This window comes from Streptomyces sp. NPDC048185 (assembly GCF_043202495.1).
GTDB lineage: Bacteria > Actinomycetota > Actinomycetes > Streptomycetales > Streptomycetaceae > Streptomyces.
On the sequence record NZ_JBIDAN010000009.1, the window covers coordinates 1 to 57671 of the forward strand.

46 protein-coding genes and 1 pseudogene (1 of these 47 running past the window's edge) are annotated in these 57671 nt (G+C 71.6%); 22 read left to right on the top strand and 25 right to left on the bottom strand.

Annotation, left to right across the window (positions count from 1 at the left end; genetic code table 11):
• Nucleotides 1-295: 295 nt before the first annotated feature.
• The 3 genes from ACGF3H_RS24880 to thyX all read right to left on the bottom strand — a co-directional run bounded on the left by ACGF3H_RS24880 (nucleotide 296) and on the right by thyX (nucleotide 3994).
• Entirely contained in the window at nucleotides 296-1981 is a 1686-nt protein-coding gene (locus ACGF3H_RS24880) for a ribonuclease J (RefSeq protein ID WP_362500654.1), read from the bottom strand.
• A 162-nt stretch (nucleotides 1982-2143) separates the two neighbouring features.
• The gene (gene dapA / locus ACGF3H_RS24885; protein ID WP_362500656.1) at nucleotides 2144-3043 is read right to left on the bottom strand and encodes a 4-hydroxy-tetrahydrodipicolinate synthase; all 900 of its coding nucleotides are present in this window, start codon (nucleotides 3041-3043) and stop codon (nucleotides 2144-2146) included.
• A gap of 210 nt (nucleotides 3044-3253) precedes the next feature.
• Complete coding sequence (gene thyX / locus ACGF3H_RS24890) at nucleotides 3254-3994, bottom strand: FAD-dependent thymidylate synthase (protein ID WP_362500658.1); 741 nt, start codon at nucleotides 3992-3994, stop codon at nucleotides 3254-3256.
• 174 nt (nucleotides 3995-4168) lie between these two features.
• Between thyX and ACGF3H_RS24895 the strand changes: the two genes are divergently transcribed.
• Together ACGF3H_RS24895 and ACGF3H_RS24900 are read left to right on the top strand one after the other, a co-directional pair.
• Nucleotides 4169-4408 carry a hypothetical protein gene (locus ACGF3H_RS24895; RefSeq protein WP_362500660.1) on the top strand — a complete coding sequence of 80 codons (240 nt, stop codon included), beginning with the start codon at nucleotides 4169-4171 and terminating at the stop codon, nucleotides 4406-4408.
• A 113-nt stretch (nucleotides 4409-4521) separates the two neighbouring features.
• Nucleotides 4522-5076, top strand: a complete 555-nt coding sequence (locus ACGF3H_RS24900; protein WP_362500662.1) for a hypothetical protein — start codon at nucleotides 4522-4524, stop codon at nucleotides 5074-5076.
• A 177-nt stretch (nucleotides 5077-5253) separates the two neighbouring features.
• On the opposite strand, the gene ACGF3H_RS24905 is transcribed toward ACGF3H_RS24900, so the two are convergent.
• The 5 genes from ACGF3H_RS24905 to rpsO all read right to left on the bottom strand — a co-directional run bounded on the left by ACGF3H_RS24905 (nucleotide 5254) and on the right by rpsO (nucleotide 10698).
• Nucleotides 5254-5709, bottom strand: coding sequence for a hypothetical protein (locus ACGF3H_RS24905; RefSeq protein WP_393588694.1), 456 nt, complete (start codon nucleotides 5707-5709; stop codon nucleotides 5254-5256).
• Between the two features lie 3 nt (nucleotides 5710-5712).
• Nucleotides 5713-6465, bottom strand: a complete 753-nt coding sequence (gene dapB / locus ACGF3H_RS24910; protein ID WP_362500106.1) for a 4-hydroxy-tetrahydrodipicolinate reductase — start codon at nucleotides 6463-6465, stop codon at nucleotides 5713-5715.
• 23 nt (nucleotides 6466-6488) lie between these two features.
• Nucleotides 6489-7868, bottom strand: coding sequence for a pitrilysin family protein (locus ACGF3H_RS24915; RefSeq protein ID WP_362500107.1), 1380 nt, complete (start codon nucleotides 7866-7868; stop codon nucleotides 6489-6491).
• Entirely contained in the window at nucleotides 7865-10084 is a 2220-nt protein-coding gene (locus ACGF3H_RS24920; protein WP_362500108.1) for a polyribonucleotide nucleotidyltransferase, read from the bottom strand. The genes ACGF3H_RS24915 and ACGF3H_RS24920 overlap by 4 nt, the downstream gene beginning before the upstream one ends.
• Nucleotides 10085-10410: 326 nt before the next feature.
• Complete coding sequence (rpsO, locus tag ACGF3H_RS24925; RefSeq protein WP_006130415.1) at nucleotides 10411-10698, bottom strand: 30S ribosomal protein S15; 288 nt, start codon at nucleotides 10696-10698, stop codon at nucleotides 10411-10413.
• 302 nt (nucleotides 10699-11000) lie between these two features.
• Here rpsO and ACGF3H_RS24930 point away from each other — a divergent pair, with 302 nt between their 5' ends.
• Complete coding sequence (locus ACGF3H_RS24930) at nucleotides 11001-11297, top strand: DUF397 domain-containing protein (protein WP_362500109.1); 297 nt, start codon at nucleotides 11001-11003, stop codon at nucleotides 11295-11297.
• 123 nt (nucleotides 11298-11420) lie between these two features.
• Here the strand turns inward: ACGF3H_RS24930 and eccD are convergent, their stop codons facing one another.
• The gene (eccD, locus tag ACGF3H_RS24935; protein WP_362500143.1) at nucleotides 11421-12932 is read right to left on the bottom strand and encodes a type VII secretion integral membrane protein EccD; all 1512 of its coding nucleotides are present in this window, start codon (nucleotides 12930-12932) and stop codon (nucleotides 11421-11423) included.
• Nucleotides 12933-13191: 259 nt separating this feature from the next.
• Between eccD and eccCa the strand changes: the two genes are divergently transcribed.
• Genes eccCa through ACGF3H_RS24950 form a run of 3 tightly spaced genes read left to right on the top strand, consistent with a single transcriptional unit; the run spans nucleotide 13192 to nucleotide 18193 of the window.
• Complete coding sequence (eccCa, locus tag ACGF3H_RS24940; RefSeq protein WP_362500110.1) at nucleotides 13192-17166, top strand: type VII secretion protein EccCa; 3975 nt, start codon at nucleotides 13192-13194, stop codon at nucleotides 17164-17166.
• Nucleotides 17163-17486: a hypothetical protein gene (locus ACGF3H_RS24945; protein ID WP_362500111.1), complete on the top strand. Its 324-nt coding sequence runs from the start codon at nucleotides 17163-17165 to the stop codon at nucleotides 17484-17486. Before eccCa ends, ACGF3H_RS24945 begins: the two co-directional genes overlap by 4 nt.
• Nucleotides 17480-18193, top strand: coding sequence for a hypothetical protein (locus tag ACGF3H_RS24950; RefSeq protein ID WP_362500112.1), 714 nt, complete (start codon nucleotides 17480-17482; stop codon nucleotides 18191-18193). The genes ACGF3H_RS24945 and ACGF3H_RS24950 overlap by 7 nt, the downstream gene beginning before the upstream one ends.
• Before the next feature lie 78 nt (nucleotides 18194-18271).
• Here ACGF3H_RS24950 and ACGF3H_RS24955 read toward each other — a convergent pair whose 3' ends face one another.
• The 5 genes from ACGF3H_RS24955 to ACGF3H_RS24975 form a co-directional block, all read right to left on the bottom strand.
• The gene (locus ACGF3H_RS24955) at nucleotides 18272-18571 is read right to left on the bottom strand and encodes a WXG100 family type VII secretion target (protein ID WP_362500113.1); all 300 of its coding nucleotides are present in this window, start codon (nucleotides 18569-18571) and stop codon (nucleotides 18272-18274) included.
• Nucleotides 18572-18634: 63 nt separating this feature from the next.
• Nucleotides 18635-18985, bottom strand: coding sequence for a WXG100 family type VII secretion target (locus tag ACGF3H_RS24960; protein ID WP_189233153.1), 351 nt, complete (start codon nucleotides 18983-18985; stop codon nucleotides 18635-18637).
• 117 nt (nucleotides 18986-19102) lie between these two features.
• Nucleotides 19103-20398, bottom strand: a complete 1296-nt coding sequence (locus ACGF3H_RS24965) for a S8 family serine peptidase (RefSeq protein WP_362500114.1) — start codon at nucleotides 20396-20398, stop codon at nucleotides 19103-19105.
• A gap of 23 nt (nucleotides 20399-20421) precedes the next feature.
• Nucleotides 20422-22182 carry a hypothetical protein gene (locus ACGF3H_RS24970; protein ID WP_362500115.1) on the bottom strand — a complete coding sequence of 587 codons (1761 nt, stop codon included), beginning with the start codon at nucleotides 22180-22182 and terminating at the stop codon, nucleotides 20422-20424.
• Nucleotides 22182-22628 (bottom strand): hypothetical protein, encoded by a 447-nt coding sequence (locus ACGF3H_RS24975; protein ID WP_362500116.1) that lies wholly within the window; start codon nucleotides 22626-22628, stop codon nucleotides 22182-22184. The genes ACGF3H_RS24970 and ACGF3H_RS24975 overlap by 1 nt, the downstream gene beginning before the upstream one ends.
• 571 nt (nucleotides 22629-23199) lie before the next feature.
• Between ACGF3H_RS24975 and ACGF3H_RS24980 the strand changes: the two genes are divergently transcribed.
• The 5 genes and pseudogenes from ACGF3H_RS24980 (at nucleotide 23200) to ACGF3H_RS25000 (ending at nucleotide 27807) form a co-directional block, all read left to right on the top strand.
• Nucleotides 23200-23706: a hypothetical protein gene (locus tag ACGF3H_RS24980; protein WP_362500117.1), complete on the top strand. Its 507-nt coding sequence runs from the start codon at nucleotides 23200-23202 to the stop codon at nucleotides 23704-23706.
• A gap of 58 nt (nucleotides 23707-23764) precedes the next feature.
• Nucleotides 23765-26080 carry a hypothetical protein gene (locus tag ACGF3H_RS24985; RefSeq protein ID WP_362500118.1) on the top strand — a complete coding sequence of 772 codons (2316 nt, stop codon included), beginning with the start codon at nucleotides 23765-23767 and terminating at the stop codon, nucleotides 26078-26080.
• Between the two features lie 3 nt (nucleotides 26081-26083).
• Nucleotides 26084-26707: a hypothetical protein gene (locus tag ACGF3H_RS24990; protein ID WP_362500119.1), complete on the top strand. Its 624-nt coding sequence runs from the start codon at nucleotides 26084-26086 to the stop codon at nucleotides 26705-26707.
• A 137-nt stretch (nucleotides 26708-26844) separates the two neighbouring features.
• Nucleotides 26845-27208, top strand: a pseudogene (locus ACGF3H_RS24995) (hypothetical protein); the annotation flags it as partial.
• Between the two features lie 107 nt (nucleotides 27209-27315).
• On the top strand, nucleotides 27316-27807 hold the full coding sequence (locus ACGF3H_RS25000) for a hypothetical protein (protein WP_362500120.1): 492 nt from the start codon (nucleotides 27316-27318) through the stop codon (nucleotides 27805-27807).
• A gap of 100 nt (nucleotides 27808-27907) precedes the next feature.
• Here the strand turns inward: ACGF3H_RS25000 and mycP are convergent, their stop codons facing one another.
• Nucleotides 27908-29161 (bottom strand): type VII secretion-associated serine protease mycosin, encoded by a 1254-nt coding sequence (gene mycP / locus ACGF3H_RS25005; RefSeq protein ID WP_362500121.1) that lies wholly within the window; start codon nucleotides 29159-29161, stop codon nucleotides 27908-27910.
• Between the two features lie 29 nt (nucleotides 29162-29190).
• Nucleotides 29191-30717, bottom strand: coding sequence for a type VII secretion protein EccB (gene eccB / locus ACGF3H_RS25010; protein ID WP_362500122.1), 1527 nt, complete (start codon nucleotides 30715-30717; stop codon nucleotides 29191-29193).
• Nucleotides 30718-30948: 231 nt separating this feature from the next.
• On the opposite strand from eccB, the gene eccE reads away from it, so the two are divergent.
• From eccE to ACGF3H_RS25050, 8 genes are all read left to right on the top strand, one after another.
• The gene (gene eccE / locus ACGF3H_RS25015; protein WP_362500123.1) at nucleotides 30949-32310 is read left to right on the top strand and encodes a type VII secretion protein EccE; all 1362 of its coding nucleotides are present in this window, start codon (nucleotides 30949-30951) and stop codon (nucleotides 32308-32310) included.
• Nucleotides 32310-33080, top strand: coding sequence for a hypothetical protein (locus ACGF3H_RS25020; RefSeq protein WP_362500124.1), 771 nt, complete (start codon nucleotides 32310-32312; stop codon nucleotides 33078-33080). The genes eccE and ACGF3H_RS25020 overlap by 1 nt, the downstream gene beginning before the upstream one ends.
• Nucleotides 33081-33371: 291 nt before the next feature.
• A complete protein-coding gene (locus ACGF3H_RS25025) occupies nucleotides 33372-36563 on the top strand; it encodes an SCO5717 family growth-regulating ATPase (protein WP_362500125.1) in 3192 nt (1063 codons plus the stop codon).
• A gap of 362 nt (nucleotides 36564-36925) precedes the next feature.
• Complete coding sequence (locus ACGF3H_RS25030) at nucleotides 36926-38809, top strand: ABC transporter substrate-binding protein (RefSeq protein WP_362500126.1); 1884 nt, start codon at nucleotides 36926-36928, stop codon at nucleotides 38807-38809.
• A gap of 6 nt (nucleotides 38810-38815) precedes the next feature.
• The gene (locus tag ACGF3H_RS25035; protein WP_362500127.1) at nucleotides 38816-39895 is read left to right on the top strand and encodes an ABC transporter permease; all 1080 of its coding nucleotides are present in this window, start codon (nucleotides 38816-38818) and stop codon (nucleotides 39893-39895) included.
• The gene (locus ACGF3H_RS25040) at nucleotides 39892-40806 is read left to right on the top strand and encodes an ABC transporter permease (protein WP_362500128.1); all 915 of its coding nucleotides are present in this window, start codon (nucleotides 39892-39894) and stop codon (nucleotides 40804-40806) included. Before ACGF3H_RS25035 ends, ACGF3H_RS25040 begins: the two co-directional genes overlap by 4 nt.
• Nucleotides 40803-41801, top strand: coding sequence for an ABC transporter ATP-binding protein (locus ACGF3H_RS25045; RefSeq protein ID WP_362500129.1), 999 nt, complete (start codon nucleotides 40803-40805; stop codon nucleotides 41799-41801). The genes ACGF3H_RS25040 and ACGF3H_RS25045 overlap by 4 nt, the downstream gene beginning before the upstream one ends.
• Nucleotides 41798-42817 (top strand): ABC transporter ATP-binding protein, encoded by a 1020-nt coding sequence (locus ACGF3H_RS25050; protein ID WP_362500130.1) that lies wholly within the window; start codon nucleotides 41798-41800, stop codon nucleotides 42815-42817. Before ACGF3H_RS25045 ends, ACGF3H_RS25050 begins: the two co-directional genes overlap by 4 nt.
• A gap of 76 nt (nucleotides 42818-42893) precedes the next feature.
• Here the strand turns inward: ACGF3H_RS25050 and ACGF3H_RS25055 are convergent, their stop codons facing one another.
• The 9 genes from ACGF3H_RS25055 to rimP form a co-directional block, all read right to left on the bottom strand.
• Nucleotides 42894-43850 carry a bifunctional riboflavin kinase/FAD synthetase gene (locus ACGF3H_RS25055; RefSeq protein WP_362500131.1) on the bottom strand — a complete coding sequence of 319 codons (957 nt, stop codon included), beginning with the start codon at nucleotides 43848-43850 and terminating at the stop codon, nucleotides 42894-42896.
• Between the two features lie 137 nt (nucleotides 43851-43987).
• Entirely contained in the window at nucleotides 43988-48592 is a 4605-nt protein-coding gene (locus tag ACGF3H_RS25060) for a hypothetical protein (RefSeq protein ID WP_362500132.1), read from the bottom strand.
• Between the two features lie 261 nt (nucleotides 48593-48853).
• Nucleotides 48854-49759: a tRNA pseudouridine(55) synthase TruB gene (gene truB, locus ACGF3H_RS25065; RefSeq protein ID WP_362500133.1), complete on the bottom strand. Its 906-nt coding sequence runs from the start codon at nucleotides 49757-49759 to the stop codon at nucleotides 48854-48856.
• Entirely contained in the window at nucleotides 49756-50211 is a 456-nt protein-coding gene (rbfA, locus tag ACGF3H_RS25070) for a 30S ribosome-binding factor RbfA (RefSeq protein ID WP_362500134.1), read from the bottom strand. The genes truB and rbfA overlap by 4 nt, the downstream gene beginning before the upstream one ends.
• 47 nt (nucleotides 50212-50258) lie before the next feature.
• On the bottom strand, nucleotides 50259-50552 hold the full coding sequence (locus ACGF3H_RS25075) for a DUF503 domain-containing protein (protein ID WP_362500135.1): 294 nt from the start codon (nucleotides 50550-50552) through the stop codon (nucleotides 50259-50261).
• A 203-nt stretch (nucleotides 50553-50755) separates the two neighbouring features.
• Nucleotides 50756-53803, bottom strand: a complete 3048-nt coding sequence (infB, locus tag ACGF3H_RS25080; RefSeq protein WP_362500136.1) for a translation initiation factor IF-2 — start codon at nucleotides 53801-53803, stop codon at nucleotides 50756-50758.
• Nucleotides 53804-53977: 174 nt separating this feature from the next.
• Entirely contained in the window at nucleotides 53978-54259 is a 282-nt protein-coding gene (locus ACGF3H_RS25085) for a YlxR family RNase P modulator (RefSeq protein WP_362500137.1), read from the bottom strand.
• A gap of 137 nt (nucleotides 54260-54396) precedes the next feature.
• A complete protein-coding gene (nusA, locus tag ACGF3H_RS25090; RefSeq protein ID WP_362500138.1) occupies nucleotides 54397-55395 on the bottom strand; it encodes a transcription termination factor NusA in 999 nt (332 codons plus the stop codon).
• Between the two features lie 2 nt (nucleotides 55396-55397).
• Nucleotides 55398-55925 (bottom strand): ribosome maturation factor RimP, encoded by a 528-nt coding sequence (gene rimP / locus ACGF3H_RS25095; RefSeq protein ID WP_362500139.1) that lies wholly within the window; start codon nucleotides 55923-55925, stop codon nucleotides 55398-55400.
• Nucleotides 55926-56161: 236 nt separating this feature from the next.
• Between rimP and ACGF3H_RS25100 the strand changes: the two genes are divergently transcribed.
• The 3 genes in view from ACGF3H_RS25100 to ACGF3H_RS25110 are tightly spaced (at most 41 nt apart) and all read left to right on the top strand, a layout consistent with a single transcriptional unit that may run on beyond the window.
• Nucleotides 56162-56743 carry a hypothetical protein gene (locus ACGF3H_RS25100; RefSeq protein WP_362500140.1) on the top strand — a complete coding sequence of 194 codons (582 nt, stop codon included), beginning with the start codon at nucleotides 56162-56164 and terminating at the stop codon, nucleotides 56741-56743.
• Complete coding sequence (locus ACGF3H_RS25105; protein WP_362500141.1) at nucleotides 56740-57204, top strand: ferritin-like domain-containing protein; 465 nt, start codon at nucleotides 56740-56742, stop codon at nucleotides 57202-57204. Before ACGF3H_RS25100 ends, ACGF3H_RS25105 begins: the two co-directional genes overlap by 4 nt.
• A 41-nt stretch (nucleotides 57205-57245) precedes the next feature.
• On the top strand, nucleotides 57246-57671 hold the beginning of the coding sequence (locus tag ACGF3H_RS25110) for an aminoglycoside phosphotransferase family protein (RefSeq protein WP_362500142.1). The gene runs 474 nt beyond the window's last position; only the first 426 of its 900 coding nucleotides appear in the window; its start codon is at nucleotides 57246-57248; the stop codon falls past the right edge of the window.

Consider the following 57671-nt stretch of genomic DNA (forward strand, 5'->3'; position numbering starts at 1 on the left):
TCTCGGGCTTTCCTCCGGGCGCTTCCCTTCGGTCTTGCGTTTCCGACTCTATCAGATCGTTTTCCGATCCGATTTCCTCGGTGCTTTCCAGGTTCCCGCTTTCGCGTTTCCCTTTCCGGCGGTTCCGACTTTATCAGAGATTCTGAGTCGGATTTCCCGCCCCCGGGGCGGTTCCGAACCACGAAGTGGTCGGGTCCCCGTCCGAGCGGAGATGTAAACGTACTGGAGCGGGGCGCCCCGATGCAAATCGGGGCGCCCCGCTCCTCGTTCACGCGGTCGTGGGTCCGACGGACCGTCAGACCTCCACGACCACCGGGAGGATCATCGGCCGGCGTCGGTACTTGTCCGACACCCACTTGCCGAGTGTCCTGCGGACCAGCTGCTGGAGCTGGTGGGGTTCGACGACCCCGTCCTGCGCCGAGCGCTCCAGGGCCTCCGTGATCCGGGGCAGGACGTCGGCGAAGGCCGAGTCCTCGATACCCGAGCCGCGCGCCTGGACGTGCGGGCCACCGGTGATCTTTCCGGTCGAGGAGTCGATGACGGCGAAGACCGAGATGATGCCCTCGTCGCCGAGGATCTTGCGGTCCTTGAGGGCCGGCTCCCCGACGTCGCCGACGGAGAGGCCGTCGACGTAGACGTACCCCGCCTGGACCTTGCCGGAGATCTTCGCCTTGCCCTCGACGAGGTCGACGACGACTCCGTCCTCGGCGATGACGATGCGGTCGTGCGGGACGCCGGTGAGGGCGCCCAGTTCGGCGTTGGCCCGCAGGTGGCGCCATTCGCCGTGCACCGGCATCAGGTTCTTCGGGCGGCAGATGTTGTAGAAGTACAGGAGCTCGCCGGCGGACGCGTGGCCCGAGACGTGCACCTTGGCGTTGCCCTTGTGGACGACGTTGGCGCCCCAGCGGGTCAGGCCGTTGATCACACGGTAGACCGCGTTCTCGTTGCCCGGGATGAGGGACGACGCCAGGATCACCGTGTCGCCCTCGACGATGCGGATCTGGTGGTCCCGGTTGGCCATGCGGGACAGGGCGGCCATTGGTTCGCCCTGGGAGCCCGTGCAGACCAGGACCACTTCGCTGTCCGGCAGGTCGTCGAGGGTCTTGACGTCCACGACCAGGCCCGGCGGGACCTTCAGGTAGCCGAGGTCACGGGCGATGCCCATGTTGCGGACCATGGAGCGGCCGACGAACGCGACCCTGCGGCCGTACTCGTAAGCGGCGTCCAGGATCTGCTGGATCCGGTGGACGTGGCTGGCGAAGCTCGCCACGATGATGCGCTTGCGGGCGCCGGCGAAGACCTGGCGCAGGACGTTGGAGATGTCCCGCTCGGGCGGGACGAAGCCCGGGACCTCGGCGTTCGTGGAGTCGGCGAGGAGCAGGTCGATGCCCTCCTCGCTCAGGCGCGCGAAGGCGTGCAGGTCCGTGAGGCGGCCGTCCAGCGGGAGCTGGTCCATCTTGAAGTCGCCGGTGTGGACCGCCATGCCCGCGGGGGTGCGGATGGCGACGGCCAGCGCGTCCGGGATCGAGTGGTTCACCGCGACGAACTCGCAGTCGAACGGGCCGATGCGCTCGCGGTGCCCCTCCGCCACCTCCAGGGTGTAGGGGCGGATGCGGTGCTCCTGGAGCTTGGCCTCGATCAGGGCGAGGGTCAGCTTGGAGCCGATCAGCGGGATGTCCGGCTTCTCGCGGAGGAGGAAGGGGACGCCGCCGATGTGGTCCTCGTGGCCGTGGGTGAGGACGATGCCCTCGATGTCGTCGAGGCGGTCCCGGATGGACGTGAAGTCCGGCAGGATCAGATCGATTCCGGGCTGCTCCTCCTCGGGGAAGAGCACTCCGCAGTCGACGATCAGCAGGCGGCCGCCGTACTCGAAGACCGTCATGTTGCGGCCGATCTCGCCGAGGCCTCCCAGCGGGGTGACCCGGAGGCCGCCTGCGGGGAGCGCCGGGGGACGGCCCAGTTCAGGGTGCGGATGACTCAAAAGACTCTCCTCAACCACACGCGCCACGTACCGGTGGGCACGTGGCGCGCGTGACGTTCGTGCAGAAGCAGTTGTCGTGGTGGGGTGCAGGCACCGGTGGCCTGCGTATTCAGTTGTGAAGCCGTTGTGGCACCTGGCGGTGCGGTGGTGCGAAGTCCGTTGTCAGAGCTGTACCCCGCCGGCAGCAAGATCGATCTTGAGCTGTTCCGTTTCCTCTGCGGTGAGCTCGACCATGGGCGCGCGCAGGGGGCCCGCGGGCAGGCCCTGGAGGGTGAGCGCGGCCTTGGTGGTCATGACGCCCTGGGTGCGGAACATGCCGGTGAAGACCGGGAGCAGCTTCTGATGGATCTCCAGTGCCTTCTGCACGTCACCGGCGACGAAGGCGTCCACCATGGCGCGCAGCTCGGGGGTGACGACGTGGCCGACGACCGAGACGAAGCCGACGGCGCCGACGGAGAGCAGCGGGAGGTTCAGCATGTCGTCGCCGGAGTACCAGGCGAGTCCGGAGCGCGCGATGGCCCAGCTCGCGCGGCCGAGGTCGCCCTTGGCGTCCTTGTTGGCGATGATCCGCGGGTGCTGCGCGAGGCGGACGAGCGTCTCCGTGTTGATCGGGACACCGCTGCGGCCGGGGATGTCGTAGAGCATGACGGGCAGCTCGGTGGCATCGGCGATGGCCGTGAAGTGGCGGTACAGGCCCTCCTGCGGGGGCTTGTTGTAGTACGGCGTGACGAGCAGCAGGCCGTGGGCGCCGACGCGCTCGGCGGCGCGGGCCAGCTCGATGCTGTGCTGGGTGTTGTTCGTGCCCACTCCGGCGACGACGTGGGCGCGGTCGCCGACGGCCTCCAGGACGGCTCGTACGAGGTCCGCTTTCTCCGCGTCGCTGGTGGTGGGGGACTCGCCCGTGGTGCCGTTGATGATCAGGCCGTCGTTGCCTGCGTCCACCAGGTGGGCGGCGAGCCGCTGCGCGCCGTCGAGGTCGAGTGCGCCGTCCGCCGCGAAGGGCGTGACCATGGCGGTGAGGACCCGCCCAAAGGGGGTCTGCGGAGTGGAGGTCGGAGCCATGGGTTACACGCTACTCGTTGCTCAGGGCGGGGTCTGCCCTCGGGGGAGGCGGCAGATCGGCACGGAGGTGGAGCCCGGCACTGCCTGCTCGGGGGTTCAAGCAGTGCCGGGTCCCTTTGATCAGGCTAGATGAACTTCTCCAAACGCCGCAATCGGGACACTTCGGGCGGCTGATGCGCACATCTGTGCCTGACGGGCGCCGGCGGCGGGCTACGGCGCCACGCGACCGTTCGCGTTGAAGGCGGCGTAGGTCAGCGGCATGAGCCGCGCCCACTCCTCCTCCATCTTCTCGCCCACCATCTCGATCTCCCGCTGCGGGAAGGACGGCACCTTCGCCAGCTCGTGCTGGGTGCGCAGACCGAGGAAGTGCATCAGCGAGCGCGCGTTGCAGGTGGCGTACATCGACGAGTACAGGCCGACGGGGAGCACCGCGCGGGCCACCTCGCGGGCGATGCCCGCCGCGAGCATCTCCTGATACGTCCGGTAGGCCTCGCGGTAGGAGTCCTCCATGGACCGGCTGACGAGTTCGTGCTGCTCGGCGGTGCCCTCGACGAATACGTACTTGCCCGGGCGGCCCTGCTGGACCAGCTTGCGCTCGGCGCCCGGCACGTAGAAGACCGGCTGGAGCTCCCGGTAGCGGCCGGACTCCTCGTTGTAGGACCAGCCGACGCGGTGCCGCATGAACTCGCGGAAGACGAAGATCGGGGCGCTGATGAAGAAGGTCATCGAGTTGTGCTCGAACGGGCTGCCGTGCCGGTCCCGCATCAGGTAGTTGATCAGGCCCTTCGAGCGCTCCGGGTCCTTCTTCAGCTCGTCCAGGGACTGCTCCCCGACGGTGGAGACGCGGGCGGCGAACAGCACGTCGGAGTCGGTCGCGCTGCTCTTGACCAGCTCGACGGTGATGTCGCCGCGGAGGTCGATCTTGTAGTCGTCGGCGGGGATGTCGGTCACGGGTGGAGGGCCTTCCCATTGTGTCGCTTGGCCAGGCCACTCTACGGCCCGCCGAACGGGGCGATCGGTGCCGTGCGGCGATGAAGTCGGTGAATCCGGGCACCCGCGGGGGCGTTCGTTCGTCTGTATGAGTAACAGCGATTCGCTTGATCCCTGAAGGGAGACGCACCTCCGATGATCCGCCGGCGTGAACCCGTGCCGTTCGCCTTCGTCGCCGAAGCCGACAGGTTCCGCAGCAATGTCACTCCTCCGCCCCGCGAGCGGGCGTCCCTCGGCCAGTTGGCCGGGCGCTGGCTGCTGGGCCTCACCGTGGTCGCCGGGCTCGCGGGATCCCTGCTGATCGGGATGCCCGCGTTGTCGGCCGACCAGCCCTCGTCGCACCAGCAGCAGTCACAGGCGTCCGACGGGCGCTGAGGCGGCATCCGGCCGGTCCTGACTCCATCCGGGGCCCCGAAGGTGGTGACCGGAGACACAGGTCGGTAGCCTCACCGGGCACAGCACATGCCATGGACGAGTGAGGACCAGCCGTGCCCCTGCCCTTCCTGACGGCCGACCGCGCCTTCGACGCGGTCGAGGACGTCGCGCTGCCGTACGACGACCGCGACCAGTGGCGTCGGCCCTACCGGCCGGGGCCGTGGCGGGTGGGGGCGGCGGCGCTGACGCTGCTGCTCGCCTCCTTCGTGCTCTTCGCCGCGGTCATCATCGCGGTGACGGACTCGCCGTCCTCGGCCGGCGTTGTCTTCGCTGTCGCCCTCGTCATGATCGTCTGCGCCCTGCGGCTGCTGCGCATGGGCGTCTGGGTGAGCGCGCGGGGGGTGCGCCAGGTGGGGTTCTTCACGACCCGGACAGTGGCCTGGCAGCAGGTCGCCACCGTACGGACGGTGCAGCAGCCGGTCCGGTGGCTGGGTCTGCCGCGCACGGTGCAGGGGCAGGCGCTGCTCCTCGTCCGGCAGGGCCGGGCCGGAGACGCCTCGCCCGCGTTGATGACCAGCCACAACGCGGACTTCCTCGCCCGGCCGGAGGCCTTCGACCGGGCCGCCGACACCGTGGAGGCGTGGGCCGCGGAGTACCGGCGGGGCTGAGCCGGAGCGTATGGAAACGCCGGTGGCCCGGTCCGCGGACCCGGGGCGGGCCGCCGGGGCCCCGCCCCCGTGGCTGCCGTGCCCCCCGGCGCCCGGCCGGGGGGGCCCGGCCCCCCCCCCCCCCCCCCCCGCCCCGGGGGGGGCGGGGGCCGCGGGCCACCGGCGTTTCCATACGCTTCAGGCGGTCTCGACCCGGGTGTGGTCGTGCAGGGCGATCGCCCGCTGCATCGCCTTGCGGGCGCGCGGGGTGTCCCGGGCGTCCTGATAGGCCACGGCGAGCCGGAACCAGCTGCGCCAGTCGTCCGGTGCCGCCTCCGTCTCGGCCTTGCGGCGGGCGAAGACCTCGTCGGCCGAGTCACGGTCGATGCGGCCGCTGGGCGTGCGCTTCAGCTCGTCGACGGGCAGTCCGCCCTCGGCGTCGAGTTCGGCGGCGAGCTGGTTGGCGCGGCGGACGAACTGGGTGTTCTTCCACAGGAACCACAGGCCGATCACCGGGAGCACCAGCACCGCCAGGCCGAGGGTGACGGTGAGCGGGGTGCCGGCGTCGATGAGCATCACGCCGCGGCTGCCGACCAGGGCGAAGTAGAAGACCAGGACGGCGGCCGTGATGACGTAGGAGATCTTCGCGCGCATGCCTCAGCCCAGGTCCAGGAAGTGTTCCAGGCCGAAGGTGAGGCCCGGAGCGGCCACCACTCGCCGGGCGCCGAGCAGGATGCCCGGCATGAAGCTGCTGTGGTGCAGGGAGTCGTGCCGGACGGTGAGGGTCTCGCCCTCGCCACCGAGCAGGACCTCCTGGTGCGCGAGCAGGCCGCGCAGGCGGACCGCGTGCACCGGGACGCCGTCCACGTCGGCGCCGCGGGCACCGTCCAGGGCGGTGGCAGTGGCGTCGGGCGCCGGAGCGACGCCTGCCTTCTGCCGTGCCTCGGCGATGAGCTGCGCGGTGCGCGTGGCGGTGCCGCTGGGGGCGTCGACCTTGTTCGGGTGGTGCAGCTCGACGACCTCGACGGACTCGAAGTACGGGGCGGCGATCTGCGCGAACCGCATGGTCAGCACGGCCCCGATGGAGAAGTTGGGCGCGATGAGCACGCCCGTCTCCGGGGAGGCGTCGAGCCAGCCCCTGAGCTGCGCGAGGCGCTCGTCGGTCCAGCCCGTGGTGCCGACGACGGCGTGGATGCCGTGCCGTACACAGAACTCGAGGTTGTCCATGACCGACGCCGGGGTGGTCAGCTCGACCGCGACCTGTGCGCCGCTGTCGGTCAGCGCGTCCAGCGAGTCGCCGCGGCCCAGCGCGGCGACCAGTTCCATGTCCTCGGCGGCCTCGACCGCCCGCACCGCCTCGGAGCCGATGCGGCCCTTGGCGCCGAGGACGGCCACGCGCAGCTTGCTCATGTCTGTTGCTTCCTTACCGGGGGTTAGGCGACGGCGTCGTGCAGACGGGACGCCTGCTTGTCCTTCAGCGGGCCGATGACCGACAGCGAGGGCCGCCGGCCCAGGACGTCGCGGGCGACGGCACGGACGTCGTCCGGCGTGACCGAGGCTATCCGGGTCAGCATGTCGTCGACGGACATCTGCTCGCCCCAGCACAGCTCGCTCTTGCCGATGCGGTTCATCAGCGCGCCCGTGTCCTCCAGGCCGAGGACGGTGGAGCCCTGGAGCTGGCCGACGGCGCGGCCGATCTCGTCGTCGGACAGCCCGTTCGCGGCGACGTGGTCGAGTTCGTCGCGGCAGATCTTCAGCACGTCGTGGACCTGGGAGGGCCGACAGCCCGCGTACACGCCGAAGAGGCCGCAGTCGGCGAAGCCCGAGGTGTACGAGTACACGCTGTAGGCCAGGCCGCGCTTCTCACGGACCTCCTGGAACAGGCGCGAGGACATGCCGCCGCCGAGGGCGGTGTTCAGGACGCCCAGCGCCCAGCGGCGCTCGTCGGTGCGGGCCAGGCCCGGCATCCCGAGGATGACGTGCGCCTGCTCGGTCTTGCGGCCGATCAGCTCGACGCGGCCCGCGGTGCGCAGGGCGCGCCGGCCTTCGCGCGGGGCGATGGGCGCGGCCACCGGGTCCCTGAAGGCGCCGGCCTTCTCGAACGCCGCACGGACCTGGCGTACGACCTTGGCGTGGTCGACGTTGCCTGCGGCGGCGACGACCAGGTGGGTCGGGTCGTAGTGCTTCCGGTAGAAGCGGCGGATGCGGTCGGCGGTGAGGGCGTTGACCGTGTCGACCGTGCCGAGGACGGGCCGGCCGAGGGCGTTGTCGCCGAACATGGTGTGCGCGAACAGGTCGTGCACGCAGTCGCCCGGGTCGTCCTCGGTCATGGCGATCTCTTCGAGGATGGCGCCGCGCTCGACGTCGACGTCCTCCTCGCGGATCAGGGAGCCGGTCAGCATGTCGCAGACGACGTCGATGGCCAGCGGCAGGTCGGTGTCGAGCACGCGCGCGTAGTAGCACGTGTACTCCTTGGCCGTGAACGCGTTCATCTCGCCGCCGACCGCGTCGACGGCGGCGGAGATGTCCAGGGCGGACCTGCGGGACGTGCCCTTGAAGAGCAGGTGCTCCAGGTAGTGGGTGGCGCCGTTCAGCGCGGGGGTCTCGTCGCGGGAGCCGACGTGCGCCCAGATGCCGAAGGTCGCGGAGCGGACCGAGGGCAGGGTCTCGGTGACGATGCGCAGGCCGCCGGGGAGGGTGGTCTTGCGGACCGTGCCGATGCCGTTCTCGCCCTTGATCAGGGTTTGGGTACGGGCGACGGCCCGCGCCTCGGAGGAGGTGCGGGCCGTCGCCTGGGAGCTGCTCGACGTCACTTGTCGGTGTCGTCCTTCTGCTCGTCAGAGCCTTCCTCGCCCTCGATCACGGGGATCAGGGAGAGCTTGCCGCGGGAGTCGATCTCGGCGATCTCGACCTGGACCTTCTGGCCCACGCCGAGGACGTCCTCGACGTTCTCCACGCGCTTGCCGCCGGCGAGCTTGCGGATCTGCGAGATGTGCAGCAGACCGTCCTTGCCGGGCAGCAGGGAGACGAACGCGCCGAAGGTCGTCGTCTTCACGACGGTGCCCAGGTAGCGCTCGCCGACCTCGGGCATCGTCGGGTTGGCGATGCCGTTGATCGTGGTGCGGGCGGCCTCGGCGGCCGGACCGTCGGCGGCACCGATGTAGATCGTGCCGTCGTCCTCGATCGTGATCTCGGCGCCCGTGTCCTCCTGGATCTGGTTGATCATCTTGCCCTTGGGGCCGATGACCTCACCGATCTTGTCGACGGGGATCTTCACGGTGATGATCCGCGGCGCGTTCGGGGACATCTCGTCCGGCGTGTCGATCGCTTCCATCATCACGTCGAGGATGTGGAGGCGGGCGTCACGGGCCTGCTTGAGGGCGGCGGCCAGGACGGAGGCGGGGATGCCGTCCAGCTTGGTGTCGAGCTGGAGGGCGGTCACGAACTCCTTGGTGCCGGCCACCTTGAAGTCCATGTCGCCGAAGGCGTCCTCCGCACCGAGGATGTCGGTGAGGGCGACGTAGTGCGTCTCGCCGTTGATCTCCTGGGAGATCAGGCCCATGGCGATACCGGCGACGGGGGCCTTCAGGGGCACACCGGCGTTCAGCAGCGACATGGTGGAGGCGCAGACCGAGCCCATGGACGTCGAGCCGTTGGAGCCGAGGGCCTCGGACACCTGGCGGATCGCGTACGGGAACTCCTCGCGCGTCGGCAGCACCGGCACGATCGCGCGCTCGGCGAGGGCGCCGTGGCCGATCTCGCGGCGCTTCGGGGAGCCGACGCGGCCGGTCTCGCCGACGGAGTACGGCGGGAAGTTGTAGTTGTGCATGTAGCGCTTGCGGGTCACCGGGGAGAGGGTGTCCAGCTGCTGCTCCATGCGGAGCATGTTGAGGGTGGTGACGCCCAGGATCTGGGTCTCGCCACGCTCGAACAGGGCGGAGCCGTGGACCCGCGGGATGGCCTCGACCTCGGCGGCCAGGGTGCGGATGTCGGTGACACCGCGGCCGTCGATGCGGGTCTTCTCCTTGATGACGCGCTCGCGGACCAGGGACTTGGTCAGCGCGCGGTACGCGGCGGAGATCTCCTTCTCGCGGCCCTCGAACTCCGGCAGGAGCTTCTCGGCGGCGAGCGCCTTGACGCGGTCCAGCTCGGCCTCGCGCTCCTGCTTGCCGGCGATGGTGAGCGCCTGGGCGAGCTCGGGGCGGACGGCGCCGGTCAGCGCCTCCAGGACGTCGTCCTGGTAGTCCAGGAAGATCGGGAACTCGCCGGTCGGCTTGGCGGCCTTCGCGGCGAGGTCGGACTGGGCGCGGCACAGCACCTTGATGAAGGGCTTCGCGGCCTCGAGACCGGCGGCGACGACCTCCTCGGTGGGCGCCTCGGCGCCGCCCTCGACCAGCTTGATGGTCTTCTCGGTGGCCTCGGCCTCGACCATCATGATCGCGACGTCGCCGTCCTCCAGGGCGCGGCCCGCGACGACCATGTCGAAGACGGCGTCCTCGAGCTCGGTGTGCGTCGGGAAGGCCACCCACTGGCCGCGGATCAGCGCGACGCGGACGCCGCCGATCGGGCCGGAGAAGGGCAGACCGGCCAGCTGCGTCGACGCGGAGGCGGCGTTGATCGCCACGACGTCGTACAGGTGGTCGGGGTTGAGCGCCATGACCGTGGCGACGACCTGGATCTCGTTGCGCAGGCCCTTCTTGAAGGACGGGCGCAGCGGGCGGTCGATGAGGCGGCAGGTGAGGACGGCGTCCTCGGACGGCCGGCCCTCACGGCGGAAGAAGCTGCCGGGGATCTTGCCGGCGGCGTACATCCGCTCCTCGACGTCCACCGTGAGGGGGAAGAAGTCGAGCTGGTCCTTGGGGTTCTTGGAGGCGCTGGTGGCCGACAGCACCATGGTGTCGTCGTCCAGGTACGCCACGGCGGAGCCGGCGGCCTGCTTGGCCAGGCGGCCCGTCTCGAAGCGGATGGTGCGGGTGCCGAACGCGCCGTTGTCGATCACGGCTTCGGCGTAGTGGGTCTCGTTCTCCACTAGTGTTTTCTCCTCGTCTTCGTCCCTCCTCGCCCGTGTGGCGGGGGGACGGTGGCGGAGAAGCGCCCCGTCCTGTGCGGGCCGGTCTTCGATCGAAGCACCCGGGTCTCTTTCCCCGGGGGCCACTACCGAGGACCGGCGGCGGCGAGGTGCGCTCCTCCTCGTTTCGTTCGGTGCGCGTGGTGTGCTCCGCCTGTGCGGGTGCCCACCATGCTGTGTCGTACGTCCTGCGTTGTGCTACCACACTACAAAGCGGCGGTGACACCTCGCACGTACAGCAAAGGGAGCGGCCCCCGAACGATGGGAACCGCTCCCTCCACGGCGTCTTACTTGGCGCCCGCCGCACCGCGGCGGATGCCGAGGCGCTCGACCAGCGCACGGAAGCGCTGGATGTCCTTCTTGGCGAGGTACTGCAGCAGCCGGCGGCGCTGACCGACCAGGATCAGCAGGCCACGGCGGGAGTGGTGGTCGTGCTTGTGGGTCTTGAGGTGCTCGGTCAGGTCGGAGATCCGACGGGACAGCAGAGCGACCTGGACCTCGGGGGAGCCGGTGTCGCCCTCCTTGGTACCGAACTCGGAGATGATCTGCTTCTTGACGGCGGCGTCGAGCGACACGCGTACTCCTCTTTTGTCTTTGGCTGGCCTTCGAGTGCCCCCGGTCTGCTTCTCGGGGGATCTTCCGTGACTCGGAAGGCGGGGATCCGCTGGGCGCGGCCTTCAGGGCACTGGGCTCCGGAGGCGCGTACACAAACGGCCGTCACACAGCGTACCAGCCGGGGCGGACGCCGTTGTCCGTGGCTCGGCGGCCACGTCGTCACCCCTGCCGGTACGGACATCGGCAAACCGCTGAGCTGGGAGAACCCCGCGAAGTAGGGTGACGCGCATCCCGTTGGCACCGCAGGAAGGACCGAGCCCCGATGGCCGACGCCGAGAACACCGAGAGCGCCGAACTGAAGGCGCGCAAGGAGCGGGAGAGGGACGAGCTGTACTCCCTCGACATCTCCGGAGTCGAATGGCACAGCGCGCCCGGCACTGAGGAGCACGAGGAGCGGGTCGAGATCGCCTACCTGCCCGCCGGCGCCGTGGCCATGCGGTCGTCGCTCGACCCGGAGACCGTGCTGCGGTACACGGAGGCGGAGTGGCGGGCGTTCGTCCTCGGCGCACGGGACGGGGAATTCGACCTGGAGCCGGCGCCGGGGAACGGCGCCGGCTGAGGCGGGCGGGCGGCACCGTGCGCGCCGCCCCTCGGACCGGGGCGGCACGGTGTGCGCCGCCCCTCGGACCAGGTGGCAGGCGCACGTACCGCCTCCTGCGGTCACCCGCCGGGGAACGGGCGGTCAGTCGCTCGTCATCGACCGCGCCGAGGCGTACACGTCGAACACCGCCAGCGCGAGGGGGATCAGGGTCAGCAGGACGAAGGCCTCCGCGATCTCCGTGAAGCGGCCCCAGAAGGGCGTGACACCGCGCCGGGGCGTGATCAGGCCGATGGCCGTGACCAGGACGACAGCCGCGGCCACGGCCGCCGCGAGCCAGACGCTGCGGATGTCGAGGGCGGCGGTGTCGCCCTGGAGCGCGTCACGCCAGTACTCCGCGGGCGGGTTCATCGCGAGTCCCAGCCCGAGGAAGACGAGCGAGCCGAGCCCGGCGGCGAGCGTGGCGGCGACCTGCGCGGTGTAGCGGAACAGGTGGGCGCGCATCAGCATCGCGATCCCGGTGGCGAGGGCGAGGAGCTGGGCCCACACGTCGCCGGAGAAGCTGAGGACGATCGCCGCGCCGACCGCGAGGAGCGCGCAGCCGCCGACGAGCCCCGCGAGGAGCTCGTGACCGCGGCGGGCCTGCGCCGCGACGCGTTCGGCGTCGACGGGCTCCGGGGAGACCGTCTCGTCCGTCGTGTAGGAACCGCGCGAGCCGTTGGGCAGCTCGAAGCCGATGGGCAGCCGGGCGAAGCGCATGGACAGACCCGGCAGGAAGGCCAGGGCGCACACCGACAGGGGGGCGCAGATCGCGGCCGTCTCCATGGGCTTGAGCTGCGTCAGCATCGCGATGAAGGTGGTGAGCAGACCGATCGTGGCGCAGAAGACGAACGCCACGAAGGGGCTGTCGCCGCCCGGGGACACGAGCGTGAGCACGACGGAGGCGATCAGGACCGCCGCGCAGGCCAGCAGGAACTGGAGCCGTCCGATGCCCTGGCCGTCGGCGAGCGGCAGCAGTCCCGAGCCCGCCACCGCGATGTTCGGAAGCGCGCCCAGGCCCAGGGCGACCGCGGAGCCGCGGTCGTCGTACACACGGGCGCGGACGCACGCGAACGTGGTCAGCAGGACACCGGTGACCGCGGCGATGATGCCCTGGAGGCTGTGCATGTCGTGGCGGACCTGGGAACTCCACGCCACGAAGGCGAGCAGCACCGGGAGGACGCCCGCGCCGATCAGACCGGCGGTGCGCGTGAGCTCGCCGTCCCAGAGGGCGCGGTCGCGGGTGACGGCCGAGGCGACCGCTTCCGAGACGTCGTCGATGACGGCGGGCGGCAGCGATGCGGCGAAGGGCCGCAGCGTGAGCAGTTCCCCGTCCAGGATGCGCTGGGCCGCGAAGGACCGGGCGCTGTCGAGGACGGTGCCGTCACGGCGGACGAGGTGATAGCCGACCGGCGCGCCCTCGGCGGGGCTCTGCCGGGAGAACCTGAGGATCTCCGGGTAGAGGTCGGCGACCGGTACGTCGTCGGGCAGGGCCACGTCGATGCGGCTGTCGGGAGCCACGATGGTGACCCGGCAGAAGCCGAGTCCCGTGCCTGACCCCGCTGGGACTGTGCTGCCCGGTCCGCCGGCCGCGCCGGCCGGCGCGGAGGCCGTCATGCTCACCTGCTGTTCCCCCTCGTCGGTAATACGGGCTGCGCGCGGTAGCGTTGCGCCTCGCCCACCGGTGGCCATCATGTCCGGCCGTTCCACGCCGCCCGCGATCCCGGGCCGATTCGCAACTGTTCACACGTCTCACGGGCACCCTATCGTCCGCCGTCGTCAGCGGGAGTCAGTAGGATCGCCCTTCGCGATCGACGTGCGCCGGACACGGGGCGGCGGGCGGAACGGATCGGCCGGGCAAGGGAATTGGTGCGAAGTGAGCCACATCGTCGTCAAGCGCCCACCACGGGCACTGCCGAAGGACGTGCCCACGCAGGAAGTCGTGCTGCAGCCACCGCCCGAACTCCCGCGGGGGCAGCAGGAAGGCGCCCTGATGCAACTCCTGCCCATGCTCGGCATGGGCGGGTCCGTGGTCTTCTTCTTCAACCCGCAGGCCCAGCCGTTCATGAAGATCATGGGCATGGTGATGGTGGCCTCGACGATCGCCATGGGCATCGCGATGCTGGTCCGCTACCGCCGGGGCAGCCAGGGGCAGATGGCCGACATGCGCCGGGACTACCTCCGCTATCTGTCCCAGGCCCGGCAGTCCGCCCAGACGACCGCGCGGGTCCAGCGCGACGCCCAGTACTACCTGCATCCTTCACCGGAGCAACTGTGGGCGCTGGTCGCCGAGGGCAGCCGGGTGTGGGAGCGGCGCGCCGGTGACGAGGACTTCGGTCAGGTGCGGGTGGGCCTCGGCCCGCAGGCCCTGGCCACCCCCCTGATCCCCCCGGAGACGGCCCCGGTCGACCAGTTGGAGCCGCTGACCACGGGCGCCATGCAGCGCTTCCTCGCCACCCACAGCACCCTCGACGACCTGCCGATGGCGATCTCGCTGCGCGCCTTCTACCACGTGACGGTCAGCGGTGAACCGGGCACGGTCCGCGCCACCGCCCGCGCCGTCGCCGCTTCGCTCGCCTCGCTGCACTCCCCCGACGACCTGGTCGTCGCCGTCGCCACCGGCCGGGAGACCACCGCGGAGTGGGAGTGGGCCAAGTGGCTGCCGCACGTGCAGTCCCGGGGCGCCGCGGACGGCGCGGGCAGCACCCGTCTGATCACGACCGACCCGATGGAGCTGGAGGACCTGCTCGGCGACCGGCTCCAGGGCCGCCCCCGCTTCCACCCGGACGGCCAGCCGGTACCCGACCAGCCGCATCTGGTCGTCGTGCTCGACGGAGTCTCGCTGCCGCCCACGTCGCTGCTGGCGAGCCCGGAAGGCATCCAGGGCGTCACGGTGCTGGAGGTCACGCCCGGAAACCTCACCAGCGGGCGCGGCGACCTCTCGATCGTCGTCCACCCCGAGGAGCTGCGTCTGGAGTCGGCTCACGGCATGGTCTACGAGGGCACGCCCGACGGCCTGTCGTACGAGGCCGCCGAGGCGCTGGCACGGCAGCTCGCGCCGCTGCGCATGGCGTCGGGCGGGGACGACGACGAACCGCTGCTCGCCAACCTGGAGTTCACCGACCTGCTCAACCTCGGTGACGCGGCCTCCGTCGACACCCGGCGCACCTGGCGTCCCCGCTCGCAGTCGGAGCGGCTGCGGGTGCCGATCGGCGTCGGCGAGGACGGCCGGCCCGTGATGCTCGACCTGAAGGAGGCGGCGCAGGAGGGCATGGGCCCGCACGGTCTGTGCGTCGGCGCGACCGGTTCCGGAAAGTCCGAGCTGCTGCGCACGCTGGTCCTGGGCCTCGCCGTCACGCACTCCTCCGAGACCCTCAACTTCGTGCTGGCGGACTTCAAGGGCGGTGCCACCTTCGCGGGCATGGCGCAGATGCCGCACGTGGCGGCCGTCATCACCAACCTCGCGGACGACCTGACACTCGTCGACCGGATGGGCGACTCGATCCGCGGTGAGCTCAACCGCCGTCAGGAGATGCTCCGCGACGCGGGCAACTACGCCAACATCCACGCGTACGAGAAGGCCCGCGCCGCCGGTGCCGCGCTGCAGCCCATCCCGTCCCTCGTCCTGGTGATCGACGAGTTCAGCGAACTCCTCACGGCCAAGCCGGACTTCATCGAGATGTTCGTGCAGATCGGCCGCATCGGCCGGTCGCTGGGCGTGCACCTGCTGCTCGCCTCGCAGCGACTGGAGGAAGGCCGCCTGCGCGGACTGGAGACCTACCTGTCGTACCGGATCGGTCTGCGCACGTTCTCGGCGGCCGAGTCGCGGGCCGCGCTCGGCGTCCCCGACGCCTACGAACTGCCGAACGTGCCCGGCTCCGGCTTCCTGAAGTTCGGCACGGACGAGATGGTCCGCTTCAAGGCCGCGTACGTCTCGGGCGTGTACCGCACGAGCGCACAGCAGACGGCGTCCTACGGGGGCCCGCTCCCGGTCGACCGCCGGCCCGTGCTGTTCACCGCCGCCCAGGTCCCGGTGCAGTACCTGGCGGTGCCCGCGCAGCGCGAGGAGACACGGGACGAGACGGACGACGCGCTCGCCGACACCGTGCTCGACGTCATCGTGCGGCGCCTGGAGGCGCAGGGACCGGCCGCGCACCAGGTGTGGCTGCCGCCGCTGGACAGCCCGCCGTCGCTCGACACGCTGCTGCCGGGTCTCGCGGAGGTGCCGGGCCGTGGCCTGACCCAGCCCGGTTACGAGGGTGCGGGCCGGCTGGTGGTGCCCGTCGGTCTCGTCGACAAGCCCTACGAGCAGCGCCGTGACCCGCTGTGGGTGGACTTCGGCGGCGCCGCCGGCCACATGCAGATCCTCGGCGGACCGCAGTCCGGCAAGTCGACGCTGCTCCGCTCGGTCATCGCCTCCTTCGGCCTCACCCACACCCCGCACGAAGTGCAGTTCTACGGCCTGGACTTCGGTGGCGGCGGTCTGTCGGCCGTGGCCGGCCTGCCGCACGTGGGCGGGGTGGCCTCGCGTCTCGACCCCGAGCAGGTACGGCGCACGACGGCCGAGGTGTACGGCGTGATGACGCGCCGCGAGGAGTACTTCCGCACGGCCGGCATCTCCTCGATCGCGGAGTTCCGCAGCCGCCGCGCGCGGGGCGACATCTCCGTGACCGACCAGCCCTGGGGCGACGTCTTCCTGGTCATCGACGGCTGGGGGAACTTCCGCACGGACTACGACGCCCTGGAGCCGTACGTCCTGGACATCGCGGCGCGTGGTCTCGGCTACGGCATCCACCTGATCCTCACGGCGTCCCGGTCCATGGAGGTCCGCAGCAACCTCAAGGACCAGCTGATGAACCGCCTCGAACTGCGGCTCGGCGACCCCATGGACTCCGAGTTCGACCGCAAGGTCGCGGCCAACGTGCCGACGGGGGTTCCCGGCCGGGGCCAGACGCCGCAGAAGCAGCACTTCATGGCGGCGGTGCCGCGCATCGACGGCCTGTCCTCCGACACGGACCTGGCGGAGGCGACGCAGGCCCTCGGCACCGAGGTCTCCCGGCACTGGCAGCAGCCCGGTGCCCCCGCGGTGCGGCTGCTGCCGAGGGAGTTCCCGGCGCACCAGCTTCCGCCCGGCGACCGGTTCCCCCGGCGCGGTGTCTCCTTCGCGCTCGACGAGGAGAACCTGGAGCCGGTGTTCGTGGACTTCGAGCAGGACCCGTTCTTCCTGGTGTTCGGCGAGAGCGAGTCCGGCAAGTCGAACCTGCTGAAGCTGCTCATCCAGCGCATCACCGAGCGCTACGACGGGAACAGCTGCAAGCTGTTCGTCGTCGACAACCGGCGCTCCCTGCTGGGCGTGACGCCGTCCTCGCACCTGGCCGAGTACGTGCCGATGTCGAACCAGATGCAGCACCACATGGACGCGCTCGCCGAGCTGATGCAGCGCCGCACCCCGACCGCGGACGTCACACCGGAGCAGTTGCGTGACCGCAGCTGGTGGAACGGGCCGACGATCTACGTCATCGTCGACGACTACGACCTGGTGGCCACGTCGAGCGGCAACCCGCTGGCGGGCCTGACCGAGATGCTGCCCTTCGCCCGGGACGTCGGCGTGCGCTTCATCATCGCCCGCTCCACCGCGGGCGCGGGCCGGTCCGGTTACGAGGCCTTCATGCAGCGCATCAAGGAACTGGGCGCCCAGGGCGTCATCCTCAGCGGCGACCCGACCGAGGGCGACCTGCTCGGCGGGGTGCGCCCGCGCCAGATGCCGCCGGGCCGGGGCGTGTTCGTGTCACGGCGCCGGGGGAAGCCGCTGGTGCAAGTGGGGCTGGTGGACGACGGAACGGGGCGGTGAAGGTCGTTCGCAGGATCGGGTACTTCGGCGTACTCCCCCTGGTACTCGCGCTCGCCGCCGCCTGGACCTGGTACCGGGTGAGCGACACGCGCCGGGGATGGCGCTACGAGGACAAGCTCGCGACGTACTGCGGCGGCCTGATCCCGTACGACGAGTCAGCGGTCTTCACCGGCCTCGACACCGAGGCCGGCCTGTCCCGGGACGGGGAGTACGGATATGGCGAGGACCGCTTCCGCTCGTGCCGGGTGGCGGACCTGACCGTGTCCGTCGGGCTGATCCCTGCTGACGCGTCTCCCTCGGCACGCGTGACGACATGCTGAGCGTGCTGGGCGGCGGCTCTCCGGACCACCTGCCCGTGGCGCTGGGCGGTGGCTGGCGCGGATACACGGATCTGCGGAACACGGGCGTCGTGCTGCCGTGCGCCGGCAAGGACGCGTCCCTGGTGGTGAGCGTCGCCGGGGACACGTCGCACGAAAACGCCGAGGAGAGCCGGGCGGTGGGACGGCTCGCCACCGCTGTCGCCCGCGAGGCGGCCGGCCGGGAGTCGTGCGAGGCGACGTTCGGCGGCGCCGTACCGGAACTCTCACTCTCGAAGGGGAAGACCGCCCTGCTGAGCGCGTCGGGCACCTGCGCCGGCATCCGGATACCGGATTCCGCGCCGGACGACTGGGTCGACTGGATCGAGGAGACCGAAGCGTCGGACACCGCCCCGCTGGAGCGGTGCCTCTTGGGCGAGACGGGGGAACGTGACGAGGTCGTCTACTCCCTGAACGCGTCGTTCGGTCCGTACGCCCAACGGCTGCGGCCGGAGGCCGGCGACGACGAGGACTGGCCGCAGCCGGGCATGACACGCGACAGCGCGGTGGCGACGGCGACCTGCCCGGGCAGCTCCGTGCCGGCCGTCTTCAGCATCGACGCGACGGTCTACGCCGCTCCGACACGGGAGTTCCTCGCGTCGGCCCTGGGTGCCTTCGCGGAGCGGTCGGCGGAGCGGCACGGGTGCACGGGGCTGCGGCTGCCGGGCTGATCCGGGAACGCCGTGAGGGTGGGCGTCTCCCGCGCACGCCCACCCTCACTCCTGCCGCGGCCTCGGGGCCGCCAGTGACTACTGCAGGTACCTGGCCGCCGCCTGGTCACCCTCCATGTACGTACCACCCGACTGACCCACGACGTGACCGATGCCCGTCAGGGCCTGGTGGATGTCGCTGGCTTCCTTGTCCCAGCGGCGCAGCTTCTCGTCGAAGGTGTCCTGGGCCTTACCCGCCCAGTACTGCTTGCTGTTCATCACCATCGTCCGAAGCTGCTGGATGTCCTCGTCCAGCGACCGCGCCTCATTGGCGATGTTCGTCGCCGCGATGTCGAGCCCGTCGTACGTTACCTGCAGACCGTCCGCGTTACGGCTCATCTCTGCCTACCTCGTCTCTCGTGCCTGTGGTTGATGTCCGCGAGTGCCGATGCCCGTGAGGGCTCAGGTCATCGAGCTGAACGGCGACGACTGGACCGTGGGGGCACCGTCGTTGATGTTGATCTTGTTCACGGCCGCGCGGACTTCGTCTTCCTTGCTGTCCTTGATGTTGCGCGTCGCGGTCATCGCCTCGATGACGTCACCGAGGATGCGGCCCATGTTCTGCAGCGAGGTGTTGATCTCGTACTGCTTCGTGTCGAAGGCAGCACGGCCGATGCCCTGCCACTGGCCCTCGAGGCTGTCGATGACACCCTGCAGGCTGTGCACCCGCTTGCGGATGTTCTCGAACTTCTCGTACATGTCCTTCTGCAGCTTGATTACTGCTGCATCTTCGAGCTTCTGGTCGACGGCCATGTCCGCCTGCCCTCCCTTTTTTCGTTTTCGGGGTCCAACTGTGCGGCTCACCGCCCGGCAGCGGTGAGCACGTTCTCCATGCCCTGGCCCAGCGGCGCAGGGCTCGGGCGGCCGGCGTCAGGCGGCGCGACGCGAGCGCATGACGACGAAGGCTCCGCCTCCGACCACAACGACGGCCGCGGCAGCGCCGAGCGCGATCCACAGGGTGCTGTTGCCGTCGCTCGAGGACTCGGCCGCCGCGTTCTCCGTCTTCTCGCTGCCCTCCGCCTTCGATCCTGCTGCGGCCTTGCCGGCGCCAGAAGAGCTTCCCGGGGCTTGTGACGAGCCTGTTGCGGACGGGGACGCGGCAGAGGCGGGCGGAATCTCGGTCACCAGCTTCTTGCCCTTCTCCTGGTTCCACTTGGCGAGGGGGTCGGAGTAGGCGGGGCCGGCGTCGTAGTTGGGGTTCTCGAGTACCACGCGGGGTCGGACGGTGCCATAACCGGCGTACTGGGTCGGCTCGTTCTTCGGCCACTTGCGGCTCGCAGTGTCGATGAGCGCCCGGGTGACCTGGTTCGCGGTCCAGTCGGGGTGGGCGGACCAGATGAGGGCGGCGGAGGCCGAGGCGATGGCGGTGGACGCGCTGGTGCCCTCCAGACCATGGCAGTACGACTCGAAGCTGGGGCGGCAGTAGCCCGGCATGTCTTCACCCGGCGCTACTAGGTCGACGTAGTTCCCGTGCGAAGAGAATTTCGAGATGTTGGCGTCCTTGTCCATCGACGAAACACCCAACACGTACGGAGCCGCGGCTGGGTACCCAACATCCTCCCCGCCACTGTCGCCGTCGTTCCCTACGCCCGCGATGAGCAACTTGCCCTTCGACGCAGCGTAGGTCACCGCTTCCTCGATGGCCGGGTCATAGTACGGACCACCGAAAGACATGTTGATGATCTGCACATCGGTATCAGCCGCAGCTTTGATCGCCTCAGCGGGCTCTGCCGTCTTCTTCTTTTCCGCCTCTGGCACGCCTGTCAGCACAATGCGGTACGGAACGATCTTCGCCCCCGGCGCAAGACCCCGGAGACCGCCATCGGCTCCTGTACCCGCGATCAGTTCGGCCATGGAGGTTCCATGGCCCTGATAGTCCTTCGTGGCACCGTAGGCAACTTGCCTGGGCACTTCACCAGCGAGCACCTGCCCCTTGAGGGCGGGCGTGCTGGGATTCACGCCCGTGTCGATGACAGCGACCTTGATGCCCTTCCCGGTGCTGACTTTCCACATCGTCTCGGCCTGCATCGGCTCCAGGTACCACTGCTCCGACTGTGCGTCGGCGGCAGCCGCTCCTGGAGCGACACCCACGCCGACGGCGACCAGGGCGCTCGCAATGACACTCCCCGCGCGTACCGGTAGTCCGCGACGTGTTGCTGACTTCATGATGAGGTGGGTCCTCGCTCGGCTTAGTTGACGACTGGCGGCACGTCGCGCCGCGGATTCTGGGGCAGGTGCGTCTCTTCGTCTTCGACCAGGTAATCAGGCCGCTGTGCTTCTTCCTCTCGGCGCTCGTCTCGACGGTTGCCTTGCTTCCCGGGTTCACGCACGAGGCCGGCACCGCCCCGGGTCATACCGTTCCGCTCGGCACGGGCAACGGAACTGCGCCCGGCGGGAGTACCTGTGACAGGGGACTTGGCGGAGGCGTCCACGGAGCCGTTCGCGCCACCGCGCAGCCCAGGGCGCCCCTTCACGGAACCGAATGTTCCCTCGCCCCCCACTACTGTTCCGCGTGGGATTCGGGCGCCGCCGCGGCCCGCGCCTCCGGGAACAGATCCGGGTCGACCGCCTACCACACCATTGCCTCGGCCTGCTCCGGTGACCGGGCCACCTCCTGCCCTCGGCTGGGTCGGCGAGGTGGCCCGGGGAGTACCTCCACTGACCCCGCGGCTCGTCGAGATCGGCTTCGCCCCAGAGGTCGTGCCTTTGGCAGCGGACTGACCAGCCGGAGTAGTTCGACCCATCTGGTTCAGGGGGCCCTGACCGACCTGCCGACCAGGCCCTGTAACCCCCTTCGCCACAGGCCCTGCAGGGGCTGCAGGCGTCGTTCGTCCCTGAGCGGTCAGCGGCGGCCGGAAGCCATTCGTTCGCCCATTTGACGGGCCGACCGGCCGGGCCGGGGAGAATGGTGCCGTCTGGCCAGTCGAGAAGGGGCCGGTCGGGCCACTGCCCTCGTTCGGCGGCAAGGAAGTCGGCAGAAGCTGGCCGTGAGAGGGAGCTGTGGGAACGGTCGGGGCAATGGCATTGTCGATGGTCGTCCCTACCGACACGGTGGGATCGAGGACTTCCCTCGGGCCCCCGTCCGGGACGACGACTGTGCCGCTCGCACCTTGCGGCTGGGCAGGGTGGCCGACGTCCGTGGCCGAGTGACGGCTGATGGTGGTGCCCGCCGTTACGCCTTGCCCTGCGACAGAGTCCGCACCTTCGGGCTGGCGGTACCGAGAATCCTGCTCCGGCTGCGGAACGCCCACGTCCGGCATGGTCTTGAACTCGGGTTGCGGCAGCTCGCTGAGTTGCACGCTGGCCACCGCGTAGTAGGACGACAACCGGTTCATCTGGTTGATCGCCTCCTGACGGTCCTTTTCCACCCGGACCGCTTCGGCGTACTCGGCGTTGCCCTCGACCTGCTTGGGCGCCGGAAGCTTGTCCGGCTTCACACCCTCCTGCCCTGGCGGCCGGGTGTCGCGGGGCGGCATGGCCTTGCGTACGGCCGCCAGGCCCACGGCCGCCGCGGTGATCTGGTCACCCGCTCCGCCGGCGAAGTCGCTCAGCCCATACGTGCTCGTGACGAGCGAGCGACCCCACTTGCGGAACGCCTCACCCGACTCACCGACCCAGTGGACGTTCTCGATGTGGCCGTCCAGCTCCTTGGCGGCCTCCGTGATGGCGTCCCGTGCGTCCCACAGAGCCTTCCCTGAGGACTCCAAGTCCTCCGGGTTGGTCTGCTCGACCAGGTCGATCATTTGGTTCAGGCCGTGATTGTCGAAGTTCGTGCGCCCGTGCACACCGCGTTCGTACGCCGTGTCCTTGGCCGCCGCACGGACCATGTCGTCGATGGCCCCGAAGAGGAAGCCGCTGCTCGGGTTCTGCTCGGCGTGCCGCGTGAGATCGGTGAACGTGTTCTGCCCGGAGACCCGCTCCAGATCCTGCTCGTGCTGCTTGTCGGTCATCACAGGTCCCCGGTGGTGTCGTCGCCCTTGGCGCGCTGCCTGCCGCCTGCTGCGTCCTGCAGACCCTTGATCTGCGACTGGATCGCATAGAAGCGGCGACGCTGCTCTTCTTCGAGGTTGTCGAAGCCCACGTGTGCACCCCGGACGGCGATGCCGATCGCCTCGATCTGGAGGTGCAGGGTCTTGGAGAGAGAGGTGAGCTTCTCGTGCACCTGGTTGTACTGCAGGTACAGGGAATGCGCCTCAGGGAAAGCGGACGGGTTGCCCGCCAGTGATCCCGGCTTGATCGTCTGGGCGCCCACTCGTGTCGGGTTGCCGGGTGACCCCTCAAGGGTGGTCAGGACTCCGTCCACCCGCTTCACGAACGTGCTCAGTGCCTCGCCGGTGACCTCCAGGTTCGCCGCCCTGGCTGCCGACACGCCCCCCACCATGTCCGCTGGAAGCACGCCGCTCCCTCCCCGTTCCCCGTAGCTTCATCACTGTGGCCGGTCGGCCACTCGCCCCCGCGATTGCAAAGCGGGTCGCGCGCGTTCTGCGATCACCACTGTAGTCAACGGGTACGACAGGGCCAACCGTGATGTGTGCTAGTCCAGTTACAAAGACGCTCCGGACATGACACGTCGGAGCGAGCACAGGTGATCGCCGGCAGTTGAGCACAGCGCCGCAGCACCCATGTGGTTAAAAAGCGAACGATGCGTCATCGGGCCGGGCGCCGACAGGCCGCGCGGAGAGCGGCGCATCACTCGAAGTAGTGCACCCGCGCGGAGATACCCGCCGTCCTCCTCGTACGCACCGCGCGTACAGACGGCCGATGTGTCGGCCATCGCCCCTCTGCTGCATCCTCCACCGGCCCCACAGACCTCCCCAAAAACTTCACCTACGCAATTACCCCACGTCGGACGCACCCGCTCGGCCCGACTGCCCCAGTTGCTAACTTGTGGCGAGTCCGAACACCGCAGGACGTCCACCGGCCGGCACAGGCGACGGGCAGTCCTGCACACGGGGAGGTTGCCGTCCATGGCATGGGACGAGTGGGAACAGCTCAAGGCCGACGCGCTGCAGCGCCAGCAGGGGTCTGCGCACATGCAGTTGAACCAGGTGGACGGCGGCGCGCCTTCCAAGCCGGGTTCGTACGGTGATCTCAAGGTCGCGAACGACAGTCTCACCAAGATCGGCACGACCGCCCACGAGCTCTATGACCAGCTGTGGCGCAAGGCCCGTGTCGCCCTTCCCACCAGTGAGTCCGCGGCCACGGACCTGTCGAAGCAGGGGTTCGCGCTCGGGGCGGGGGTCCAGCACGTGGCCACCCGCTGGGACGAGCAGTTGAAGTCCCTGATGGACGCGTGTGCGCACATCTCGAATCACATGCGGGTCACCAAGAAGCTGCACGACGGGGACGAGGGCTACATCCAGCGGCAGATGAGCAGCATCGCCATGCTGGACGCCGGGTTCGACGAGCGCGTCGGGGCGCCGGGCGAGAAGAACAAGATCTACGGAGAGCCGAGCAAGAAGAAGGACGACTGAGCGGCGCTTCGCACCGTTCGAACCCGCTCACCGCTCGCTCACCCGAAGGACGACACACATGGAACTCGACACCCTCCGCGACGCCGACTTCAAGCTGCTCGACGACGCCGTCACGGACTGGGGCACCCTCGTCAAGAACCTCGAAACGCTGAAGAAGGACGCCGAGGACAACCTGCACAAGGGCGCCAACAAGGCCGACTGGGCCGGCGTGAACGCCAAGGTGTCGAAGGAGTTCATCGGTAAGACCGCCGGTGAGTTCGCTGATGCCCACACCCAGGCCGACACCATCCACAAGATCCTGAGCGACACCGTGGGTGAGTTGAAGGGCTACCACAAGCAACTGGTCGAAGCCATCGACGGCGGCCGGAAGAAGGGCCTGAAGGTCATCGGGTACGAGGGGGGCTTCACCGTCACCACGGATGCTCCCCCGGAAGCGCGCGGCAAGATGGACCAGGATAATCAGTCGGACATCACCGCGCTGCGGGACGAACTCCAGGGAATCCTCAGCAAGGCCAGTGAGAGCGACAACTCCGCCAAAACCGTCTTGATGGCCATCGCCGACCAGAGCAAGATGGGGTTCTCCGACGCCGGCTACAAGGACCGGGACACCGCGGCCAACGCCATCAAGAAGGCCGACGAGCTGGCCGCCCTCGCGAAGAAGGACCCGGACGACCTGAGCGTCGCGGACTTCGACAAGCTCAACGAGGGGCTGAAGAAGTACGGCAACGACGATCTGTTCGCCGAGCGGTTCGCGACGGCGCTCGGGCCGCAGAAGACGCTGGAGTTCTGGGCCGGGGTGAGTGACCCGCAGCGCGGGAACTGGGAACTGGGCCATGAGCGCCTGGACAAGTTCGACGACCTGCAGCGCAGTCTGGGCATGACACTCGCCAACGCCACGCAAAGCGACTCCGCGGCGATGGCCGACTGGAAGCGCACGATGATCGACATCGGCGACAAACCGCTCTACGGCGAACACCGCGGCGGGCCGATGGGCTTCCAGGTCATGAGCAACCTCATGCGGACCGGTGACTACGACGACCGGTTCCTCACGGACTACGGCACGAAACTCATGGCCACCGAGCGCAAGCTCACCGGCAACGGAGAGCACCCCAATCTCGCGTGGCAGCGCATGGGGATGGACCCGGTGTTGAACCGGATCGGCGACGACAGCGGCACGGACCCCATGACGGGCTACCTGAAGGGCCTGTCCAACAGCCCGGACGCCGCCACCGACTTCCTCAACCAGCAGTTCATCTCGAAGGACGACCCGGACAACCCGTTCGAGCGCGACACCGACGACAACGGCAAGAAGGGCAAGGTCTCGCTGTCCAACTTCCAGTACCTGTTCGAGGAGCGGGACTGGCCGCAGGAGTCGAACCTCAAGGGGGACGACCTGCACACCGGGCAGAACAACCTGGCGCTGGCCCTCGAGGCCGCCACCACCGGCCACCCGGCGGGTGAGATGCCGACGGTGGACACTCCCGCGCACAACGCCGGCCAGGCGAAGCTCGTGGAGGATCTGGTCGCCTCCGTCGGGGACGACCCGGGCCGCCTGACGAAGAACAGCTACATGTCCGACAGCATGGGGCAGATAGCCGCCGAGTACATGCCGGACATCCACCGTGGTCTGCACCCCGGCACGGAGGGCGAGGACAAGCTCTTCCCCGTCGCAGGTTCGGCGGCCAAGCTCGGCGAGACCGACATCACCCGCTTCCTGTACACGGTGGGCCGGAACCCGGAGGGATACACGGCGGTCAACCTGGGTCAGCACAGCTACACGACGAGCCTGATGCAGTACCACTTCCAACACCCGGACGCGTACCTGAACGATCCGAACTTCTCCCAGGACGAAAACCTGAAGAAGACCATCGAGGACGTCGCCCGGGTGGCCGGCGAGGTGGAGGGCACCATCGGGGCGGGCCGGGCCTACGAGGGCGAGATCGAAGGCGGAAAGAAGGACGCGGACTACAACTCCGTCATCGAGAAGGTCGGAACCTGGGGAGGAACCGCGGTCGGTATCGGTGTCGGGCTCGGCACCGCCCCGTTCACGGGCCCGGGTGGTGTCGTCGCCGGTGGTGTGGCGGGCACGGCCGCGGACGAGATCATCGGTGCGATCACCGACGGTGCGATGAAGGACAGCTCCGGCGAGGTCATCTACCGCAACGGACAGGACCTGGACGGCACCAAGGACTCGACGTACACCCTTGTCGAGAGCGCGGCGAAGAAGGCCGGGGAGAACGCCGGCAACCCCTCCCCCGCGATCGTCTCGGCCGCCGCGACGGCGGCGGAGCAGGGCTTCAACAACGCGGGGAAGAACGTCCACGACGCACTCGACGGCGAGGGCGTGCCCCGGCAGCTGGAAAAGGAAGACTGAACCGTGAATACCAGACGGAGCGGATACGCGCTCGCTGTCGTCGCCGTCGTCGTCGTGGGCGTGTTCGGTGCCTTGTACTTCTTCAAGGCACCGCCGTTCGGTGAGGACGCGGGGAACATCGAGGCCAGCGCCGTGTGCGACTCGCTGGGCTCGGGTTCCCGGGCCGCCGGTGCGCTCAGGACCGTGCTCCCGGAGGAGTCGTCGTACGCGTTCGACGACGACGTGAACCTTCGCGCGGACGAGCGGGACAGCGGCTACGGCTCGGACTGCTTCGTCTCGGGGGGCGGTGACCAGCTCCTGCGTGCCCGGACGCAGATGATCCGCGACGAGCCGTTCGAGAGCTGGGCCGACGGCGAGGTCGCGCAGTACGCGGACGGGAAGGGCCGTCTCACGCCCTTCACCACGGGCCTCATGGGCGCGGCCTCGCCCTCTGTGGCCGCCGTCCTCGTGCCCTGCACCTCGGCCGGGAAGATCCCCGGTGGCCAGTACGACCTCAGCGTCGTCGTCCATCTCGAGAAGGCGGGCAAGGCGAACGATGCCGACACGCGGGCGGGCCTGATCGACCTGGCGAAGAACGCCGCGACGTACGCACACGCCAAGGCAAAGTGCGACATCGCCCTGCCGTGACCGGCTGACGGCACCCTTGGCGTCTGCTGTCGATCTCCCGGTTCCGTGGAGACCTTCCTCCGCAGCCAGCTCCTTGGTGAGGCGGGTGTCCAGTAGTCCTGGTCGTAGTCGATCGGGCTCTTCCGACCCCCCATGGACTGGGGACGTCCAGCTTCCGACAGGCCAGGGGAACTTCCGCGGCGATGGCCGACTGGAAGCGCACGATGATCGACATCGGCGACAAGCCGCTGTACGGCGAGCACCGCGGCGGGCCGATGGGCTTCCAGGTCATGAGCAACCTCATGCGGACCGGTGACTACGACGACCGGTTCCTCAACAGCTACGGCACCAAGCTCATGGCCACCGAGCGCAAGCTGACCGGCAATGGAGAGCACCCGAACATGGCGTGGCGCCAGGGGCCGGGAAATCCCGGACGACAAAAACACCTACAAGGGCAAGGTGTCGCTCTCCCACTTCCAGTACCTCGTCGAGGAACGGGACTGGCCCGAGGAGTCGAATGTGCACCTGAACTCGTGATCGACATCTGATGGTTGGTCCCTCATCCCTCACGACTCGGACAACGCCAGGAGTTCGTTCACGTGCACACTCGACATTTCACGCAGGCATGCATGACGCTCGTGGTCCTGGGCTGCCTCGCCGCTTGCAGTGAGGCTGGTCAGAAACAGGAGTACAGCGTTCCCACGTCACTCTGCGGCGTGCCGGTCGATCAGGCCGCGCTTTCTCATCTGCTTCCGCCGGGCAAAAGGGTCGCCTCCCAGGAGAAGACTCCGGTACCCAGCCGGCATCGATGCCAGGTGAACGTCGACCAGAAGGCGGCACTGATGGCTAGCCAGGAGTGGTGGGAAGAAGGTGCGGGTGTCGTCGATGTGGCCCGGGGCATCCCGCAGCTGAAGTCGGCGAAGCTGACGGGGGACGGCAAGTCCCTGATCACGGCCACAGGTGCGGTGAAGTCTGCGCGTTGCTCCGGCACTCAACACCCCGGGCACAGCCTTTTCGTCACTGTTCAGGTGTACGCGGACGACGTGGACGATGCTACGGCGATGGAAAAGTTCGTCACCGCGTACACACGGTCGGTAGAGAAGTCGGCAGCATGCCGGTGAAGGGACAGGCGGCTCGTCGGCTCGCAGCGTGACGTCCCAGGACACGCTGCTGACCGGCGTGACCTCACGGTGCGGAGCCGGACGCCCGCCTGGCCCGGCCTCACCGCCCCCCGCGCCGTCGCCGGGCGTCGCGGACTGCCACTGCCGTGCCCGTCAGGCCCGCTGCCAGGACCAGGCCGCCCACGACCACGTACGTGCCCATGCGGGTGTTGCGTTCCTGGGCCGTTTCGCCGAAGTGGACCGGTGGGACCGAGGGGGCCTCGGCCGGGAGTACGCCCTTGTCGGGGGCCGGGGACTCCACGGGGTGGGCCGGGTCGACGTCCGTGAGGGCCTTGAGGGGGTCGACGACGCCCCAGCCGACGAGGCGGTCGTGGCCGGGGATGGAACGTTCGGCCGTCTGCTCGATCTGGGCGACGATCTGGGCTGCCGTCCACTTGGGGTACTTGGCCTTCAGGAGGGCGGCCACGCCGGCCACGTACGGGGCGGAGAAGCTCGTGCCGTTGTCCGCGCAGTGGCCGCCGCCGGGGACCGTGGAGATCATGTCGACGCCGGGGGCCGCCACGCCGATGAACTCGTTCGACTGGGAGAAGGCCGCGCGTTCGTTGTTGCGGTCCGAGGACGCCACCGCCAGGACACCCTCGTAGGAGGCCGGGTAGGTGACCTTGATGTTGCCGCCGAGGCCGTCGTTGCCGGCCGAGGCGACCACCACGACCTGCTTGGCCAGGGCGTAGTCCACCGCCGACTCCAGGGTCTCGCCGGGCGAGACGGCGTTGGCGGTGTCCTGGGAGATGTTGATGACGTCGGCGCCCGCGTCGACGGCGTACCGGATCGACTGGGCGAGGGTCTTCGCGGTGCCGTTGCCCTCGGCGTCGTTCTGCTTGACGGGGATGATCGTGGCCTCGGGGGCGAGGCCGACGAAGCCGGTGCCCTTGGCGGGGCGGGCCGCGATGATGCCGGCCACCCGGGTGCCGTGGCCGACGGTGTCCGTGGTGCCCTGGGCGTTGCCCCGGTCGATCTCCTCGCCCTTGGAGTTCTTGGCGGGCAGGTAGTTCTTGCCCCTGGACGCGTCGACGGCGGCGGTGAGCTGCGGGTTCTTGACGTCGACGCCCGTGTCGATGACCGCGACCCGTACGCCGGCGCCCTTCGACTGCTCCCACAGTTCGTCGAGGTTGACGCGTTGCAGCGACCAGGGCCGGCCCTCGTACTTCTTCGACGGGAACGTGCACTGTCCGCCGTCGTCGGCCCTCGCCTCGGGCGCCGGGAGGGCGCACACCGCCGTCCCGGCGAGGAGCGTCGCCGCGAGGAGGGTCGTAGCGGTGCGGGGGATGCCGGTGAAGCGGCTTGTCTGCGGCATGTCTTCGTCGTTCTCCCGGGTCGCCACCGTCACGAGCCCTGCGGCTGCCGGGCCGCCGCTTCCGAGAGGCGGGGGCCGGTGGGCAGGAACGTCGACCAGTTCGCCGGGACGGGAGACGGTTCCACCTTCTCGTAGCCGAGGCGGGTCTGGGCGATCCGGGCCTCGTTGAGCTGCTGCTCGCGCTGCTCGGCGGAGGTTCCGATTCCCTTGTCGTCCGTGGCGCTGTCGTTGTTGGACTGCAGGGCGTAACGCAGCCCCGTGTCGGTGACCAGGAAGACGCCGCCCGCGCCGGTCTCGGTGCCCTGGAACTGCCGGTAGAGCTGGCCCGAGCCGGGGGTGACGTAGGCGCTGGAGGAACCGGTGGGCAGCTGGGCGGGGAAGTCCTTGCCCGCCCAGGTGGACAGGGTCGTCGTGCCGTTCTTGCCGTCCACCGAGCGCAGCACGTTGCAGACGGTGTTGCGGCCGGCGGTGGCGGAGGAGCCGTCGTTGACCGTCTGGGGCCGGTACGACGGCCAGTTGCGCTGTCCGTCGAAGTCGGTGCTGTCGACGACCGCGCCGGGGCTGACCTGCTGCGCCTCACCGGCCTGTCCGACGCCGACGAGGTCGCCGCTGTTGAGCAGCAGGGTGGCGGTGAACTCCGAGATGCGTGCCACGGCGCCCTGCAGGACCACGTAGTACTGCATGCGCCGGCCGTCGTAGGCCTTGATGACCATGCCGACCTTGTCGTACTCGCGGAGCATGTCGGAGGCTCCCGCGTCCGCGCCCGGGGTGCCCTTGATGTCGGGGACGGCGATCGGGTCGCCCTTGTGCAGGGTGTCGAGCCAGTCCTGGGAGACGCGTTGCGGGGCGCGGCCCTGGGTGTCGAGGGCCTTGAGGACCTCCTTGTCGGCCGGGTCCGCCAGCGGGTAGGCGTATCCGCGCGAGTCGACCACGTACTGCTTCTGGCCGTCGGGGCCGACGACGTACATCAGCTCTCCCCCGGTGAGCTTGTCCGCGCCCTCGGTCCTGGACCACTCCTTCCGGGCGAGGACGAACGCCGCCTTCTGGATGGCGCGGCCGCCCGGCCCGGGACGCTCGCAGACCGCCCACCGCATGGCCTTCTCGGCCTCTTCGGGCGACGGGAGGCGGTCGGGGGCGTAGGGGATGCCGATGGTGGCGCCGTGCGGGGGCTTGCCGCTGTCGAGCACGTCCTCGGCGACGGTGATGACGCTGTCCTTGTCGGGGTCCAGGAGGAGCTTGGCGGACGCCATGTTGAGCACCGGGTGCAGCTGCGTCTCCCCGCCGGTCTTCAGCACGACGTACCGGGTCGTGGACTTGCTGGCCACGATCACGTGCGCGCCCGGCTCGTCCCACCCCTTCGGGGCCGTCGGGCTGAACATGCCGATCGCGCCGAACACGGCGAGGACGACCACCCCGACGACGAGGCTCGGCACGACCGCTCTGAGCGGCTTGGGGGCGCCCTCCTCCGAACCTGTCGGAGAGGGTTGCAGGAAGGACGCGAGAGTGCGGCGCTTCGCGAAGGTGTAGGCGTTCAGTTCATCGCGCCGTGATGCCATCTGTGTTCGTTCTCTCCCCGTACGAAGCCATGGAGACCGGCGGAGCGGCGGTGCGGACCTCGTGTGTCCGCCGGCGTCCGCCTCTTCCCGGTCGCCTCTGGAACCTCGGCTGTCAGACCCGGCACCTACTATGCCTGTTGCACAGTGGTGCGCGTGGCACGGGTAGGGTGCTGAAGCCTCGCCGCCTGCTGAGTGCGGTGTTTTCTGGGATAGTTCGGGGGTTTTGCAGTGATGGCTTCCGCACCGCGAACCCGGTCGCGATCGCAATCCGCGGCGCGGCGGGCCGCCGCGGCGCCGACCACCGGTGGTGGCGCGACGTCCGGCGGTGGAGCGACCGCCCGTGGTTCCTCCACCGCTCGTGGATCCGTCACGCCGCATCTGCAGGCCCGATCGGGACGCGGTGGTTCTTTCGCGCTGCAACGGCTGGTGCTGCTGGAGCTGGCGGCCGCTCTGGTGGTGTGCGGCTGGCTCGTGGGCCCCGCCGCCCTGGTACCGGCGGGCGTGGTCGCCGGAATCCTGGTGCTGCTCGCGGTCGTACGCCGGCGGGGGCGCTCCCTGCCGGAGTGGCTGGGCAGTCAGCTGGCGCTGCGGGCCAGGCTGCGCAAGGCCCCGGGCACGCCGCTGCCGTCCGGGGTGGACGCCAGCCTCGTTCCCGCCGTGGAGTGCGAGCCGAACCTGCGGACGTACCAGTACAGACACCGTGACGAGCACGACCGGCGCCCGGTGGGCATGGTGGGCGACGGGGGCTTCCTCACCGCCGTCCTCCAGGTGGAGGCCGAGGCGGGTGCCCTGCGCGCCGAACGCGGGCGCACACCGCTGCCCCTCGCCCTGCTGCGGGACGTGCTCGACGTGGACGGCATCCGTCTGGAGTCGGCGCAGGTCGTGGTGCACACGCAGCCCGCGCCCGCGCCCCATCTGCCGCAGCAGTCGGTGGTCGTGACGAACTACGCGCAGCTCCAGGCGGAGACGGTCTCCCCCGCGGTCCGCATCATGTGGATTGCGCTGAAGCTCGACCCCGAGCTGTGCCCGGAGGCCGTGGCCGCGCGCGGCGGCGGGCTCCTCGGCGCGCAGAAGTGCCTGGTGCGCTCGGCGGAGCACCTGTCCAGCCGGCTGACCGGCGCCGGGTTCCGGGCGAACGTGCTGACGGAGGAGGAGCTGTCCGCCGCGATCGCCACCTCGGCATGCGCCAACCCGATGGTGACCTCCCAGCCCGGCCAGGGCGACGCGCCCCGGCGCCGGACCGAGGAGTCCAGCCGCAGCTGGCGCTGCGACAACCGGAGGCACACCACCTACTGGGTACGGCGCTGGCCGCAGCTCGGCGGCTCCGGTGTCTCGCTGCCGCAGCTGGTGGCCCGGTTGACGGCGGTTCCCGCGCTGGCCACGACGTTCAGTCTGACGCTGGCGCGCAGCGGGCAGCAGGACGTCGCCGTCACCGGGCACGTGCGGGTCACCGGCCGCAGCAGCACCGAACTGTCGGACGCGCGCCGGGCCCTGGAGCGTGCCGCGCGCCAGGCGCGGACCGGGATCGTCCGCCTCGACCGCGAGCAACTGCCCGGTGTGCTCGCCACGCTGCCGCTCGGAGGGGCCCGCTGATGGCCACGACCACGTCGACGACGCCCGCCGCACCCGCCGGCGGCCGGACGGACAGCGGCCTGCGGGAGCGGCTGCGCACCGGCTTCGGACTGTTGGGGCCGCGGCATCCGCGGCACACCCTGTCCCTCTCCCAGATCGACACGCTCGCCCTGCCCGTCGGGGACGACGGCGTCGTCGTGGGCGTGGACGCCGAGGGGCAGCCCGCCGTTCTCGGGGTGAACCGCCCGACGCCGTTCGACATCCTGTTCATCGGCGGTCTGTGGACGGCACAGGTACTGGCGCTGCGTGCGGCGGCGACGGGTGCGCGGGTCACGGTGGAGACCGGCAGACCGGGGCACTGGGCGCAGGTCGTCCAGGCGGTCGGCGGTGGCCAGTCGGGGATGACGGTGCACGACGTGGGCCGGGTGCCCCCGCAGGGAGCCTCGGCGATGGGACCGGTCCTGGTGATCCGGGACTGCGGCATGCGGCCTCCGCGCGGGCGGGTGACGTCGGCGCCCTGGCAGTCGGTGCTCACGCTGCTGCCGTACCTGAGCCCGGTGGCACCGCGGTTGATGCGTCAGGCGCGTCTGGTGGGTGTCCAGCGGGTCTCGCCGGACGAGGCGGTGGAGATCGGCCGTGCGGCGCGGCTGCCCCGAGCCGAGTACGAGGCCCTGCCCACGCTCGCCGACGGCGTCACCCTGTGGTGTACGGAACGGGACCGGCAGTACGTGATGACGCAGCCGACGGACGCCGAGGTCGGTCTGCTGGGTACCCCTCGCCGCATGGACTGACCGACCGCCTTTCGACCGTTTTGGTGTGTCACGTCGCCTGTGCCTGCCCGTACTCGCCGCGGGGGATGCCGAGATCGGCGGGCATCGGGGGGCGGGCGGGGCTGCCGGGGTGGTGCCCGGGGTGATTAGGCTGGGTCCCGGCGCGACGCCAGAACCCGTGGACGGGGCGTCGGCGTCCCAGGGGGAGAGCCGGTGGATCGGACGACCTCGAACGGCCTCGGACAACTGCGAATGACAAGCAAGGGTCGCCCCAGCACGGCGTGAGGGTGCTCGACCACACCAGGAGGAACTGTGAGCAGCGATCGGGACGGGATCCGCGGGGGCTGGGCGACACCCGGCGATGACCAACCCGACGCGGAGTCCGCAATCGAGACGACGGGCGAGTTCACCATCGACTACGCACCGCCCGCCTGGTACACGCAGAACGCGTCCGGCGATTCCGGACAGGGGCAGGAGGCCGGTGCGCCCGGCGGCGCCGCGTCCGCGCCCGCTTCTCCCGCTCCCGAGCCCCCGTCCCAGCCGGCCGGGCCCTTCACGCCGCCGCCTCCGCCGGTGACGAGTACGCCCTACGCACCGCCCGCACCGCCCGCGCCCCCGGCCACCGGATCGGCCGGGGTGCCCGGTCTTCCCGTGGGGAGCGGCTTCGAGCCCCATCAGCCGCCGGCCCAGGCTGCGGCCCACGCCGAGCCGGAGCGGGAAGCGGAGGTTGCGCAGCCGTCGGTGCCGGAGCCGCGGGTCGAGCCCGAGCCCGGCAACGGCGATCTCGAGAGCGGTGCCACCATGCGCTTCTCGGCCGCCGCCCTGAAGCGTGAGTTCGCGCAGCTCGCGGCCGCGGACGAGGCACGGCAGGAGGAAGCGCGGCAGGACGTGGAGCGGGAGAGCGCCGCCGACGAGGCGGTGAGCGCGACCGGGGAAACCGACGGTGAGCCGGTCGCTTCCGACGCGTCCGTCCCCGACGAGGCCGACGACGATGCCGGTGCGGGTGACGCGACGTCGGAGTCCGCCGCGGTGGCCGACGACGCCGTGGAGCCCGAGCGCACCGACGGCGCCGACGACGATGTGGCCGAAGGGGACGGCGCGGTCGGTGACGACGGTCTCTCCGCCGGTGCCTCCGACGCTGCGGGGGCCGGCGGTGACGACGACCCGGCCGCGGAGCCCGAGCCGGACCAGCCCGCCGAACCCGACCCGGCGGCTCCGGCCGTGCCGGCCTCGCAGGACAGCGCGCCGCCCGACACCGCGCCGCAGGACACCACCGCACCGCAGGACACGGCACCGCAGGACACCGCGCCGCAGGGTCCCGCTCCTGTCGCCGCGCCGCCCGCACCCCCCGCCGCGCCGGACGGCGTGCCGCCGTTGCCCCCGTCGTACCCGCCGGCCGCACCAGCTCCGGCACATCAGTGGCCCGCGCAGCCGCAGCCGCAGCCGGCGCCCGCCGCCCCGGGGCAGCCGGACGTGCCGGCCCAGCAGCCCTCCTTCCAGCCCCAGGCCCCGCAGCCGGCACCGGCCGCGTGGCCCGCGCAGCCCGGTGCACCGATGCCTCCCGGCCAGGCACCGGGGCAGCCCCCGGCCCCGGCGGGTTACGGCTTCCCGCCGCAGGGTGCCGCTCCCCCGGCGGCCACTCAGCCCCAGGCTCCTCAGCCGGGTGGTCCGGGCGCCATGCCCGCCGCCGCCGGGTACGGCTTCCCGCAGCCGGGGGGCCAGGCACCGCAGCCCCAGCCCGGCGGGTACGGCTTCCCGCAGCCCGGCGCCCCGGGTGCCACGCCCCCCGCCGGGTACGGCTTCCCGCAGCCGTCCGCGCCGCAGGGACAGCAGCCGCAGGGACAGCAGCCGCAGGGACAGCAGCCGCAGCACGGACAGCCGCAGCAGCCCGGCGTGCCGCACCAGGCGCAGCAGGCGCACCAGGTGCCGCCGCAGGCGCAGCCCGGGCAGGGCCCGCAGCCACAGCCGGCGCAGCACGACCCGCAGCAGCCACAGCCGCCGCACCAGGCCGCGCCCCAGCCCCACGTCCAGCAGCCGCACGCCCAGCAGCCGGCCGATCCCCGGCTCGGTACCGCCTGGCCGCAGCCCATCCAGCACGACCAGCGGCAGCCCACCAACCCGGGTGCGGCACCGCTCGGTTACACGGCGGCCGTCGAGCTGTCGTCGGACCGGCTGCTCAACAACAAGCGGCAGAAGGCGAAGAGCAGCCGCCCGGCGGCCGGCGGTTCGCGCTTCAAGCTGGGCGGCAAGAAGGAGGAGGCCGAGCGGCAGCGGAAGCTCGAGCTGATCCGCACGCCGGTGCTGTCCTGCTACCGCATCGCCGTCATCAGCCTCAAGGGCGGCGTCGGCAAGACGACCACGACCACCGCGCTGGGTTCCACGCTCGCCACCGAGCGGCAGGACAAGATCCTCGCGATCGACGCGAACCCGGACGCCGGTACGCTCGGCCGCCGCGTGCGCCGCGAGACCGGGGCCACCATCCGTGACCTCGTCCAGGCGATCCCGTACCTCAACTCGTACATGGACATCCGGCGGTTCACGTCCCAGGCACCGTCCGGGCTCGAGATCATCGCCAACGACGTCGACCCGGCCGTGTCCACGACCTTCAACGACGAGGACTACCGGCGCGCGATCGACGTCCTGGGCCGGCAGTACCCGGTCATCCTGACCGACTCGGGCACCGGTCTGCTGTACAGCGCGATGCGCGGGGTGCTCGACCTCGCCGACCAGTTGATCATCATCTCGACGCCGTCCGTGGACGGTGCGAGCAGCGCCAGTACGACGCTGGACTGGCTGTCCGCGCACGGGTACGCCGACCTGGTGTCCCGGTCCATCACCGTCATCTCCGGGGTCCGCGAGACCGGCAAGATGATCAAGGTGGAGGACATCGTCGGCCACTTCCAGACGCGCTGCCGGGGCGTCGTGGTGGTGCCCTTCGACGAGCACCTGGCGGCCGGTGCCGAGGTGGACCTCGACATGATGCGGCCGAAGGTGCGGGAGGCGTACTTCAACCTCGCGGCGATGGTCGCCGAGGACTTCGTCCGCCACCAGCAGTCCCACGGCCTGTGGACGTCCGACGGCAACCCGCCGCCGGTCGCCGCGCCGCCCATGCCGGGCCACGAATTCCCCGGCCAGGCGATGCCGGGTCAGGAGATGCCCGGCCAGTCCGTACCGGGCCAGGGTGCACCGGGGCAGCCGCCCTATCCGGGACAGCCCTACCCGGGACAGCCCTACCCGGCCCAGCCCCACCCGGGACAGCCTTACCCTGGGCAGCCCTACGGCGGGCAGCCGGGCGCGGGACAGTACGCACCCCAGCCGTCCCAGCAGCCCCAGGCCGGGCAGCCGCATCCGGGCGGGCCCCAGCCGTACGCGCAGCCCACCCAGCAGCCGGGGCAGCCATACCCCCAGCAGCCCGGGCAGCCGTTCCCGCAGCAGCCCGGTCATCCCCAGCAGCCGCAGCCCCCGCAGGACGGGACCGCGCCCCCGCCGCCACCGCAGCACTGAGTCCGCGAACGCGCGAAGGCCCGTGTCGTCACCCGACGGCGCGGGCCTTCGCGCGTTCGCGGTCAGAACCGCCGGGTTCGCGCCGCCACACTCTCACCTGCAAGGCGTCAGTGGTCTCCACCAATGTGGGGGAGGCTGCGCTGAACTCGCCGTTTGCGCAGGCCACATGGGGTTTGACACACCGTTGACGCGCGCAGACTGCCGCTGATAGACACACCTTTCATTCCGTCGGCGCCAATCGATCAAGCTTCACGCAACGCTGCTCACAACCCGTTCAAGTCTGTTCGCACCTGTTCAAGCCCGCCCCGTGCGGAACGCCGGGCGAGCGTCCCGCGCGAGTGATGACGCGAGGTCTCCGAACCATGAACACACAAGATCAGCACGGCAGAGGACGTACCGGCCCCCGCCTGAAGAGGACGCGGCTGCTGGCCGCCGCGGGCGCCGCCGCCCTCGTCCTCGCGTCCGGTATCGCCGCCCCGTCGGCCTCGGCCGGACCGCGCAGCGGCCCGGTACAGGCCGGGGAGGGCGAGCAGGGCGACAAGGTCCTCACCGTCGCGGTCGCGCAGAGCGTCGACTCGCTCAGTCCGTTCCTCGCCGTACGGCTGGTCAGCACGAGCATCCTCCGGCTGACCTACGAGTACCTGACCGCCTACGACCCCAAGGACAACCACGTCGTACCGGGTCTGGCCACCGAGTGGAAGTCCTCCCCCGACAAGCTGACCTGGACGTACACGATCCGCTCCGACTCCACGTGGTCGGACGGCCGGCAGGTCACCGCCGAGGACGCTGCGTGGACGTTCAACAAGATGATGACCGACGACGGCGCCGCCACCGCCAACGGCAGCTTCGTCACCAACTTCGAGAAGGTCACCGCGCCCAGCCCCACCCAGCTGGTGATCAGGCTGAAGACACCGCAGGCCACCATGACCGCGCTCGACGTGCCGATCGTGCCCAAGCACGTGTGGGAGAAGGTCGACGACTTCTCCGAGTTCAACAACGACAAGAGCTTCCCCCTCGTCGGCGACGGGCCGTTCGTCCTCACCGACTACAAGCCGGACAGCTACGTGCGGCTGAAGGCCAACAAGGACTACTGGCGGGGCGCGCCGAAGTTCGACGAGCTGGTCTTCCGGTACTACAAGGACCAGGACGCCGCCGTGGCCGCCCTGCGCAAGGGCGAGGTGTCCTTCGTCGCCGGGTCCCCGTCGCTGACCCCCGCCCAGGCGGCCTCGCTCAAGGGCGACAAGAACATCCACGTCAACGACGCGCCCGGCCGCCGCTTCTACGCCCTCGCCACCAACCCCGGCGCGCAGTCCAAGGACGGCACCAAGTTCGGTGACGGCGACCCGTCCCTGCTCGACCAGCGGGTGCGCAACGCGCTGTTCATGGCGGTCGACCGCAAGACGATCGTCGACAAGGTCTTCCAGGGCCACGCGGTCCAGGGCGAGGGCTACATACCGCCGCGCTTCTCCTCGTACTTCTGGAAGCCGTCGGCGGACCAGGAGCTCGCCTACGACCCGGCCGCGGCGGGCAGGCTGCTCGACGAGGCGGGCTACAAAAAGAACGCCGACGGCAAGCGCGTCGGCAAGGACGGCAAGCCGCTGAACTACCGCGTCCTGTGCCACGCCACCGACCCCAACGACAAGGCGGTCGGCAAGTACCTCCAGGAGTGGTGGGGCGAGCTCGGCATCGGGACCACCCTCAACTGCCTGGACAACGTGACCGACCCGTGGCTCGCGGGCACCTACGACCTGGCCTTCGACGGCTGGTCCGTCAACCCGGACCCCGACTTCGTGCTCTCCATCCACACCTGTGCCGCCCGCCCGCAGACGCCCAAGGACACCGGCGCCACGGACAACTTCATCTGCGACAAGACGTACGACGACCTCTACGCCCGGCAGCTCGCCGAGTACGACCCGGCCAAGCGGGCGGACATCGTCCGGCAGATGCAGTCGCGGCTGTACGACCTGGGCTACATGAACGTCATGGCCTACCCCAACGCCGTCGAGGCCTACCGCACCGACCAGATCGAGTCGATCACCACGATGCCGTCCGATGCGGGCAACATCTGGGGCCAGGACGGCTACTGGAGCTGGTGGTCCGCCGCACCCGCCGACTCCGGCGACTCCTCGGACGGTTCCTCCTCCACCGGCGTGGTGATCGGCATCGTCGCGGGTGTCGTCGTCCTCGTCGGCCTCGGGGCGCTGGTCGCGGTGCGCCGCCGGTCCACGGCGGAAGAGCGTGAGTAGGCGCTCATGACCGCGGAAGCGACATCCTCCTCCCTCGGGGAAGCGGCCGCGGCCGGTCCGGTGAAGACCGGGCCGGCCGGGGCGGGGCGCGCGTCACGGACCGGGGCCGGCACCGCGTACCTGCGGTACGTGGCCGGCCGGCTGGCCGGTGCGGTCGTCTCGCTGTTCGCCGTGCTCGTGACCAGCTTCTTCCTCTTCCGGCTGATCCCGGGCGACCCCGTGAAGTTCATGACCGGCGGCCGCCCGGTGTCCGCGGAGCAGATCGCCTCCTACCGGCGGGAGTTCGGGCTGGACCTGCCGGTGTGGCAGCAGTTCACGCAGTACTGCGGCAAGGCGCTGACGGGAGACCTGGGCACCTCCTACCAGTTCCACGGCCCCGTCGTCGACAAGATCACCGAGGCGCTGCCGAACACGCTGCTGCTCACCGGCACGGCCTTCGTGCTCTACACGGCCCTCGGCATCTTCCTCGGCACTCGCTCCGCGTGGCGGCACGGCCGGCTCGGCGACCGGCTCAACACCGGGCTGGCGCTGACGCTCTACTCCATCCCCTCCTTCTGGCTGGGGCTGCTGCTCATCATCGTGCTGTCGGTCGGCGTGGGCCCGATCCCGGGGATGTTCCCGACCGGGGGCATGGAGTCCGGCGGCGAGCAGGGCTTCGCGTACGTCGTCGACGTCGCCCACCACCTCGTCCTGCCGGTGGTGACGCTGGTCGCCGTGGAGTACGGGCAGACGCTGTTGGTCACCCGGTCGGCGCTGCTCGACGAGATGGGCGGCGACTATCTGACCACGGCCCGCGCCAAGGGCCTCCGGGACGATCTCGTACGGCGCCGGCACGCCGTGCCGAACGCGCTGCTGCCGACCGTGACCCTGATCTTCGTCAATCTCGGCCGGACCGTCGCCGGTGTCATCCTCGTCGAGACGGTCTTCTCCTGGCCGGGGCTCGGCGGGCTGTTCTACCAGGCGCTGAGCGTGCCCGATCTGCCGCTGGTGCAGGGGCTGTTCTTCGTCTTCGCCTCGGCGGTGATCCTGATGAACACCCTGGCCGACCTCCTGTATCCGCTGCTCGACCCGAGGGTGGGCCGATGACCACCGAGACCGCTCCGCCGCTCGGCCCGCGCACGCTCGCGTGGCAGCGCCGCCGGGCCTCCGCCGCACGCTTCTGGAAGGAGTACCGGCGGCACCGCGCTGGCCTGTTCGGGCTCGCCGCTCTGGTGCTGTTCGGGCTGCTCGCACTGACCGCGCCGCTGACCGTCGGGTCGGACGTGCAGAGCGTGACCGACGCCCCCGGTCAGCCGCTGGAGGGCCCCAGCGGCCGGTTCCCGCTGGGCACCGACCAGTTCGGGCGCAGTCTGCTGGGACTGCTGATCTGGGGGTCGCGCGTCTCGCTGCTGGTCGGGCTGCTCGCGGCCGTGCTGTCGGTGGCCATCGGGGCGCTGATCGGCATCACCGCGGGGCACTTCCGCGGCTGGTACGCCACGGTGGCCATGCGCGTCACGGACTGGTTCCTGGTGATGCCGACCCTGGTCCTCGCCATCGTGCTGGCGACCGTCATGTCCCGCTCGCTGGGCACGATCGTCCTGGCCATCGGCGTCACCACCTGGCCGACGACCGCGCGGTTGGTGCGGGCCCAGACGCTGGCCGTGGAGTCACGGCCCTACATCGAACGCGCCAAGGCGCTCGGCGGCGGGCACGGGCACATCATGTCCCGGCACGTCCTGCCGAACGTGATGCCGCTGATCCTCGCCCAGACCACCCTCATCATCTCCTCCGCCATCCTCGCCGAGGCCACCCTCGCGTTCCTGGGGCTCGGCGACCCCTCGGTCGTGTCGTGGGGCGGGCTGCTGCAGGACGCGCGGGAGGCGGGGGCGGTCAGCTCCGGCGACTGGTGGTACCTGGTGCCGCCGGGCATCGCGATCGCGGTCGTCGCGCTGGCGTTCACCCTGTGCGGGCGTGCGGTCGAGTCCGTTCTCAACCCCAGGCTGGGGGTGTCCCGTTGAGCCTGCTCGACGTCCGGAACCTGGAAGTGACCTACCCGGGCGGTGCGGCCGCCGTACGCGGGGTCGACCTGAGCCTCGCCGCCGGCGAGAAGCTCGGCATCGCGGGCGAGTCCGGCTGCGGCAAGTCCACGCTGGCGCTGGCCCTGCTGCGCCTGCTGCCCGCCGGGGCCCGGGTGAGCGGCGAGATCCTCCTCGACGGGGAGGACGTGCTGACGATGAAGTGGGGCCGGTTGCGGGCGGTGCGCTGGGCCGGGGCGTCGATCGTCTTCCAGGGCGCGATGCACTCCCTCAACGCCGTGCACCGCGTCGGCGACCAGATCGCCGAACCGATTCTGCTGCACCGCGGGGCCACCCCGGCGGCCGCCCGGAAGAGGGCCGGTGAGCTGCTGGAGCAGGTGGGCCTGCCGGCGGCACGGGCGTCCGCCTATCCGCACGAGCTGTCCGGGGGGCAGCGCCAGCGCGTGATGATCGCGATGGCGCTGGCCTGCGATCCGCGTCTGATCGTCGCCGACGAGCCCACCACCGCCCTCGACGTGATGGTCCAGGCCCAGATCCTCCGCCTGATCGAGGAGCTGGTGAGCGAGCAGGACGTGGGTCTGGTCATGATCAGCCACGACCTCGCCGTCCTCGCCGACACCTGCGACCGGCTCGCGGTGATGTACGCGGGCCGGGTGGTCGAGGAGGGCCCGGCGCGGCTGGTCCACGACGACGCCCGGCACCCGTACGGCAGGGCCCTGTCGGAGGCGTTCCCGAGGATCGGCGACCCGGGGTCGCGGTTCGCGCCGCGCGGCCTGCCCGGCGACCCGCCCGACCCCGCCGCCGTGCCGTCCGGCTGCGCCTTCCACCCGCGCTGCCCCGTCGCGCTCGACGTCTGCGCCACCGACGACCAGGCACTGCGCGAGGCGGGCGCGGACCGGCGGGCGGCGTGCGTGCACGTGGCCGCGGGGACACCGGCGGCCACGGACGAGGCAGAAGTGAGGAGCAGCACCGCATGACGAGAACGCCACCGCTGCTGAGCGTCGAGGGCCTGCACGTCACCTTCCCCGGCCGGCAGGGCGCGCCGCCCGCCCGGGCCGTGGACGGGGTCGACCTCGACATCCGGCCGGGCGAGATCGTGGCGCTGGTCGGCGAGTCGGGCTGCGGCAAGACGACGCTGGCCCGTTCCCTGCTCGGCCTGGTCCCGCCGACCTCGGGCCGCGTCACCTTCGACGGGGCACCGCTCGACTACTCCTCGCGCGCGCTGAAGGCCTACCGTAAGCGCGCCCAGCTGGTCCTCCAGGACCCGAGCGGCTCCCTCAACCCGCGGCACACGGTCTACGACGCGGTCGCCGAGGGGTTGCGCATCCACGGGTACGGCGGTGACGAGCGGGCGGCGGTCGCCGGTGCCCTGGCCCGGGCCGGGCTGCGGCCTCCCGAGCGTTTCTTCCTGCGCTACCCGCACGAGCTGTCCGGCGGCCAGCGCCAGCGGGTCGTCATCGCGGGTGCGCTCGTCCTGGAGCCCGAACTGCTCGTCGCCGACGAGCCGGTGGCCTCCCTGGACGCCTCGGTGCGCGGCGAGATCCTCGCGCTGCTGCTGCGCCTGCGCACCGAACTCGGGCTGTCCGCGCTGGTGGTGACCCACGACCTCGGTCTGGCCTGGAACATCGCCGACCGGGTCGCGGTGATGTACCTCGGCCGGATCGTGGAGACGGGCGAGGTCGAGCAGGTGTTGACGGCGCCGCGGCACCCGTACACCCAGGCCCTGCTGTCCGTGCTGCCCGAGGCCCCCGGGGCCCCGGTCGTCCTCTCCGGCGAGCCCCCGGACCCGTCGCGCGTCCCCGGCGGCTGCCGCTTCCACGCCCGCTGCCAGATCCTCGCGAGCGGCGAGGCGTCCCGGGCGGGCGTCGCCGACGCGTGCCGGACCCGGGACCTGGAGATCCTCGACGGCGGCGGGGAGGCGCAGGTGGCCTGCCACTGGGCGCTGGCGCGGACGCGGGCGGAGGTGGCCGGGGCCGAGAGCGGGCCGGTCTAGGGGCGCCGGACGGCCCGTGCGAGCGGCCCCGGGCGTACGACCGCCCGGGACACCGCCCGTCCGGTGCCGGGCGGGGTCAGGCCCGCTTGTCGTCCGCCGCGATGATCTCGCGGCACTGCTGGACGTCGTCGGCCATCTGCTCGAGGAGCGCGTCCAGCGTCTCGAACTTCGCCTGGCCCCTAACGAAGGCCAGGAAGTCCACGGCGACGTGCAGCCCGTACAGGTCGAGGCCGACGCGGTCGATGGCGTACGCCTCCACCGTGCGCTCGGTGCCCTCGAACTGTGGGTTGGTGCCGACGGAGATCGCGGCCGGCATCACCTCGCCCTGGGCGTGCAGCCGGCCGGCGTAGACGCCGTCGGCGGGGATCGCGGTGTGCGGCAGGGTCTCGACGTTGGCCGTGGGGAAGCCCAGCTCTCGGCCGCGCTGGGCGCCGCGGACGACCACGCCCTCCACGCGGTGCGGGCGGCCCAGGATCTCGGCGGCGCCCCGGACGTCGCCCTCGGCGACCAGGCGGCGGGTCAGGGTGGAGGAGAACGGCTCGCCGCCGCCCGCCTCGCCGGACTCGTACAGGTCGACGACCTCGACCTCGAAGTCGTAGGTCCGGCCCTGCTCGGCGAGGAAGTCGACGTTCCCCGCGGCCTTGTGGCCGAAGCGGAAGTTGGGGCCCTCCACGACCGCCTTGGCGTGCAGCTTGTCGACCAGGACCTTGACGACGAAGTCGGCCGCGGACAGCTTCGAGAACTCCGTCGTGAAGGGGAGGATCAGCACCGCGTCCACGCCCAGCTCGGCGCAGAGTTCGGCGCGGCGGTGGTGCGGGGCGAGCAGCGGCGGGTGGCTGCCGGGGCGGACGACCTCGCTGGGGTGCGGGTCGAAGGTGACGACGACGGCGGGGACGCCCAGCTCGCGGGCGCGGTCCACGGCGTGCTTGATGATCAGCTGGTGTCCGCGGTGGACTCCGTCGTAGGAGCCGATGGTGACGACGCTGCGCCCCCAGTCCTCGGGGATGTCCTCCAAGCCACGCCAGCGCTGCACTGTGTCTGCTCCTTGTCGCACACTCGTCGGAGTCGAAGCCTTCGATGCAGGTCTAAGGGTGCCATGCCGGGCGCCTCCCGCCCGCATCGGCATGGGTGCTGTGACCGGCCGCACGCCACGCCGTGTCCCGGCCGCGGTCAGGCGGGGACGCGGGTGCCCGCCAGGCTCTCGATCGTGCGGCGTGCGCTCGGGCCGACGAGTGCCGCCCACTCGTCGGGGGCGTCCGCCAGCCAGCCGGTCACCCGGCCGGCGAAGCCGGGGAGGTGCCGGGCCAGGTCGACCAGGGCGCGGTCCAGGCGGGTGGTGCCGTCCGGGGTGCGGGCCAGGAGCAGGGCGGTGCGGTGGACGAGGGCCCGTCGGCCGTCGCCGCCCTGGGAGGCGGCGGCCCGCAGCAGCGCGTCCAGGACGGCGGGGTCGTCCTCGTGGGCCAGCAGGTGTTCCCGCAGCTCGCGGCGGAGGGAACCGGTGGCGGGGGCGCCGTCGCCGGCGAGCACGCCGGCCAGCGCGGCTCGCACCGGCTCGGGTCCTCCGTCCAGCAGTCCGGTGACCAGCGGGAGGAGCACCCACCGCGCGGCGGGGCCCTGGTCCATGCGCCGGTCGGTGTGGGCGGCCACGTGTCCGGCGGTCTCGGGCCGCTCCGCCACCGCCTCCCCGATCAGTACGGCGACCCGGCGGGCCAGCTGGGGCGTGGTGGCGTCGAGGAGCCTGCGCAGCGCCTCCCCGGAGTCCGGGCCGCGCAGCCGGGCCCGGAAGGCGTCGAGGACCTGGTCGGGGTGGGTCGGCAGGGCGGCGGCCACCGCCCTCGGCGGCAGGTACGGGTCGCCCGCCGCGAAGTGGGCCAGCGCCCTCGCCAGGTGCCGGTCGCGACTGCCCGGGTCCTGGACCAGCAGGGCGAGGGCGCCTCCGTGCAGCAGGCCGTCGGCGGGGCGGGTGAGCAGGACGAGGGCGGCGTGGCGCAGCAGGGTGCGGTCGGTGGCGGTGCGGGCGTGGGGCGCGACGCGCAGCCCGTGGGTCACGGCCGCCGTGTGCCGGGCCGGCCGCTCGTCCCGGGCCCACCGGTCGACGGCCCGGCAGACGGCGGACGGCTCTTCCTCGGCCAGGACGGCGAGCAGTTCGTCGGCCCGGCGGTGCGTGCTGTCGGCGAGCACCTCGGTGAGGCCGTCCGGACCGCGGTGGCGGTGGGTGTGCAGCAGCGCCTGCGCGGCGGTCGCCACGGTGGCGTGCGGGGTGGCGGGCAGCGGCCGTTCGTCGTCGAACCAGCGGACGAGGAGGGGCTGCACGGTCGCGGGGTCGGCGGCGAGCAGGCGGGCGACGGTGTCGAGGTGGCGGGGGCCGGGCTCGTGGGGGGCGCCGTCGGCGAGAAGCAGGCGGCGCAGCAGGTCGAGGCGCGTGGCCTCCGGCAGCCGCAGGGCCGTCCAGAAGGCGGGCCCGAACTCCGCGGGCACGGGACGGCCCTCGCCCCGCCGTTCCGCGATGCCGTCGGCGAGCAGACGCAGTACCTCCGTGTACGGCGCCGCGTCGGGTACGCGCGTCAGCGTCCCGGCGAGCAGCCGGCCGGCCCACCACGGGTGCGGCTCGGCGTCCAGGGCGCGCGCCAGTTCCTCCAGCGTCAGGGCGAGCTGGGGGACGCCGTGCTGGCGGCCGAGGTGCAGCAGGGCCTCGACGACGGGGCCGATGCGGTGGTGCGGGACGGGGAGGGTGTGGGTGTCCTGCGGGGCGCCGCGGTCGTGCACGAGGACGCGCAGGGCCCCGTCCAGGTCGAGGTGGGTGCCCTGTATCCAGTCGGCGAGCTCCTCGTGCGCGAAGCGGTAGCCGCTGCCGGCGGACACGAGGAGGCCTTCGGCGAGCACGGCGTACGCCCACCCGGTGCCGCCGCCGAGCCGGGCCGGCGCCCGGCCCCAGGGGAACACCTCCCCGAAGGATTCCCGGTCCAGTTCCCCCTGCCCGGGGCCGAGACTGCGCCGGGCGGCCTCGTGGACCTGCCCGGAGACCCGCGCCGCGAGCCGGCGGACGGCTGTGCCGCGCAGGCCGTTCTCCGCGGCCAGTCGGGTGGCGACGCGCAGGCACATCAGGTCGAGGTAGGCGCCGAACACCGCGTCGCGGCCGATACGGACGGGTGGCAGGGCGCCCGGCAGGGCCGCCTGGACCTCGGAGAGCAGGCGGAGGGTGAGGGGGTGGCGCCCGTCGCTGTCCGGCAGGGCGCCCTCCGCGATGCGGTAGCGTGCCCGCGCCTCCCGCGCCTCGTCGTCCCCCAGGTCACCGAGGTGCACACAGGGCGGCAGCGCCTCACGCCCGGCGTCGGCCGTCGCGGGAGGCAGCGCCCCACGCCCGGCGTCGGCCCTCGCGGAGGGCACGGCGCCCGGGCCCGCCGGGACGGTCCCGGACCGTCGGGTTCCCCCGTCACCGGCCCCGGCCTCAGAGCCCGACGAGCCGCTCCCGGCCGACCCGGACCCCCCAGCACTCGTATCGGAACCGGCCCCCACCGGGACAGTCCCGGTGGGGCCCCGACCCCCGACGACGTCCTCCGGCCCGCATCCCGCCGCATCAGCCCGGAGCCCCCCGGCACCGGCCTCCGACCCACTGGCCGACTGAACAGCCCCCGACCAGGCCCATCCACCGACGACAGCGTCCGAGGCGACCCCTGCCGCACCGGATCCGAGCCTTCCGGAGTCGGCGCCGGCCTCTGGTCCCTCACCGGAGGGGTCGCCGCCGGCCCGCCCCCGGCCGCCGGCGACCGTCTGGGCCCCGATGCCCGGCGAATCCTCTCGGCACCACGCCGAGCCCTCTGCTCCCCCGGTGCCCGACGGATCCGCTCCTCGCTGCCCGGACCGCCCTGCGACCCGCTCCGCCGCCAGTCCGCCCGACCCGGCACCCGCTACCGCCCACGCGGGACCGGCAGCACACCCCTGCGGCCACCCGCCCGGCGGCGAACCCCCGGCCTCCACCGCCACCGCGCCGTCGGACCTGCCGCGCCCCCGTTCAGCCGGCCCGGTCGCGGTGTCTCCCGCACCCTGCGCGGACGTCACCGCGCCCGACGGGGGCGTCACCGCGGTCGCGCCGCCCGCCCGGGGCCGCGTGCCCGCCAGGTCCCGCCCCTGCCCCTGCCCCCACGGCCGGGAGTCCTCCGCACCCACACCGGCCACCCACTCCCCGCCGGGTGCCCGACCGGGCGCCGGTACCGCGTCACCGTCTTCGGGCCTCGGCCCCTGCACAGTCACCCCGGACAGCTCCCCCGCCTCCGCCGTCCAGGACGGCACCGGTTGCCACACCCGCTCCCCGGGCCCGCACACGGCCGCCGGTCCCCCGGCCGTCGCCCCGTGCAGCACCTCCCGGGGGAACTCCGCCCCCGCCCGCTCCCAGTACTCCGCCCGGCATGCCACGATCAACCGCGCTCCCGTCTCCCTCAGCCACGCCGTCGTGCCCCCGGACCACTCGGCGAGACGGTGGGCCAGGACCGGCGGCATCTCCTCCGGGCCGTCGAGGAGGACCAGCAGGGGCCGGCCGGCGGAGTCCGCGACGCGGGCGAGGTGCTCCGGGGTGACGTCGCCGAGGCCGGGCGGGCGGCGCCGGTCCGGGGCGGCCACGGCGTGCGCGGCGCGGGCCAGCGTCCTGCGCACCGCGTCGGCCACCGACGTGTCGTCGTCGCACAGGTCGGCGCCGCGCAGCCACAGGGTGGGCGCGGGTGCCGTGCCCCGGGAACGGCGGGCGGCGAGGGCCGCCAGCTCGGTCGTGCGACCGGTCCCGGGCACGCCTACGAGCCCGAGGACCCGGGCCGTCCCACCCGTGCGGGCGAACGCGGCGAACTCGCGGGCGGGCCCGGCCCGTTCGACCGGCTCGGCAGGACCGGCGGTCGGGTCCGACAGGTCCGCCGGGTGCGCCGAGTGCACTGGGTCCGCCGGGCCTGCCGGGCGCGCCAGGTCCGCCAGGTCCGTCGGGGCCGCCGGCGGTACCGGTGCCGGCCCCGTCCTGGCCGGGCCGGCCCACCGCATCGACGCGGCCGTGAGTGCGAGGGTTCCCGCCGGATTGAGGTCGGCGCCGTACGCCGGGACCGTGTCCGCGTTCCGGGCGAGCAGGTCGGCGAGGGGGCCGGAGGCCGCGCGCAGCGGCACAGCGAAGCCGACGTCGCGGTGGCCGGAGGTCAGGGCGGTGCCGAGGACGCCGAGGACGGCGCCGGTCGTGACGTCGAACACGGGCCCGCCGGCGGCGCCGCCGCCCAGCCGCAGCGCGTCCCGCCCGGACGTGCCGACCGCCAGCTCCAGGGCGTCTGCGACGTGGTGGAAGCGGTCGGTGGCCGTGTAGGTGACGTCGGTGGTGCCGAGGACCCGCGCCTCGCGCCAGCAGCCGGCGGCGATCCGGACGTAGGTCCCCGCCTCGATGCGGTCCCGCACGGTGACGGGCAGCGGGCCGGTGCCGAGCCCTTCGGCCCGGACGAGGGCCAGGCCGAGGTCGGGCAGGGGGGTCACGTCCGCGGCGGCCACGACCAGGCGGCGGTCCCCGGCGGTGCGCAGGACGAGCCGGTTCAGCCCGTCGACCGCTTCATGGCTGGTGATCACCGAGCCGTGGTGGTCGGCGGCGAATCCCGTGCCCCGGGGCCGGCCGGCCAGGTCCTGGATGCGGACCAGGGCGCCGTCCGCGACGTCCGGCGGTGGCGGCGGGGCATCGTCCTGCGTGCCGGGGAGGTCGTTGCGCGGCAGTCGCCGTGCGCTGCCGTCCGCCTCCCGGGTCCGGTTCCGCGACGCCATCGCCGCACCTCCCCGCCGTGCCGCCGTACACCCGTGCTCTGTTCGACGGTAGGCACGTGAAGATCGGCGGGACAGATCCCCTCGCGAACGCGCCCCCTTCCACTCCCCTGGTTCACTCCGAGCGCCTGTCCGGACGGGTGAACAGAAGGGAGAGGTTGGATACACCCTAGGAGGTGGGGGAACCGAGGGGGGCCGTGGAGCGGCGGACGTGGCAGTCCCCGTGACCGCCGCTCCACGGACGGGAGTTGACGCGTCGTCGGCTCAGCCGAAGACGGCCAGGCTCTTCGCCTTGCCCCTCTGCTCCTCCACGAGCGCGAGGAAGCGGCCCTCGGGGTCGAAGACGGCGACGGCACCCGCGCCCGCGTAGGCGTCGGGCATCTCCAGCCGCACCCCGTTGAGGAGCAGCCGGGCCCGCCTGGTGTCCACTTCCCAGCGCGGGAAGGCGGCGGTCGCCGCGTCGGCGACCGGCATGACCGCGAGGTTCTCCTGGAGCTGGTCCAGCGTCTTCGCCGAGTCCAGCTTGTACGGGCCGACGCGGGTGCGGCGCAGCGCCGTCAGATGGCCGCCCACGCCCAGGTCGGTGCCGAGGTCGCGGGCCAGGGCGCGGATGTAGGTGCCGGACGAGCAGACCACCGAGACCACCAGGTCGAGCACCGGGGTGCCGTCCTCGGCGGCCGCCTCCCGGACGTCGTACACCGCGAAGGAGGAGACGGTGACGGGGCGGGCAGGGATCTCGAAGTCCTCGCCCTCGCGCGCCCGCTTGTAGGAGCGCACGCCGTTGATCTTGATGGCGCTGACCTTGGACGGCACCTGCATGATGTCGCCCGTGAGCTTGGCGACGGCGGCGTCGACGGCCTCCCGGGTGACCTTCGAGGCGTCCTGCGACCTCGTGATCTCGCCCTCGGCGTCGTCCGTCAGCGTCGTCTGCCCGAGCCTGATGGTGCCCAGGTACTCCTTCTCGGTGAGGGCGAGGTGCCCGAGGAGCTTGGTGGCCCGCTCCACGCCGAGGACCAGCACGCCCGTGGCCATCGGGTCGAGCGTGCCGGCGTGCCCGACGCGCCGCGTCCGGGCGATGCCCCGCATCTTGGCGACGACGTCGTGCGAAGTGAAGCCCGACGGCTTGTCGACGATGACAAGTCCGTCGGGCGTGGTGTGCTTGTCGGTCATTCGGCGGTGTCGTCCGTCTCGTCGTCCTCGGCTTCCGGCTTCCGGTACGGGTCCGCCTCGCCGGCGTACGCGGCGCCCGCGGACACCTCGCGCACCTTCGCGTCGGACTGGCGCGCCTTGTCGAGGAGGTCCTCGATGTTCCGGGCGGTGTCCGGGAGGGCGTCCATGACGAAGGTCAGGGTGGGCGTGAACTTCACGCCGGCCGCCTTGCCGACCTCGGAGCGCAGGATGCCCTTGGCGCTCTCCAGCCCGGCGGAGGCGGCCTTGCGCTCCTCGTCGTCCCCGTAGACCGTGTAGAAGACGGTCGCCTCCCGCAGGTCACCCGTGACCCGGGTGTCCGTGATGGTGACGTGCGAGCCGAGCCGCGGGTCCTTGATCCCGCGCTGCAGCTTCTGGGCCACCACCTCTCGGATGAGGTCCGCCAGCCTTTTCGCCCGCGCGTTGTCGGCCACTGGTCCGTCTCCCGTTCTTTCCTGTCTCTGTTCTTGGGCTGGGGAAGTCAGTCTTCCTCGCCGTGGAAGCGCCGTCTGACCGACAGCAGCTCCACCTCGGGACGGGCGGCGACCAGCCGTTCGCACCGGTCGAGTACGTCGGTCAGGTGCCCCGCGTCCGCGGAGACCATGGCGAGGCCGATACCGGCCCGCCGGTGCAGATCCATGTTCTCCACCTCGGCCGCGCTCACGGAGTACTTCCGCTGGAGCTCGGCGACGATCGGGCGGACGACGGAGCGCTTCTCCTTCAGCGACCGTACGTCGCCGAGGAGGAGGTCGAAGGACAGCGTCCCCACGTACATGTGTGTATCCGGATAACCCGCCGGTACGGGATCGATGGCCCTGCCACAGGTGTGGGCAGGGACATCAAGAACGGTACCCCGATCCGGCCGGTGGCTCGACGGGGTTTCCCCGCCGCCCCGCCGGGCGGTGCGGCGGGTCACCGCAGACAGCGGCCGGCCGGCCGACGGGAGAGGTCCCGTCGGCCGGCCGGAGCAGCCGGGTGTCACACCCGCGGCTTCTCGCGCATCTCGTACGTCGCGATGACGTCGTCGACCTTGATGTCGTTGAAGTTTCCGAGGTTGATACCGCCCTCGAAGCCTTCGCGGATCTCGGTGACGTCGTCCTTGAAGCGACGCAGACCCTCGATGTTGAGGTTCTCCGCGATGACCTTGCCATCGCGCAGCAGACGCGCCTTGGTGTTGCGCTTGACCTCGCCGGAGCGGATGAGCACACCCGCGATGTTGCCCAGCTTGGACGAGCGGAAGACCTCGCGGATCTCCGCCGTACCGAGCTCGACCTCTTCGTACTCCGGCTTGAGCATGCCCTTGAGGGCCGCCTCGATCTCCTCGATCGCCTGGTAGATGACCGAGTAGTACCGGACGTCCACACCCTCGCGCTCGGCCATCTGCGCGGCACGCCCGGCGGCGCGCACGTTGAAGCCGATCACGATGGCGTCGGAGCCCATCGCCAGGTCGATGTCGGACTCCGTGACCGCACCGACACCGCGGTGCAGGACGCGGATGTCGACCTCTTCGCCGACGTCCAGCTGGAGCAGCGAGGACTCGAGAGCCTCGACGGAACCGGAAGCGTCACCCTTGATGATCAGGTTCAGCTGCTGGACCTCGCCGGCCTTGAGCACCTTGTCCAGGTCCTCGAGGGAGACGCGGCGCGTGCGCTTGGCGAACGCGGCGTTCCGCTCGCGGGCGGCACGCTTCTCCGCGATCTGGCGGGCCGTACGGTCCTCCTCGACCACGATGAAGTTGTCACCGGCACCCGGGACGTTGGTCAGGCCCAGGACCTGGACCGGCGTCGACGGACCGGCCTCGGCGACGTTGTTGCCGTTGTCGTCGAGCATGGCGCGGACGCGGCCGTAGGCGTCGCCCACCACCATCGTGTCGCCGACCCGCAGCGTGCCTCGCTGGACGAGGACCGTCGCCACGGCACCGCGGCCGCGGTCGAGACGGGACTCGATCGAGATGCCCTGCGCGTCCTGGTTCGGGTTGGCCCGCAGGTCGAGCGAGGCGTCGGCCGTGAGGACCACGGCCTCCAGCAGCGAGTCGATGTGCAGACCCTGCTTGGCGGAGATGTCGACGAACATGGTGTCGCCGCCGTACTCCTCGGCCACGAGGCCGTACTCGGTCAGCTGACCGCGCACCTTGGTCGGGTCGGCACCCTCGACGTCGATCTTGTTGACCGCGACGACGATCGGCACGTCGGCCGCCTTCGCGTGGTTGAGCGCCTCGACCGTCTGCGGCATGACGCCGTCGTTGGCCGCGACGACCAGGATCGCGATGTCGGTCGAGCGCGCACCACGGGCACGCATGGCGGTGAACGCCTCGTGACCCGGGGTGTCGATGAAGGTGATCTTGCGCTCTTCTTCGTTGACCTCGGTCGCGACCTGGTAGGCACCGATGTGCTGGGTGATGCCGCCGGCCTCGCCCGCGATGACGTTCGTCTTGCGGATGGCGTCGAGCAGTCGGGTCTTACCGTGGTCGACGTGACCCATGACGGTCACCACCGGCGGACGGACGACCAGGTCCTCCTCGGACCCCTCGTCCTCGCCGAACTCCAGGTCGAAGGACTCGAGCAGCTCGCGGTCCTCCTCCTCCGGGCTGACGATCTGAACGTCGTAGTTCATCTCGCCGGCGAGGAGCTGGAGCGTCTCGTCGGAGACGGACTGGGTCGCGGTGACCATCTCGCCCAGGTTCATCATGACCGCGACGAGCGACGCCGGGTTGGCGTTGATCTTCTCCGCGAAGTCGGTGAGCGACGCACCGCGCGACAGGCGAATGGTCTCGCCGTTGCCGCGAGGCAGCATCACGCCGCCGACCGACGGGGCCTGCATGGCCTCGTACTCCTGGCGCCTCTGCCGCTTCGACTTGCGACCGCGACGCGCGGGACCGCCGGGACGGCCGAAGGCGCCCTGCGTGCCACCACGGCCACCGGGACCGCCGGGACGGCCGCCGAAGCCGGGACGGCCACCGCCGCCACCGAAGCCGCCGCCACCGGGACGACCGGCGAAGCCGCCGCCGCCACCGGGACGACCGGCACCGCCGCCGCCACCGGGACGGCCGGCGAAGCCGCCGCCGCCCGGACGACCGCCGCCACCGGGGCGACCGGCACCGGCCGGGCCGCGGCCGCCGGGGCCACCGCCGGGACGGGGGCCGGCAGCGGGACGCTGCGGCATCATGCCGGGGTTCGGACGCGGACCGCCGCCGGGGCGGGGACCGGCCGCGCCGCCCTGCGGACGCGGCATCGAGCCCGGGCTCGGGCGGTTGCCGCCCGGAGCCTGGGGACGCGGACCGCCGCCCTGGCCGGGAGCCTGCGGACGGGGACCGGCGCCGGGGGCACCGGGGCCGCCGTGGCCTCCGGCCGGTCGGGGTCCGCCCTGGGGACGGGGCGCCTGCGGGCGCGCCATGCCGGCGTTGCCGCCGGAGGTGAAGGGGTTGTTGCCCGGACGCGGACCGCCGGGACGGGCGCCGGGGCGCTGTGCCGGGGCACCGGGACGCTGGCCACCGGGACGGCCCTGGCCGCCCTGCTGACCGCGGTCCTGACCGGGACCGGCGGGACGACCGCCGGGCTTCGGGGCGCCGGGACGCGCGCCGGGCCGGGGGCCGGACTGCGCCGGAGCGGCGGGAGCCGCCGGAGGCGCGGTGAACTCCGGTGCGGCCGGAGCCGGACGCGGGGCCGGCTTGGGGCCCGGCGTCGGACGCGGACCCGGAGCCGCCGGCGCGGGCGCCGACGGAGCCGACGGCGCGGGCTGCTCCGCGGCCGGGGGCTTGGGTGCGGCCGGCCGCGGCGCGGCCGGACGGGCCGCCTGCGCCGGAGAGGGCGCGGCGGGCCTGGGGGTCGCCTTGCGGGGGGCGGGCTTGGCGGACCTGCCGTTGCCACCGCCCTGCTGGAAGGCGTCTGTCAGCTTGCGTACAACGGGCGCTTCGATGGTCGAAGACGCCGAACGGACGAATTCACCGAGTTCCTGGAGCTTGGCCATGACGACCTTGCTCTCGACACCGAACTCCTTGGCGAGTTCGTAGACCCGGACCTTAGCCACTTCGCTCCTCTGAGGTCCGGGTTGCGTCCGGACCGTCGCTAGTTCATGGGCGTACTCATCGCGTACTCATCGAGTGCTCATCGCAATCTCGACCTGCTTTCGACTCGCGAGGTACCAGGCCGCACGGGGTTCCGTGCGGCACGTCTTCCTTACCACGTTGCTTACATGGTGCTTTCAGCAACCTTGTGCCTGCTCGACGTAGCGGCGCAACGCCTTTACGTCGAGCGGACCCGGGACGCGGAGCGCCCGCGGGAACGCCTTGCGGCGTACCGCCTGGTCGACACAGACCGTGGCGGGGTGCACATAGGCACCCCGGCCGGGCAGCGTACCGCGTACATCGGGGACGCACGCGTCCTCGATCGCCACGGTCCGCAGCAGCTCGCTCTTGACCGCTCGCTCCCGGCACCCCACGCAGGTGCGCTCAGGGCATGCGCGGCTAGGTGTCCGGCCAGACACTGCTAAGTCTACCTCCCCGGACCGACCTCACCCCTTCGGGGCAAGAATCGAACACATGCCGTGCACCAACCTGTCGTGATCTCAGCGACGGGCGGCTTGGATCTATTCCCCGGTCGCCGCCGGGACGCCGGGGCTGCCTACTCCGCGGGCCGCTCGGACGGCTGCTCGGTGTCCGGCCTGATGTCGATACGCCAGCCGGTCAGCCGGGCCGCGAGCCGGGCGTTCTGCCCCTCCTTGCCGATCGCCAGCGACAGCTGGTAGTCCGGCACGATCACGCGCGCGGAGCGGGCCGCGAGGTCCACGACCTCCACCTTGGAGACGCGGGCCGGGGAGAGGGCGTTCGCCACCATCTCGGCCGGGTCGTCCGACCAGTCGACGATGTCGATCTTCTCGCCGTTCAGCTCGCCCATCACGTTGCGCACCCGGCCGCCCATCGGGCCGATGCAGGCGCCCTTGGCGTTCAGGCCCGAGCGGGTGGAGCGCACGGCGATCTTCGTGCGGTGGCCGGCCTCGCGGGCGATCGCGGCGATCTCGACGGAACCGTCGGCGATCTCCGGCACCTCGAGGGCGAAGAGCTTCTTCACCAGGTTGGGGTGCGTCCGCGAGAGGGTCACGGACGGGCCGCGGACGCCCTTGGCCACCCGGACGACGTAGCTGCGCAGCCGCGTGCCGTGCGGGTAGGTCTCGCCGGGGACCTGCTCCTGCACCGGCAGGATGGCCTCCAGCTTGCCGATGTCGACGAGCACGTTCTTCGGGTCACGGCCCTGCTGGACCACCCCGGTGACGATGTCGCCCTCGCGCCCCGCGTACTCGCCGAGCGTCGCGTCGTCCTCGGCGTCGCGCAGCCGCTGCAGGATGACCTGCTTCGCGGTGGTGGCGGCGATCCGGCCGAAGTCGGACGGGGTGTCGTCGAACTCCCGCGCCTGCTGGCCCTCTTCGAGGTCCTCGGGCTCCTCCTTCGCCCACACGGTCACGTGCCCGGTCTCCCGGTCGAGTTCCACGCGCGCGCGCCGGCGGCTTCCCTCGGTGCGGTGGTACGCGATGAGGAGGGCCGACTCGATCGCTCCGACCAGCAGGTCGAAGGAGATCTCCTTCTCCCGTACCAAGCCCCGCAGGGCGCTCATGTCGATGTCCACGGCTACGCCTCCTCCTCTTCCGTCATGTCCTTCTGGTCCTGCTTGTCCTGCTTGTCCTTGCGGTTGAACTCGACCTGGACGCGTGCCTTGTCGATGTCGCCGAAGGCGAGCCTGCGGGTGGTGGCCTTACGGCCCTTCACACCGGGCACCTCGACGTCGAGTCCGTCGTCGTCCACGTCGAGGATCCGGGCGACCAGTTCGCCGCCCTCGTGGAGCTGGAACCGCACCAGGCGGTCCACGGCGCGCGTGTAGTGGCGGTGCTCGGTGAGGGAGCGCTCCGCGCCCGGGGTTCCGACCTCGAGGGTGTACTCCGCGTCGCCCATCGCGTCCGTGTCGTCGAGCTTCGCCGAGAGCGCGCGGCTCACATCGGCGATCCGGTCGAGGTCCGCACCGGTGTCGGAGTCGACGACCACCCGCAGCACCCGCTTGCGTCCGACCGCGTCCACGGCGATCCCTTCGAGGTCCAGACCCTGGGAGGTGACGAGCGGCTCGAGCAGCTCTCGCAGCCTCTCGCTCTGGGTGGTGCTCATCCGGGTGACTCCTCGGCCGCGTGTGCTGTTGTGGGATGGGTCGCGTGTCTGGTCAAAGGGTATCCGGTCGCGGAGGGTGTTGCCGTCCACCCGTGACCGGCGGTGCCGCTGAGTGGTGCCCGGGCGAGGCCCGGGTACCGTGATCACGGGCGTGCCGCGCCGCTGGTCCCCGCTCTTCCCGCCGCGCGCCCTCGCTCACCCGTCGGTTCCGTACGAGTCTGCCGAGGACGTCTGCCGTGTCGTTCCCCTCATCGCCGCGCGTGCCCACGGGGCCGCACCGAAGGAGCCTGCTCGCCTCGGCCGCCGGGGCCGCGCTGCTCGTCGGCTGTACCGGCGGCTCCGGTTCCGATGCCCCGCACACGGTGTCCGCCGAGGAACGGGCCCGCGCGCGTGCGGCGCGGGACAGTGCCGGGCTGGTCGCGCGGTACGACGCGGTGATCGCCGCGCATCCGGGGCTGGCCGCGCGGCTGCGGCCGCTGCGGGAGGAGGTGCTGCGGCACGTGGAGGCGTTCGGCGGCGTGGCGGCGGACTCTGCGTCTGGGTCTGCGTCTGCTTCGGGTTCGGCTTCCGCTTCCGCCTCGGTTTCTGCGCAGGCGTCGCCCTCGGGGACGGCGAGGGCCGCCGGGCCGGGGGACGCCTCCGGTGTGCCGGTGACCGAGAAGGACGCGCTGGCCGGTCTGGCCGCCGCCGAGCGCGAGCTGGCCGACCGGCGGGCCGGGGCGCTGCTGGAGGTGCCGGGCGAGTCGGCGCGGCTGCTGGCGTCGGTGGCGGCGGCCGGGGCGGCGCACATGTTTCTGCTGACGGAGGGTCACGGGTGAGCGAGGCGAAGGACCGGGTGCTGGTCGCCCTCCAGGCGGCACTGGCGGCCGAGCACGCCGCGGTGTACGGCTACGGAGTCGTCGGCGGGCGGATCGGCGAGGAGCGGCGCACCGAGGCGCGGACGGCGTACGACGCGCACCGGGCACGGCGGGACGCGCTGGCGCGCGAGGTCGGCGATCTGGGCGGCAGACCGGTCGCCGCGGCGGCCGGGTACGCGCTGCCGTTCGCGGTCCCGGACGCGGCGGCCGCGGTGCGGCTGGCGGCGGATCTGGAGAGCCGGACGGCCGGGGTCTACTCCGACCTGGTGCGGGCGGCCGAAGGGCGTCTGCGGGCCACGGCGGCCGGGGCGCTGCGGGAGGCGGCGGTCCGGGCCGTGCGCTGGCGCGGCGGAAGCGTAGCCTTCCCTGGGCTCGCCGAGCGGGCCGGCACACCGTCGGCTTCGGCGACACCGACTGCGTAACGCGTACGGGAGGACCCGTACGGGAAGGGAACGGCTCGCGCATGGCTTTCGAACCGCCGCGGCGTCTGGTCAGGGCGCTCGGTGAGACGGCACCGGTCGGTGACGACTGGCGGGAGAAGCTGCCGGAGACGGCGCGGGAGGCCGTGGCGCTGTGCGGGGTGACCGTGGAGCGGGTGCAGGTGCCCGGCGGACGCAGCAGCCTGGTGATCCTCGTGCGGCAGGCCGACGGGACGCCGGCGGTGCTCAAGCTGGCGCCCCGCCGGGCCCGGCCGGAGAGCGAGCGCGCGGCGCTCGCCCACTGGGGCGGGCTGGGAGCCGTGCAGCTCCTCGACGGGGAGACGCGGGAGGGCGTGCTGCTGCTGGAGCGGCTGCATCCGGACGTCTCGGTGCGGTCCCTGCCCGAGTCGAAGGCGCTGCTGGAGGCGGCGGGGACGCTGCGGCGGCTGTGGGTGGAGCCGCCCGCCGCT

Coding starts and splice junctions, on each gene's coding strand:
- dapB (WP_362500106.1), bottom strand. CDS start 6,465: ATGAGCAAGCTGCGCGTGGCCGTCCTCGGCGCCAAGGGCCGCATCGGC.
- eccB (WP_362500122.1), bottom strand. CDS start 30,717: ATGGCATCACGGCGCGATGAACTGAACGCCTACACCTTCGCGAAGCGC.
- ACGF3H_RS25030 (WP_362500126.1), top strand. CDS start 36,926: ATGAACACACAAGATCAGCACGGCAGAGGACGTACCGGCCCCCGCCTG.
- dapA (WP_362500656.1), bottom strand. CDS start 3,043: ATGGCTCCGACCTCCACTCCGCAGACCCCCTTTGGGCGGGTCCTCACC.
- ACGF3H_RS24965 (WP_362500114.1), bottom strand. CDS start 20,398: ATGAAGTCAGCAACACGTCGCGGACTACCGGTACGCGCGGGGAGTGTC.
- ACGF3H_RS24905 (WP_393588694.1), bottom strand. CDS start 5,709: ATGCGCGCGAAGATCTCCTACGTCATCACGGCCGCCGTCCTGGTCTTC.
- ACGF3H_RS24895 (WP_362500660.1), top strand. CDS start 4,169: ATGATCCGCCGGCGTGAACCCGTGCCGTTCGCCTTCGTCGCCGAAGCC.
- mycP (WP_362500121.1), bottom strand. CDS start 29,161: ATGCCGCAGACAAGCCGCTTCACCGGCATCCCCCGCACCGCTACGACC.
- eccD (WP_362500143.1), bottom strand. CDS start 12,932: ATGACGGCCTCCGCGCCGGCCGGCGCGGCCGGCGGACCGGGCAGCACA.
- rimP (WP_362500139.1), bottom strand. CDS start 55,925: ATGAGCACCACCCAGAGCGAGAGGCTGCGAGAGCTGCTCGAGCCGCTC.
- ACGF3H_RS24955 (WP_362500113.1), bottom strand. CDS start 18,571: ATGAGCCGTAACGCGGACGGTCTGCAGGTAACGTACGACGGGCTCGAC.
- ACGF3H_RS25000 (WP_362500120.1), top strand. CDS start 27,316: ATGACGCTCGTGGTCCTGGGCTGCCTCGCCGCTTGCAGTGAGGCTGGT.
- ACGF3H_RS25035 (WP_362500127.1), top strand. CDS start 38,816: ATGACCGCGGAAGCGACATCCTCCTCCCTCGGGGAAGCGGCCGCGGCC.
- ACGF3H_RS24970 (WP_362500115.1), bottom strand. CDS start 22,182: ATGACCGACAAGCAGCACGAGCAGGATCTGGAGCGGGTCTCCGGGCAG.
- ACGF3H_RS24950 (WP_362500112.1), top strand. CDS start 17,480: ATGCTGAGCGTGCTGGGCGGCGGCTCTCCGGACCACCTGCCCGTGGCG.
- ACGF3H_RS24980 (WP_362500117.1), top strand. CDS start 23,200: ATGGCATGGGACGAGTGGGAACAGCTCAAGGCCGACGCGCTGCAGCGC.
- ACGF3H_RS25060 (WP_362500132.1), bottom strand. CDS start 48,592: ATGGCGTCGCGGAACCGGACCCGGGAGGCGGACGGCAGCGCACGGCGA.
- ACGF3H_RS25050 (WP_362500130.1), top strand. CDS start 41,798: ATGACGAGAACGCCACCGCTGCTGAGCGTCGAGGGCCTGCACGTCACC.
- ACGF3H_RS25020 (WP_362500124.1), top strand. CDS start 32,310: ATGGCCACGACCACGTCGACGACGCCCGCCGCACCCGCCGGCGGCCGG.
- ACGF3H_RS24930 (WP_362500109.1), top strand. CDS start 11,001: ATGGCCGACGCCGAGAACACCGAGAGCGCCGAACTGAAGGCGCGCAAG.
- ACGF3H_RS24960 (WP_189233153.1), bottom strand. CDS start 18,985: ATGGCCGTCGACCAGAAGCTCGAAGATGCAGCAGTAATCAAGCTGCAG.
- eccE (WP_362500123.1), top strand. CDS start 30,949: ATGGCTTCCGCACCGCGAACCCGGTCGCGATCGCAATCCGCGGCGCGG.
- truB (WP_362500133.1), bottom strand. CDS start 49,759: ATGACCGACAAGCACACCACGCCCGACGGACTTGTCATCGTCGACAAG.
- ACGF3H_RS24985 (WP_362500118.1), top strand. CDS start 23,765: ATGGAACTCGACACCCTCCGCGACGCCGACTTCAAGCTGCTCGACGAC.
- ACGF3H_RS25040 (WP_362500128.1), top strand. CDS start 39,892: ATGACCACCGAGACCGCTCCGCCGCTCGGCCCGCGCACGCTCGCGTGG.
- ACGF3H_RS25075 (WP_362500135.1), bottom strand. CDS start 50,552: ATGTACGTGGGGACGCTGTCCTTCGACCTCCTCCTCGGCGACGTACGG.